Here is a 46,618-nt window from a genome sequence, read left to right as displayed (position 1 = left end):
CAATCGCCGGTACAATACCGACAACTGGCTGCTTAATAAGGTGTTTTTTACTTGTCTCAAAAAAGATAGTCAGTGCCGGTGACGTTGAGGCGGGTCTTTCACTTTATTCAAACACCGCTGCTTGAAAAGATTCCGAGTTTCTCAATTCTACGAACAGCCTCTGCTATACGCTCTTCGCTTGCTAGAAGACCGACCCTTACATAACCTTCCCCGTGCGTGCCAAAACCATGACCTGGAGCGACGACGACTCCGGCCTGATGCAGGAGTATATCAGCAAACGATTCGCTCGTATATCCTTGTGGAACGGGCAGCCAGGCGAAGAAAGATGCTTTCGGTGCTTCCACATCCCAACCGATTCGTTTACATTCGGCGATCAGGACATTTCTGCGTCCTTCATACAATGCCGTCAGATCGCGGACGCAATCCTGATTTTCCGTCAAAGCAGCAATGGCGGCATGTTGGACTGCCGGGAAAAGACTGATGAATAAGTGGTGTTGGAGCTCATTGATTGCCTCAATCATCTGACGGTTTCCGACGGCAAAAGCGACCCTCCAGCCAGCCATATTGTATGTCTTCGATAACGTGTACATTTCAATCCCGAGCTCTTTTGCACCGTCCGCTTGCAGGAAGCTTACTGGTTTCTCGCCGTCGAAACCGATTCCGCCGTATGCCATATCATGTAAAATGAAAATATTATTCTCCTTGGCGAATGATACCGCTTTTTCAAAGAAGGGGACGGTCGCTACTGCGCTTGTCGGGTTGTTCGGGTAATTCAAATACATGATTTTCGCTCTCTGTTTCACGTCTTCGGACAATGCATCGAAATCGGGCATAAAGTCATTTTCCTTCAGAAGCGGCATCGTTTCATAAGCGATATTCGCTAAGCTGACCCCCGATAAATAATCCGGATATCCGGGGTCGGGAAGTAAGAGCAGATCACCTTCGTCCATCATTGCTAAAGGCACTTCGACTAGCCCGATTTTGGAGCCTCCTAAAATTGCGACTTCTGTTTCCGGATCGACATCGACGCCATATTCCCGCTTATAAAATCTCGAGATGGCTTTCCTGAACTCAGGAATACCGTTGAATGGCGAGTACCCATGTGTTTCCGGTCGCTCCGCAGCTTGCTGCAAAGCTTTTATAATATGATCAGGCGTAGGTTGATCAGGGTTGCCTCTACCCAAATTGATAATATCCAATCCGGCTGCTTTAGCTGCTTCCACTTTTTTGACTAACGATGAAAAGAAATGGGGTGGCATGTTTTGTACGCGATTTGAAATCAGCATGTAAAAACCTCGTTTTCATATTTTTTTGATTCGTCAGACTACGATGTACTTTCATTCTACTATATGCGTCAAAGGAAACTCAACATGATTTTTATGCGAAAGGAAAAAGCCGCCTCCCGCTTTAAAACGGGGGCAGCTTCAATGATTCCGATTATTTTCCATGATGAAAGTTAAAAGGGAAACCCAATGGTCGACTTCTCGTTGCAAGGAATGATGATCGGTCGATTCCTTCTTCAGTCGCTTATCGAGATTCGAATAGAAGCGGATGATGCGGACCGGCTTTGTCTCATCATCAATGATGATTTTCATTTCAATTGTGGCAATTCTACGGTGGATCGCCTTCTTTACAATTGGCATCTTTTTGTTAATGATCTGTGTGACGGATTGTCCGAGTGCTTCAATCCTTTCGATTGTTCCTTCGGCATCATTCACGACTGTCTTCTGTCGTGTGCCGTTTTCGTATACTTCCACTGCCAATAACGCGGAATAAGGATAGTCTGAAAGTATGTATGGCATTTTATGAAATGCTTTTTTTATCGGTTTACCGTCAATCAGGGTAGGCTCCCAAAAATGGATTCTGCGATTTTTTTCATCAATAGCAATCTTTGAAAGTAAATCATCTGCTATGAATGCTTGTGATTCGACATAATTCCTCGCATCGGGTTGCAATGTACTCAAATATTCCTTCTGTCTAGCTTTCAACTTTTCTTCCGTCCGTGTGGAGAGGGTTAAAAAGAGTGCTGCGAACCCGAAAAACAGTGCGAAAAATAAAAAGCCGGGAAGGAAGGCTTCGCGCTTGATGAAGTAAAACATTGCAGCTATCCCGATGATAGGCGCTAGACATCCTAACCGTACATACCAATTGGATTGTGTGGAAGACAAGTAAACCCCTCATTTCAAAAAAAATAATAGAAACTATTACAGCGAATATATTTGTATTTATCATATCGAATGGTAAAGCGAATAACAATATTCAAATAAAAAGCTGCCCCTTCCGAAGATAGGACAGCTTTTCCAAAATCAGTTCACTTGTGCAGCTTCAATCTCTTCTGTCAATTCTACTAGTTGATCGATCAACTCGCCGATATACGCAATCGTATCGAGTAAAGGTTGCTCCGTAGTAATATCGACTCCAGCCATTTTGGAAAGCTCGGCAGGGGACTTCGTTCCGCCTGCTTGCAACACTTTCAACCAATCCTCAACAGCAGGTTGTCCTTCCTCCAAAATGCGTTTCGAAACTTGTGTGGAAATCGTCAAGCCAGCGCTATAAGTGTATGGATATAAGCCCATGTAGTAATGCGGCTGGCGCATCCATGTCAATTCTGCACCTTCATTGATCTTCACATCGTCTCCCCAGAATTCTTCTAGGACGCCGCGTTTCAGGCTGTTCAGCACGTTCGCATTCACACTGCCGCCTGCATCAATGCGCTCGTACACTTTGCGTTGATAAGCCGCTTCCAATAAGTGTGTGACGAAGTTATGGTAGTACGTTCGCGCCACGATGGAAGAAATAACCCAACGTTTGAATTTAGGATCGTTTGAATTGGAAAGCAAGTGGTTCGCCATTAACATTTCATTCATCGTCGAAGGTGCCTCGATGAAGTACATGGAAGGTCGTGAATTGAAAATGTTCTGATGCTGATGGGCATTGTAGAAATGGCCCGCGTGACCTAGCTCATGTGCTAATACGAAGACATCTTCCATGCTGCCTGTCCAGGAAATTAAAATATAAGGGTGAACGCCATAAGGGCTCGAACAGAAAGCTCCTGTCGATTTACCTGCGTTCTGGGCAAAATCAGTCCAACGTTCTTTATAGGAACGGTCGATCATATTCATATAATCGTCACCCATAATGGAAAGCGCGTCTTCAATATACTTCTTGGATTCTTCAATTGTAATTTTAGGTTCGTAGTTCGGATCCAAAGAGATCTTCAAATCAGAGAATGTCATCTCGTCGAGTCCGTGTACCTTTTGAAGAAGCTTCGCGTATTTACGCATATGCGGTGCAAGATGTTTCATGATCAAATCGATTTGACGATCGTACATGGAACGGTCTACTTCTTGGTTGAAGAGGAGGTATTCGAATACATCTTTATATCCTCTTAAGTCGGAAGTCGTTTTCTCTTTTTGCAAATGCATATCGTATGTTTTTGCTGTCGTATGTTGATACTCTCTTAATTTTGCATGGAAGGCATCATATGCGGCTCTTCTCTTTTTCGTATCCGTTTCAGACTCCCATCCGCCTTCGAACGTCGTATAGCTTAATGGAAAGTTTTCTCCGTCCACTTCAAAATCATCGAAATTCATGTCGACTAATTTTGTCGTGTTGTATAAACCGTATGGCGCGTTCAGTACAGAGGAAAATGCGGCTAACGTCTTTTCCACTTCCGGATGAAGCTTATATGGCTTTTGACGAATCAATTCTTGTAAATAATTTTTATACTCCTCGGACTGGTTCATTGCCTTTTCCAATAACTCGCTCGATAACTCGGAAATTTCACTTGTGAAGAAGGAAAGCTGGCTTCCGAGTTTGGATGCGATCGATCCGTATTTGCTCGAACGCATTTGCGCTTCGTCATTCGTTTGATCCACGCTATGCGCGAGGCTTGTATACGTTCCAATCGGCACCATTTTGCCCATGATAGAAGCGTACCCGTCCAAAGCTTCAATAACTGTTTTTTCATCGTTGATATTGCCTTTAAAACGCTCTTCGAAGGAAGCAACTTCACTTTCGAGTTGCTTAATAGCTTCATTATAATCCTTTTCAGTTTTGAATAGATCTTCCAAATTCCATGTTTCTTCAACGTTCACTTCTGAACGTTTCGGTAAGCTTTTCACCATTCTCTTCTCTCCCTTATCAATCATAATTATTACGGATGTCGAACTAATGATAGTATATAGCAAACTTATAGAAAAGTAAAAATGAATAGGTTTTTCTGCAAACTATCTTTTTCTTCACTTTCTTGACAGACGTTCAATCTCATCTGCGACAACAAATGCCAGGTCTTCATTGCCGAAAAGCTGAAGGACGTCGAGCATCGTTTCATTGTCGATATGAAGTTCATCAATTCCTTCGTCGCTTTCGATAACTTCCTGTAATGCTGCGTTTTCCATTTGGTATGGATATGCCTTTTTATAGAGTGCTATAGGATCCAATTCGTTGTTAGAGCACCATTGCACAAACAGGCGGATCATGAGTGTTTCATCTTCCTTATATTTTTGGATGATTTGTTCATCGATATTTCTGAATTCCATTGTCCATCCCTCCGATCATAAGCTATGATTCTAAGTATATACGAATAGGGGGAATTCAATAATGAATCGTGTTGATGTTGTTTATTCTGCCATCCTGAAAAAGGGAAAAGTGCTTATGGTGAAGAATAAGAAATATGATAATTGGACATTGCCTGGCGGAGGCGTCGAAAAAGGGGAGACGCTAGAACAAGCGGCAGTACGTGAAGTATGGGAGGAAACCGGCCTAACAGTAAGAATAGGGAGTTTGCTGACAGTAAATGAAGCGTTCAGGCAACGTGAAAATAATCATGTTCTGTTTTTCACGTTTTTAGCGGAAGTATTGGAAGGGGAAGTGGCCATCCAAGACAAGGGCGGTATTTTAGAAGCAGAATGGAAAGATCTTTCATTCGCAAATGAAGCAATGCCATATTATGAAGGCGGTTTTGAGAAACTGCTCGAAACTTCAATACCATATAGTTTTCAAGGAATCCAAGTTTGATTAGAAACGAAGGAAAATATCCGAGGGCAAAAGTGGTGGGCATTCTACAATCCAACCAACAAATATTAATTGAAGAGTTTGTAGGCCGGCATTCAAAAGGGAGAGGGCCCTATTATCGGCCTATTGGGGGTTCAATTGAATACGGGGAAAAATCTACTGAGGCTCTTATCAGAGAATTCAAAGAAGAATTAAAGGTAACAGTCGCAATTGAAGAGTTTTTAGGATGCATTGAAAACATCTTTTTCATCAATGATCGTATAGGACATGAAATTATTCTAATATATAACGTCTCATTTGTGGATAAGGAAAACTATACCCGAGAGATGTTTACTATTCAGGAGAGCGAGCAAGTGTCATTTGCAAAATGGATTGACATAACCGATTTTGTAACAGGTGAAAAAGTGTTATTTCCTGATGGTTTAGCCGATAAGCTTGAAAGGGGAAATTTATGAATCAACAGCAAATGAGTGAAAGAAATAAGGTAGGTTGGAATCAAAACGCCTACCAGGCATGGGTATCACGACATGGTCAACCTATAGATTATGCAAAACAATTAATGGCGGACCCGTTGAAAAAAGTCAGCTTTTACTTGGATGAAGTCGGAGAAGTGAGAGGAAAGAGAGTTCTTAATTTACTCGGCTCAAAAGGAAATAAAGCAGTCTGTTTTGCACTTCTTGGAGCTGATGTCACAGTAGTGGATCTATCCTCTGAAAATAAACGATATGCTATGGAATTGGCAGATGTCGCAGGTGTTTCACTTACTTATATCGTCAAAGATGTGCTCGAGCTGCAGGATGAAGAACTTCCGCCATTTGACATTGTCATTCTTGAAATGGGCGTACTTCATTATTTCGTAGATTTACATCCTTTATTTCAAAAAGTATCCAAACTGATGAACAAGACAGGGATATTTATTATAAGAGATTATCATCCTATAATTTCAAAGGCACTTCGCATATTAGATGGGGAAGCAGTACTAGATGGTGACTATTTTAAAGAGGGATATTTGGAAGTTGACGTTGCCTATTCAGCGCTTTTGCCAACACAGGTTCAACAAAAATTAGAAAAGAATATAATTAGGCAATGGACGCTATCCGAAGTGGTCAATGCCCTAATTAAGTCCGATTTGAAGTTGAGAAAAATGAAAGAGGATAAAGGAGTTCACTGGGCATTTCCTGCAGGTTCACCGGAAGGTATTGCTGAGAGGCTTCCAGGAACATTTACGATTTGTGCATCATTATGAAATGCAGAGTTATTTGTATTATCCGTGTTGAGTTAAATTTTAGCATATATGAGCAACCGTTAAGTGGACTGAATTATGAACTGGTATAAACTTATTTGTTGATTGAAGCGGAAGGCGGCGACTCCTGCGGGAAAGCGAGACAGGGGAGACCCCGCAGGGAGCAACGCGACTGAGGAGGCTTACCGCTCGCCCGCGGATAGCGTCCGTCTGAAGCGGAAATCAACGGAGGATTATATTATTTATTCAATTCATAATAGAAGACTTTCCGGTAAGTTAATTGAGAAAAAGGGGAATGAATTGTGGGGTATATTGAGGAACTGAGAGAAGTGGTCGGGAACCGGCCATTATTGCTGACAGGCGCAGGAGTAGGGGTGTTCAATGATAAGGGGGAAATCCTCCTGCAAAGGAAGATCGATGGACGTTGGGGAATTCCAGGAGGGTTCATGGAACTCGGGGAATCAGCCGAAGAAACCGGTCGTAGGGAAGTGCTTGAGGAGACGGGCATACAGGTCGGGAAGATGGAACTCGTAACTGTTGTGTCAGGCGCACAAACACACACCGTTTTGAACAATGGCCACGAATATTACTCAGTGACAATCGTTTTTGCAACGGATGACATTCGTGGCGGTGAACTGAAAGCTGACGGCATCGAAACATCAGAAGTGGGATTCTTCAATTTGCAACAGCTGCCGGAAAACTTGAGCCCATTCATAAAGTCGATGATTCATCAATATGCAGCGAAGCAGAAATGAGCTAATAATTTCAAATGCTCGCAGCAGTTGTGTAGACTTCAGGATTTATTGCTGACGAAAAATCGGACAATCCAGTCGACATCGAGCGGGCCGTCAACTATTTCATAATAGAGCAGCGAGTTTTGGATAATTAAATTTTCCGCAATGATGATCGTTACGTCATTCCCGTTCGCGTCTTTCAAACTGATGGTGAATTCATCAATGGTATCGTCCAGGTCAATCTCTTCAGGCTTTAGTTTCTTTACATGGTAGTTCTGAAGGAATTGGAGCAATTCATCCACTTTATGTTCATCATTGACGCTCCAAGTTTCTGCTGGAGTTGCGTGCATCGTAGGTTTTGAAAAAGTGAGCGAATCAAAATCAGCATCCACTGTCTCGAAAAATTCACTGAAGCTTTTTTCATTAAAGTCATTGATGGTCTCAATCATTGCATACATCCCTCCGATAATGAGCGAGATGAGCAGGAAGGCGCGCGTTTTCATGTTCAATTCCTCCAGTCTTCGTTTGTATAGTATACGCAGTGTTTTCTTATGTGGAATAGTACTCATGCTATGATTCAGGAGGACGATTCATTAACAATGGAGCGGGATTATTGAAATACTTTTTGGCTCATCGGGAAAGACTTTCGAAAGAGATCATTGAAGATTAATGTTATAATAGTATTCAAACAATAAAGAATATACGGAGGGTGAGTAATGGTGAAAGTTGAACATGCAATCCAAGACTTCTATGCAGATGATTTTGCTTGGTGTTTCGGATGTGGGCGGCTTAATGAGGAAGGGTATCATTTCCGTACAGGTTGGGACGGAGAGAAAACGGTTACATATTATGAACCTTTGGAAAATCATATGGCGATCCCTGGATTTGTCTACGGCGGATTGATCGCATCATTCGTTGATTGCCATGGAACGGGGTCGTGCGCGCTCGCATTGTATCGGAAAAATGGACATGAACCCGGAGACGAAGCTGAAGTTCCTCGTTTCGTTACGGCGTCGTTAAACGTAAACTATTTGAAGCCGACTCCGCAAGGAAAATTATTGAGGGCAGTCGGTATCGTTGAAGAAATCCATCCAAAGAAATGGAAAGTGAATGTGGAAGTATATGCTGATGACGTCCTTTGTGCAACAGGAGAAGTTGTTGGAGTTGTCATGCCGGCGACATTTAAAGGAAACTAAACCGGACTGACGAAACTTTTCTGCTGTTATTCCGTAATGTAAAAGAAAGGAAGGGTGAGTTGGGAATATGCTATATGTGATGGGGATTGTCGCAATCGTCATGTGTGTACCGATAACGGCCATCTTGACGGATTATAAGCGAAAGACGATGAAATTCAAGGCGGATATGGTACGGGAAGAGATTGAATTGGAAAGGCTGAAACAACAGAATTTCATCATCGAAACCGAAAAGATGAAGCTTGAGTTGGAGCAAATGAAGCTCGAATACACGTCGGGCAAAAATGAACTACTTAAAATCGATGAAAGAGTGGGATGAACATGTCCGATAATTCGATGCCTCCACATAATGATCTGATCGGTGATATGTTAAAAAAACGTGACGACGACGGCGGTATGAAGAATTTGAAGGGCTTTGGAAAGCCATTGCCTAAAGAGTATTTTTCAGGCGACACGTTCCAGCATTTTCAGCGGATTGCGAAAGACGCAGGCTATAAACCGCATTGGTTGAGATTGCAACACGAAATTAGCAGTATGATTCATGAAATTGTAAACTTTACAGCAACCGGAAAACAGGAAGATCTGCAAAAGCATGTGGATGAAGTGAATGTGAAAATTGCCGAACATAATCGACATTGCCCCCCGCCGATGTTGAAAGGCCGTATTTCACTGGACACCCTTGAAAAGGCAAAGGAAATTTGGGGTTAGTATGTAGGGGTCTTGCAAACAGCGGGGTAAAATGGTTGATGATATGTACCATTTTCCTGTTGACAGGATGCAGTCCGTCAGTGCAAGAGCCGGGACAAGAGCCCCCTTCATTCAGTGAACGATCGCAAGTGACGGAGTCGCCTGAAATCGATTTTTCCCGAGTGGATGAATTGATGGAAAACATGACATTGGAAGAGAAGGTAGGACAATTGCTTATCGTCGGGATGGAAGGAAAGACATACGGTGATCAATTGGACCATCTTATCCGTCTTTATCATGTAGGGGGCATCATTTTACTGGGGAAAAATGTTTCATATCCTGCGGGAATCGTGAAATTATTGAATGAAAGTAAAAAGGCGAATTCCAGTTATAAGATACCACTCTTCGTCTCGGTCGATGAAGAAGGTGGACGTGTATCCCGTTTGCCATCCAGCATGAAAAAATTGCCTACGGCGGAATATCTCGGCCGTACAGGTGATGAAAGACTTGTTTATGAAACCGGTGTTTATCTCGCGGAGCTGTTGCACGCCTTCGGCTACAACATGAACTATGCACCTGTATTGGATGTCCATAGCAATCCAAAAAATCCTGTCATCGGGGACCGATCATTTTCTTCAAACCCTGAGGAAGTCGCTAATTTAAGCATGGCTATGATGAAAGGTATGACGGATAATGGCATCATATCGGTGGTCAAACATTTCCCGGGGCACGGGGATACACATGTGGATTCCCATTTGTCATTGCCTGTCATTGAGAAGACGTTAGAGGAGCTTTACAGAACCGAGCTGATCCCTTTTCAGAGGGCAATTGACGAGCATGCCGATATGATTATGGTGGCACATATTATGTTCCCGAAACTTGATGATGAATATCCTTCATCTTTATCAAAAAAGATTATTACAGGCTTGCTTCGTAAGGAACTGCATTACGAAGGTGTCGTCATCACGGATGATTTGACAATGGGTGCAATCGTCAATGAGTTTACGGTGCCAGAAGCTGCCGTGCAGTCCTTCATCGCGGGCAGTGATCTGCTCTTGATCGCCGGTGATTATGAAGCACAGGTTGATACATTTAATGCATTGATGAATGCGGTACAGGCAGGGACCATTTCCGAAAATAGGATTGACGAAAGTGTCAGGCGGATTTTAGAGCTGAAAGAGCGATATCAACTGAAAGATGATCCGGTCGAAGAAATCGATTTAGATGCTATTGAAAACAAATTCAATGAATTAATGGGTTGAAACATGAAACTTCCTCCTCGGTTGTCCGTAAAATATAGTACAGTAGAAGTGTAGAGGAGGTTTAAATATAGAGAACACCGGTTTGAAAGTGCTCGTTCATGCTAGCGCATTTTTTGCTCCATTTCTAGTTCCGTTCATCATATATTTGGTCGTGGATGATACAGAGGTAAAAAGATTGTCCATTCAGGCGCTATTGTTCCAATTAGTGATGGGCGCTTTGATTTTCCTATCAGTAATTTTGATTATTTTCTTGATCGGCATTCCGATGATTATCATTTTCGGACTGATGACAATTATCGTTCCAATCCTTGGAATAGTGAAATCATTGCAAGGTGAAACATATAATTATCCGATTGTCGGCAACTGGTTCTGATCGGCCCCCCTTTTCGCGAAAGCGTTCTGGGGGCTTTTTTATTGTCTGTTTTCAATCATGTTGTGCGCGTGAGATGTATATGTTGGTAGTAGCAAGGTTACGTACAAATTTTAGAAAGGGGAGAGGCATGAAGATCAAATTTACTCTTGTGACGCAAATTTTTATCGCCTTCGTGTTAGCCATCGTTTTAGGCAGTATATTCGGAAGTTCCATCAATTTTCTGAAGCCGTTCGGGGATTTATTTTTACGTTTAATTAAATTCATCATCGCTCCGCTCATTTTGTCCACATTGGTCGTCGGTGTTGCAGGTACGTCCGATCCAAAACAGTTGGGGAGGATTGGGTTCAAAACAGTCGCCTATTATTTAGCGACTACCGCAATCGCTATCATTATCGGCCTTGCCATTGCATTCCTGATTTCGCCTGGAAAAGGGCTAACGATTTCTTCCGACGGCTTGGTCGCACCGGAATCCGCGACGCAGGAACCGCAAAGTGTCATTACGACAATATTGAATATCGTACCGGAAAATCCATTCACCGCTTTGGCGACCGGAAGCATCTTGCAAATCATCTTTTTTGCATTATTTGTCGGCCTAGCCATTACATTGGTCGGAGAAAAAGCCCGGCCTGTCTATACGTTCTTTGAAAGCTTCGCTGAAATTATGTACAAAATCACCGGGATTGTCATGAAGTTTGCGCCTATCGGCATTTTAGGCCTACTTGCTCCGGTGATTGGACAATACGGGCTTTCCGTCCTATTGCCGCTCGTCAAAGTGATCTTGGCAGTTTACATCGCCTGTATCCTTCATGCAATCATCGTGTATTCTGCGGCAGTTAAGACATTTGCAGGAATGAGTCCGAAGAGGTTTTTCAAAGGAATTTCCCCTGCAGCGCTCGTCGCTTTCAGTACGTGCAGCAGCTCAGGGACGCTCCCTGTGACAATTAAGAATACGAATGAAAACTTGGGCGTTCCTAATAAGATATCGAGCTTCGTCCTTCCGCTCGGCGCTACTGTCAATATGGACGGAACAGCTATCTATCAAGGAGTTGCCGTCATTTTCATAGCTCAATTTTTCGGTTTGGAGTTGTCATTCCTCCAATTGCTGACAGTTGTTCTCATTACTATTTTGGCGTCAATTGGCACAGCAGGAGTCCCCGGAGCAGGTATGATCATGCTTGCAATGGTGTTGACATCAGTGAATATGCCGCTTGAAGGAATTGCATTGATTGCGGGCATCGACAGGGTGCTCGATATGATGAGGACTTCAGTGAATGTCGTCGGGGATGCGTCTGCCGCTGTCGTCGTTGCGGGAACGGAAAAGGTATTGGATACTGAATGAAGAAGAAAGACCTGAATCCCATGGGATTCAGGTCTTTTTTAACGTTCCAATCGCTGTTGGACTTCGTTTACAACATCTTGTACGGACATTCCGTGAATGCTGACGACAGGAAAATCGAATTGATCGACGTTCACATCACTGATCGACCGTACGACACCGATATCATAACCATTCAGATTTTCATCGCTTTCAAACATCTTCACATCATGCCCTTTTTCCTCCAATGCCACTTTCACATCGTCAAAAGGGTTTTCGACTGCAATTTTCGCCATTCGAATCACCTCCGATTTAGTTAAGTGATGCCGTTCTTTGTTTTCCCGGAATCATCTCTACTAAACACGGATTCGAAAATCGAAATTCATTCTCGCGTTGCTTCATTCACTTCGCTATTTTCACACCTTAGTTTTTTGAAGCCAGTGAATGCGTCGATGATTGTCGTGGCAATTGAAGCAAGTCCGACTACCATGACGATCATATGGACTTGTGGAATAATGTCTTCGGGCGATCGTTGGAACACATCTGCGAGGACATCGGCAACATAAGGCAAAATGAGCGACGGATTGAGAAGAAGGAAAATGATGAGAATTGTCCAAGCGACATTAATGATCAGATTGCCAAAGGCCAGCCTCGTTGTCCATTTTGGTGAATAAGATTTGTAAGAGGCTAGAACGATTTCCATTGTTAGCAATAACAAGGTTGCGGGAAATAAAGTCATTAAAGACACATTGCCAAAGGCAGTCATTTCAACTTCAATCCTTTCGAATGCTAGTACTTTGTAATCTACCCGGAAATTTAACGATTTAAAACGGGCGTCCCATGGAAATTCCGGATTCTTAACATTCGCTCTTTAGATTGCTGTATACTGGATATATTGTTCAAATTTATAAAAAAGCGTGGGGATATCGTTGACATCTTTAAAACAGACACAGCATCCTGCCAACCCGGTTTACCCTATCATGTTTGCTATCGGAGCTTGTCATTTGTTGAATGATACGCTTCAAGCAGTCATCCCGGCGATGTTCCCGGTGTTGGAAAAGGAAAGAGGATTAAGCTTTACCCAGCTTGGTTTCATCTTTTTTGCATTGAATATGGTGGCATCTGTTCTGCAACCGGTCGTCGGCTATTTTAGTGACAGGAAGCCGATGCCTTATGCACTCCCTATCGGAATGACATTCTCACTTATCGGGATGGCGGGTTTGGCAATCGCGCCAAGCTATTGGCTCATTCTCCTGTCGGTCATCATACTGGGGCTTGGCTCCGCGGTATTCCATCCGGAAGGATCCCGTGTGTCCTTCTTGGCAGCGGGGACGAAAAGGGGGCTATCCCAATCGATTTACCAAGTCGGGGGAAATACGGGACAAGCATTGGCACCGCTAATCAGCGCATTTGTCTTAGTGCCGCTCGGTCAAAAAGGGGCGGCTGTTTTCATTGCAGTGGCAGCTCTTGGGATATTCATTTTATCTAAAATTTCCGCTTGGTATAAAAGGCAGCTGGAATTGGAAAAAAAGAATAATCGAAAAAAAGTGTTGCTTTCCTCACTTGGTGATTTGACAAAAAAGCAAATCGGATTCGCGCTCACTTTATTGTTGATCATCATTTTTGCCCGTTCTTTCTATGCCACTAATGTCACTAGCTTCTACATCTTTTACTTGATAGATGATTATGGATTGAAAATTCAGCAAGGCCAGCTATACATATTCCTGTTCATGGCGCTTGGCGCTGCGGGCACTTTTTTCGGTGGACCGATGGCTGATCGGATCGGAAGGAAAAATGTCATCGTGTTGTCTTTGTTAGTTCCTTTGCCGCTCTGCGTTCTCCTGCCGCATGTCCCGATTTGGGCAGTGGGAATACTATTGGCCTCAATCGGATTCTTCATCATGCTTAGCTTCACTGTCACTGTCATTTATGCGCAGGAGCTTGTACCGAGTAAAATTGGGACAATGGCCGGTTTGACAGTTGGCTTGGCGTTTGGGATGGGAGCGATAGGGGCGGTTGTTCTTGGAAAGATGATGGATACGATCGGCATCTACCCGACGATGGTCATTGCTTCCTTCCTGCCGTTCATCGGCCTTGCAGGAATGGCCTTGCCTAAGGATCAGAAAATAACGGCACCAACTACTGAATAATGTAAAAAAGCTCACCGTCAACTGGATAGACGGTGAGCTTTTTTGATTGCTGTATAAATTCTATCGGCCATCTTCAAAATAATAGGTGACATCTGTTGTTGTCCTGTCTATAATAAAAGGTCTGTCTGTTGAGAAGGAGGTTGGGGGATTTGAATAAAGACCAACGTAAGAAAATGATAATTTTGATGATAAATATGTTCATCGCAGTCGGTAGTTTCGGAATCATCATCCCTATTTTGCCTGCGTACTTATTGTCGATCGGGCAGGCTGGCAAAGCGGCTGGCTTGATGATTGCGATTTTTGCTGGCGCGCAGCTCGTGATGTCTCCCATTGCGGGCAGATGGACGGATCGGTACGGCAGGAGAATTATGATCATTGTCGGTTTAAGCGGCTTGGCATTGTCCATGTTCGTCTTTTATTTTTCCGATTCGATTGGTGTGTTGTATTTGTCCCGGGTCATCGGAGGGATTGGAGCGGCTTTGCTTATTCCGGCGATATTTGCATACGTAGCAGACATTACAACGATGGATCAGCGTGCGAAAGGGAACAGTTACATTTCCGCGTCCATGTCATTAGGGATTGTCATCGGTCCCGGAATCGGCGGTTTCTTGGCAGATTTCGGATTGAAGATGCCTTTATTAGTTTCGGCGATCATTGGATTGGTGGCCGTCGTGTTTTCCGCAGTTATGTTGCAAGAGAGCATGGAGGCTAAGGAGGAAACATTGGAGTTCAAATCTGAACCTATGGTGAAGGAGATATTTCATTCATTCAGTAAGCCGTATTTCATCCCGCTCGTTATTACGCTTGTTATGAGCTTCGGATTGATGGCTTATGAATCGGTGCTTGGCCTATTCGTCGATAATGAATTCAATGCAACTCCGAAGGACATCGCAATTATGGTGACGTCGACAGGCATCGTCAGTGTCGTCATTCAACTTTTTGCAGTCGATTGGATCGTACGCCGATTCGGTGAAAGGAAAGTGCTGAATATTTTCCTTGGGGTGACTGCGGCTGGATTTCTACTCTGTATATTCGCCCCGAGTTATATTATGTTTTTCGGAGTGACGATGATCATTTTCTTGGCAACATCGATTTTGCGCCCCGTGTTGACGACGCTTATTTCGAAGCTCGCGGGGAATGAGCAAGGATTTGCAATGGGCATGAACAATTCGTATATGAGCATCGGCAATGTCCTTGGACCACTTTCTGCAGGATTATTGTACGATGTGCACCATCTATATCCATTCATCTTAGGACTTATCGTGCTTGTTGCGACGATGGCCGTTTCGGTTGCATGGAAAGGTGCGAATGCTTAAGGCTGCCATTTTACTTTAACGGGTTCGGTTGATGGGGAGAAAACAATAAAAAACACAGTGTTCAGGGACGCAATTCGCATATGAATTGGTGTCCCTTCTTTTGTTGTTGCATCAACATTTAGATTCTTTATATAGACGAACTGGTACAACAATTGACACAGGAATTAGCAGCATCTCATAAATTTATGTGCTTTTGTTAATTCCATTGTTAAATCACTAGCTTATTGGATATTGGAAGGAAGTTGAGAAGTCTATGCTAAAATAAATGTTCTTCAACTAACGATGCAGTTTAGTTCAATAAAGATTAATAATTCTTTTCTAATTGGAGAAAGTAATTAGAAAAGAGGTGATTTTATCTTAAAAAAACTGTATGCACTGATTTTAATCATAGCTTTATTCACTTTGGTGTCATTTGAAGTTTTTGCTCAGCCTAAAAATTGTCCTGTATTAAGTGAATTAGAAAAAACATCGCTTAAGGATAAAAAAGAGGTAATAGAAGCGTTAAATACTTTAATACCAAAAACTTATGGAACTGGATTAGATGATTTACCTGACCTATATACTAAGTGGAATGTAGTAACTGCCAAACCTTTTCCTAAAACAGTTGGTAATAAAGCAGAAGAAGACTATTTTGGAATGGCAAAAACCTTTTGTGGCAAAGAAATTGCTGAAAAGTCATGGCTTGTACGTTTAGAATTCCCGAAAGCACCTGGAGCTGACTTAGCCCACGGTCAAATATTTTTAGCTAAGAGTAAGGAAAAAGGATGGTTTGTTTGGTTTCGATACCATTAAACTGCTATTTCTTATTGAAATAACGGTACTTTACTTGAAAATCGGTTGAGCTGCTTAGAGCTCTTTTTTTCTTGTTTAACTAGAAGCAGGTAGTTGAACATGAAAATTAAAAAGGGGCTGAAAAAATCATCGGGAACACCATCTGGATTTATTACATTGATTATAAAATAAAAACAGCGATCCATTCCTCGATAAAAGGAAATGGATCGCTTGTTTTTATGTTTCTGTTTTATTTGAGTTCCGTTGATTATAGTGTAGAGCGGCGACTCCTGTGGGATGAGCGGGACAGGTAAGACCCCGCAGTGGAGAGAAGCGACCGAGGAGGCTTACCGCCCGCCCCACGGAAAGCGTCCGCTCGGAACGGAAATCAACAGTTCTGAAAGTAATCAGATTTATAAGAACCTTTTCAGTGGCCTCCTGAACTTTAGCAGCCTTTTTGATCTCTTTACAAGAGGTTTAAAGGAACGTATACTTTATTAATTACCTAGGTAAATATTGAGGTGTTGAAAATGAATCCAATAATTCATGAGCTGTTTCAGAGATCACGCAAATTAGGCAAAGAGCTGAATTCAGCACTGAAACAGCATGGCTTGTTTGCCGCTCAATGGACGGTTATTTACTGTGTATATCAACATGGTGAGATGACTTTGACGCAGATTTGGAGATACTTGAATGTAGAAGCGCCCACGATTACCCGGACCGTCAATCGGTTAGAGCAGATGGGCTGGCTTGCGACTCGAGAAGGGAAGGACAGACGCGAGAAATATGTCAGTTTGACAGAAAATGCGACTGTGCGGCTCTCGGAAATTAAAGAGACGATCATTCAGTTTGAGGAGCAAAGTTTGAAAAGCCTTACTGAAGAGGAAAAGGAGCTCCTCATGAAAGTGCTGAAAAAAATATCAAGTGAAGGAGAATGATTTCATGAACAATAAAGAACCGATTTGGACAAAGCCGTTCATTAGTCTTTTCTTAACGAATTTGTCCGTTTTTATCGTGTTTTACGGCTTAGTGTCGACATTGCCGCTGTACGCAAAAGATGCTTTGAGCCGGACGGATGAAGAAGCCGGTCTGTTAATGACTATCTTTTTAGTGTCAGCCATCATTGTCCGGCCGTTTAGTGGCAAACTGCTCGATATCGTAGGTAAACGAAAACTGCTGCTGATCAGCTTGTTCTTCTATTTAATTTGCACAGTGCTTTACTATTTCATTACGCCATTTGAAGGCTTGCTTGCATTACGATTCTTCCAAGGAATATGGTTCAGCATTGTAACGACGGCTGCGGGATCGCTCGCCGCGGATATCGTTCCTTCAACGAGGCGCGGAGCAGGGCTTGGCTATTATGTCATGTCGACAAATTTGGCGGTTGTCATCGGGCCGTTCATTGCCCTATTCATTATTCAATCCTATTCTTACGACGCTTTGTTTATCTTGATGAGTGTCCTCATGACCGTTGGTGCGCTCGTAGCATTGCTCATTCCGAAAATGGATAGAGCAACGAGTGAGAATAAGTCGAAAGGATTTACATGGAACGATCTATTTGAGAAAAAAGCGATGCCGATTGCGTTTTTGGCGAGTTTAATCGCATTTTCATATGCCAGCGTCCTTTCCTATTTATCAATTTATGCACAAGAGAAAGGGTTATTGCCGCTAGCCAGTTTCTTCTTTGTCGTATTTGCGGCAGTCATGCTCATTACTCGACCATTCACGGGAAGGATTTTTGACGAAAAAGGTCCGGCTTATATTTTGATTCCGGGCTTCCTATTATTTTTCCTCGGTCTGTTCATTCTCTCGTTCATGAATTCCGCTGGGTTATTCCTTATTGCGGGAGCGTTTGTCGGGCTTGGCTATGGAGCGCTCGTACCGAGCATGCAGACGCTTGCTATTCAATCGACGACCCATCAAAGAAGCGGTTATGCAACCGCGACATTTTTCACCTTATTCGATTCGGGTCTTGCTGTCGGTTCGTATGTTTTAGGGTTTATCGCAGTTCAAATGGGCTATCGGAATATGTATTTGCTATCCAGTCTTCTCGTGCTTGCAGTGCTTGCGTTATATGTAATCATAATTCGAAAAAGACACAATTGAATTCTGAAGCATACTACTTCAGTTTTGATTATTACGTTACCAAAATGCAGTTTAGGGTATAGACTCTTTAACTATGTTTATAGGAGTCGATTTTGCTTTGGACAGAAAGTTTTGGAAGAACCCGGTGTTTTCAATATCCGCAGTCGTCATTTTATTACTCGTTATTCTTGGAGCAGCCATTCCGGGACCTTTTGGTAAGGTTGCGGGACGATTATACGGATTTACGACGATGAAGTTCGGTTGGTTCTATTTGTTGACAGTTTTCATTATCATTGTATTTTTGATTGGATTGGCAATTAGTAAATACGGAGCCATTCGTTTAGGAGGAGACGAGGAAAGACCTGATTATCCATTTTTCACTTGGATCGGCATGCTCTTTTCAGCCGGTTTCGGAGTAGGGCTTGTCTTTTGGGGTGTTGCAGAACCGATGAGCCATTACTTCTCATCGCCTATAAATGGTGTTGAACCACAATCGCACGACTCAGCGAGAATTGCAATGGGCTATTCATTTTTCCATTGGGGAATTTCGCAATGGGGCATCTTTGGCATTGTAGGGCTTGTTATCGGATTTATGCAGTTCCGGAAAAAGAAGGACGGTCTAATCTCTACTGCCTTGGAGCCGTTAGTCGGTTCCAATAGGCATTTGAAGACAGGAATTGACTCATTTGCCGTCATTGCTACGGTAATGGGGATTGCGACATCTCTCGGGATGGGCGTGTTGCAGATGAGCGGTGGACTTGAATATGTATTTCAGACGAAAAATACGTTTTGGGTGCAACTGATTATCATCTTTATCGTTTTCGTCGCATATATGCTTTCCGCATCGACCGGTTTGAATAAAGGAATCGCGTATTTAGGCAATTTCAATTTAGCAATGGCGATTGCGATGCTCATCTTCTTCTTTTTCGTCGGACCGAAAGTTTTCATTTTGGAAAGTTTTACATTGGCGATCGGGGACTACATCAATAATTTCATTCGGTATAGCTTGCGGTTGCAGCCATATCAAGGTGGAAGTTGGGTGAGGGAGTGGACGATCTTTTACTGGGCATGGACGATCGCTTGGTCGCCTTTCGTTGGAGCTTTCGTTGCTCGAGTTTCAAAAGGCCGTACAATCCGTGAATTCATTGCAGGAGTGATGATTATTCCGCCTGTATTTGCTTGTATGTGGATTGCTACATTGGGTGGCACAGCTTTATATAGCGATTTGAACAACGGGACGAAGATCGCGGAAGCGGTTGATGCAGATGTCACTTCAGCCATTTTTGAAACACTTAACCATTTGCCGTTCACAAGTGTCGTTTCATTTTTGGCAATCGTTCTCATTTTTACTTTCCTAATTACATCTGCGGATTCTGCGACCTATATTTTGGCAAGCATGACGACGAGGGGAAGTTTGTTACCTCCGCTTCTTGTCAAAATGATTTGGGGGTTCCTCATGTCTGCAATTGCAGCAGTTTTGCTCTATGCGGGCGGTTTGGAGGCTTTGCAATCAGCGTCTCTCGTTTCTGCCCTTCCATTTACGCTATTTCTCATTTTACTCATTTTTTCCTTAGGGAAGTTATTGAGGAAGGAGCCGATTACTGTCAGGCCGACTGACATTAGGCAATTTGAGAAGATTGAGCAGGAAGTGAAAAAGAAGGCAAGGAGAAGGATACGGAATTAGTCTGTCTTATAATGAGAAAAGTGGAGGTGGGGTAATCCCCGGCCTCCACTTTTTCACTTTCCGTACAATCGATTCAATGCGTCTTTGAATGCAGGTTTAATGTTTGTTTCTGGGCGGATTGCTTGAGTCATCAGTTCTGCTTCCTCTACATTCTCCGCTTTGCCCAGCTCCAGCAAAGTCGCTGCAGCCAATGTTCCGCCGCGGCCTCTTCCTGTATTGCAATGGAAATAGACGTTTCTCCCATCTTTGTAAGCTTCCATCACTTTGCTTACTGCTTCACGGATGGAATTGTCCTGTTTATCTGCATCATCCAATAAAGGCTGGTGGATACTTATGTCACTCGGCAAGGGACCTTCCACTTTCGCGCGCAAGTCATAGATGACGTCAATTTTTTCATTCGCCAACAATTCATCAATCGCATTGACACCACCGAAGAAGATCCGATCAGTCACCAATGCTTTATACGGTTTGTTTGTCATTAATTTCACCTTCTCTATGTATTCTCGTACGACACTTTTCATGATTCTCTCCAAAAGTAATGGTACCATTAACTAAATCATCTTTAAAGAAGAGGAGGATGCCTATGTGTGGACGTTTCACTTTATTTGCCCCGTATTATGAAATTATCGACCGATTCGAAATTGAATCGGCATTTTCTGAAAGTGATTATATACCGAGCTACAACATCGCTCCATCCCAACAAGTGGCAGCCATCATTAATGATGGGCGCAAGAACCGTTTGGGACATCTTCGTTGGGGGCTCATTCCTCCGTGGGCGAAGGATGAGAAAATCGGATATAAAATGATCAATGCCAGGGCTGAAACGGTTGCTGAAAAACCAAGCTTCCGGAAAGCGTTCCAGAAACAGCGTTGTATCTTACCAGCAGATTCATTTTATGAATGGCAAAGGAAAGACGGAGAGAAGATCCCAATGCGCATCAAGCTTAAGAGTGATGAGCTGTTTGCCATTGCGGGATTGTGGGAGTCATGGGAATCCTCAAACGGAACGGTCATCCACACGTGTACTGCAATCACGACTAAGCCGAATGAATTGGTGAAACCGATCCATGACAGGATGCCGGTCATACTGAGAAGGGAAGATGAGGCGGCATGGCTAGATCCCCGAAATGATGACATGGATTTCCTGGGGAATATGTTACGTCCGTTCGATGAGAAGCAAATGGATGCGTATAGTGTCTCATCCGCGGTAAATTCACCGAAAAATAATAAGGAATCGCTTATCGTGCCTATTTGCTGACAAATGGGTCAAAAACGCGCAGTCGAATGAAATGTCGGTTGTGTGTTCGACGGCGTTCGCAATCCGAGCCGAATTATGGTAGGATTTAATTTCACAAAAGAAGAGGACGTGAAAATGAATGATCTCAATTACAATACCGAATCCGGATGTAACGATTCAGCAACGCAAGCAAGAAATGAACGGTGAGGAAGCGCCGATTAAACCAATCAATGGTTTTATCGATCTTCATGAAATCCCACGTGATAAAGGTGGACTCATCCTTTTTTACAATAATCGTGATGAACTGCTTTTTGCAGGAAAAGCAAGAAAGCTTCGTCAGCGAGTGAAAAAGCATCTTGAGGACAACGTATCCCCATTGAAAAACCATCGAGATGAAGTTAACAAAATTTCAGTTATCGTCGTCGAAGATCCGATGGAGCGGGAAATCTATGAAACCTACATCATTAATACAATGCGTGCAAAATATAATGTAGACAAAGTATTTTTCGAATAATACACGGTTCAACGGGATATCCATTTTAAGGATGTCCCGTTTTTTGTTGTCTGTTTTAATTTCAGCCGAACTTACTGTAAAATGAATGGTAGATTGCATGATGAGGATGAAAGGAATTGGCTTCTCCTCTAAGGCGTGAGTTATTTATGCGCGATCCTAGCGATTTATGCGTCTTTGGCGGCAATTATGCGTGATTCCGACGATTTATGCTTCTTTGGAGACGGTTATGCGCGTTTCGATCATTTTATGAGGTTTTGATAGAAGTAAAATATAGAGTAAGTAGGGGGTTGAGGAAAATGAAATTTTTTCATACTGCCGATTGGCATCTTGGCAAGTTGGTGCAAGGCGTGTATATGACAGAAGGGCAGCGGCATGTCCTTCGTCAATTTGTAGATGCTGTACGTGAAGAGAGACCCGATGCGGTCATCATTGCGGGCGATCTTTACGATCGGGCGGTTCCGCCGCCGGAAGCGGTCGCCTTATTGGATGAAGTGCTCTGGGAAATTGTTATGGAACTGAAAACACCTGTCATTGCAGTGGCGGGAAACCATGATAGCCCCGGACGTCTGCAATTCGGCAGCAGATTAATGCAATCGAATGGTTTTCATATTGTCGGCCAAATGTCTGCGCAAATCGAGCCGGTCGTGTTGACAGATAGATTTGGAGAAGTCCATTTTCACCCGGTGCCGTATTGTGATCCATCCATTGTGAAGCATTTATATGAAGAAGATGATGTCGTCGACCATAATACGGCAATGGAGAAAGTGGTCGAGCGAATTTGCGGATCGATGGATAGGACTGCACGCCATGTATTCGTGGGACATGCTTTTGTCACTCCTTTTGGTGAGGAAGAGGAGAATACGAGCGATTCGGAGCGCCCGCTTGCAATTGGCGGGGCGGAATATGTGGCAGCACACCTGTTTTCACCGTTTAATTATACGGCGCTCGGCCATTTGCATCAGGCGCATTACGTTTCCAGTGAAAAAATCCGCTATGCGGGTTCCCCGATGAAATATTCGATTTCAGAGGAGAATCATGCAAAGGGATATCTCATTGTGGAAATGGACGGCGAAGGAAAAGTGGATGTCGAAAAGAGGGCACTCACTCCATTGTATGATATGCGGACCGTTGAAGGAACGATGGAAGAGATTCTTGCACACCCGCCTAGCGAAGATTACGTATTTGTAAAGCTCCATGATGAAACGCCTGTTTTATTTCCGATGGAAAAAGTGAAGTCCGTCTATCCGAATGCCATGCATATTGAAAGGAAACTGGTGAGGACATCGGCTGCAATTGAGCAGCAAACAGCGGGAGTCAAGGAAAAACCGGATGATTTGTCGTTGTTCCGTTTCTTTTATTCCCAGATGAACGATATGGAGCCTGATGCTGAAACTGAGAGGATTTTTGCTGAAGTGTTGCAGGAAGTCAAAGGGGGCGTTGAAAAATGAAGCCGATCCAATTGACGATGACTGCTTTCGGACCATATAAAGGGACAGAGACGATTGATTTCCGCCAACTTGAAGAGCATCGGCTGTTTGTAGTTTCCGGAGCGACAGGTGCCGGGAAGACAACGATATTTGACGGAATCTGCTTTGCTTTATATGGACAGGCAAGCGGAGAAGACCGGACTGAATTCCGCTCGATGAGAAGCGATTTTGCTGATGATGCCGTCCAAACCGCCGTTGAGTTGATCTTTGAAATAAATGGCCGCACCTTCCGTATCATGAGGCAAATCCCATACACGAAAAGTGGCAATAAAACCGAGACGCCCGCGAGATGTGAGTTTTTTGAGCTTGTGGATGGTGGAGAAGTTCCATTTGTCGACCGTCAAATCGTCTCGGAAATCAATCGGAAAGTCGAGGAGCTTGTCGGTTTTACACAAGCCCAATTTAGTCAGATTGTAATGCTGCCGCAAGGTGAATTTAGGAAATTTCTGACATCCGATACAGAGAATAAAGAAACAATCATGAGAAAAATCTTCAAAACGGAAGAGTATAGGGAGATTGTCAATCGTTTAAAAACAAGAAAAGATGAAGCGCATCAACAATTGATGGACGAAAAGAGGAAGGTGGATGGCTATATCCACCAAATTCCGAATCTCATTCCGCCTAGGGAATCACTACTCTTTGAAGTCTTATCACAGGAATATGCAAACACATCGCAAGTGATGGACGCGCTTGAACAGGAGATCGACCATTATGCCGAGAAATGCGCCACAGATGAAAAGAAGTATACAGCTGCCTATCAAAAGCATGCGGAAATATTGGAGGCATTCCACGCAGCCAAAAAATGCAATGAGCAGTTTGAACAGCTGGAACAACGCAAAATCGTTCTTGGGAAATTAACGGACGAAATTCCGTCCGTTGAGCTGAAGCAAAAGCGGATAGAAGACGCTGAACGGGCATCTGTCATCCATGAAATCGAAGGTCAATTCCGAATGCTGGCCGAAGATGCAAAGACGAAGGAAAATGAGTTCCAAAAAGCACTCATAGCTGTCCAAGAGGCGACGAATCATCTGGAAGAGAAGAAGATTGCATATAAGGAAGAAGAGGGGAAAGAGCAGGATAGAGGGGCGGTAACTGAGCGGCTCATCCGTTTGCGCGATCACCTCCCTGCCGTAACAGACTTGGCTGCGAAGGAAGCAAATGTGCTGAAACTGAAAGAGAAGATCGGAAAAATGGAAGGTGATTTCAGAGCAGTCACTGATAAGGCAGAGGCGGAAAAGAAAAGATTGGCCGACTTGAATGTGAACATAGAGAAATTCGAACAGGTGATTTCTCCTTATGACAAGTTGATTGAAGAATTGAACACACTTAGAATGCATTACAAAGTCGTCCGAGACTATGAGAACATAAAAAAAGACTACGCAGTTTGGGCGGAAAAGAAAGAGGCTGCATCCAATAAGTTCATTCAAACAAAAAATGAGTTTGAGATGATGCAAAATGCATGGTTGAATGATCAAGCCGCACATTTGGCGCAAACGTTGAAGGAAGGGGAGCCTTGCCCTGTTTGCGGAAGCGCACATCACCCTTCAAAAGTTGCTGGACATGATAATAATGCTGTTTCCCGAGAAGAACTTGATTTGAAAAGGTCCTACTTAGCTGAGGTTGAAAGCGCCTTTCGATCTGCCGAGGCGAAATGTGAAAGTGTTCTTGCCCAAATTACCGAAAAAGAACAAGAAATGAATGACCTTCAAATAAATGAAGGGCTAGAAGTATTGTTTACTAAAGGACAGAATGCAGCGGAAAAAGTGGAGCAACTGAGAAAAATGCGGGATGAACTTGCTTCATTGAAAGAGCAGCAAAGAAGAGCCGACAAAGAATCGAATGAATTGTTTACACGGAAATCTGAAATGGAACAGGCATTGTTTCAACAAAAGACGATTTTCGCACAGGAAGCTGCTTTGCTGGAAAGGGAGCTTTCTGCCATTCCAGAAGGGTTACGGGACTTATCTCGCCTGCAAGCGGAGATCCAAGAAACAGAATCACGGAAACGCCAAATGGACGAAGCTTGGCAATCCGTGCGAAAAAGGTTGGAAGAAGCAAGGGAAAGACTCGCAACATCCATTAATTCGCAGAACCATTTGAAGACAGCATTGGATGAATGCATTGAAAAAAGAGATCGAGCGGAAGACAGATTCAAAAAGGCTTTACAGGCATCCAAATTCAACACGGAAGAGGAATACCGGCAAGCGAAGATGACAGAAGCGGACAGGCTCCTTCTGAAGGATTACGTCATGCAGTTCAAACATCGTCTACACGCGACGAAGGAAGCGATCAATGAACTGGAAGCGGGTCTTATTGGAAAAGAGAAAACCGACCTGGATAGTCTAATCGAAACGATTCAAACATTGAAATCTGCCTATGAAAAAGCATTTACGGATTGGAACAATTCCATTGAATGTGAAAAGGCGCTGACCCGGTTGAAATCGGATATAGAAAAGACTGCAAAAGAAGTGGAAGACCTTGAAAAGGAAGTCGGTAAAATTACGGGGTTATACGATGTCATCCGGGGTCAGAATGACTATAAGCTATCATTTGAACGTTTTATTCAAATCGATTATTTGGAGCGGATTATCCAATCTGCGAATGAAAGGCTACGGAATTTATCCAACGGACAATATGAATTGATCCGTAGTGATCGTCAGGAAATGCGGGGAAGACAGAGCGGCTTAGGCTTGGATGTGTATGATGCTTATACCGGGCAGAGCAGAGATGTGAAGACGTTGTCCGGCGGAGAGAAATTCAATGCTTCACTTAGCTTGGCGTTAGGAATGGCCGATGTCATCCAAAGCTATCAAGGTGCAGTGTCCATAGAAACGATGTTCATCGATGAAGGCTTCGGTACATTGGACGAGGAAGCTTTGCAAAAAGCTGTTGACACGCTCGTTGATTTGCAAAAGTCCGGAAGAATGATTGGCGTCATCTCGCACGTGGAAGAGTTAAAAACTGCCTTTCCGGCAATACTAGAAGTTCAAAAGTCCAAGGAAGGACATAGCGTCACTCGATTTGTTTTGAAATAAAAACTGAGAGCAGAGCGGTTTTTACGAACCGTCTGCTCTTTTTTTATCTTTAACTACTAGTCCAACCGGAGCAATTAACTAATAAAATGTTATATTTAGAAAATACTTTACTATTGCATTTTACAATCAGAGGGCTTATTATAAAAAAACGCGATATATTGCATACGGCACCAAGCACAATTTACAACAAGAAGGGATTTAAAAACCATGCAGAATAAACTATCTTTTACTTCTTATCTACTGATTGGAATCATGCTATTCGCACTTTTCTTTGGTGCCGGTAACTTGATCTTTCCCGCGCAGTTGGGACAAAATGCAGGAACGAATCTATGGCCTGCAGTCATCGGCTTCCTAATTACAGGGGTAGGATTGCCTTTTCTCGGAATACTTGCGATGGGCTTTTCAGGAAGTCGGAACTTGCAAGATTTGGCGAGCCGAGTCCATCCCGTCTATGCTATCTTATTTACATCTTTATTATATTTGACGATTGGCCCGTTCTTTGCTGCTCCACGGACAGGAGCGGTCGCATTTGACATCGGCTTCTCCGCATTCATTCCGGAAGATTCCATGCGTCTCGCTTTGTTCATCTTCACACTCATCTTTTTCGGAGTGACGTTATGGTTATCGCTCAACCCGGCAAAAATCGTTGATCGGATCGGGAAAATCATGTCACCCGCCATTATTGTTTTATTGCTCATCTTGTTGGTCGTGGCTTTCATCAATCCGATGGGAGCGATCCAATCTCCAGTAGATGCGTATGCGAATGGAGCGTTCATGAAAGGGTTCATGGAAGGGTATAACACGATGGATGCACTAGCATCGCTCGTCTTTGGAATTATTGTCATTAATGTCATCCGTTCCATGGGTGTCACAGATAATGTCCAAATCCTCTCGGCTACAATGAAAACTGGTTTCGTCGCAGCTGGATTCCTTGCACTTTTATATGTAGGAATCGCTTATCTCGGGGCAACGACTACAGAGAAATTCGGTCTTCTAGATACAGGTGGTCCTGTGTTAAGCGGTGCAGCCGCCCATTATTTCGGAACATTTGGGTCCGTCATGCTAGCAGTAATCATTATACTGGCCTGCTTGACGACGAGCATCGGGTTAATGACTGCTTGCGGTGAATATTTTAACACGATCATTCCTAAAGTAAGTTACAAAGCGTTTGTCACGATTTTCACGACTTTCTGTTTTATTGTGGCAAACTTCGGATTGGCTAATATCATTACGTATTCCATCCCGGTTTTGATGTTTTTATATCCGCTAGCTGTCGTTCTCATGTTGCTGACGTTCACTTCACCATTGTTCAATCATTCAAGATTCGTCTACGTCAGTGCGACGGTTGTAGCATTTTTAATAAGTGTAATTGATGGAGTGAAAACTCTTTATGGTACGTTGGGGGTAGTTGAACAGGAGTGGCCGAACTGGCTCAGCGGAATTATAGCCTTCTACGATCGGGCTTTACCGCTCTACAGCGAAGGTCTCGGCTGGCTTCTTCCGGTAGTGATTGTGATCCTTATTACTGGAATCATAGCTAAAATCCTTCAGCCTTCTGTGCGATACGATGAAGGTTAATTACCGCTTGAATCAACTGAATACAAAATATAGATAATGAAAAAGGTGCACCCTCTTAATATTTGGAGCTTATACTTTTTCCCGACTGTAGACAAACCCGAAAATACTCTGGTTTGCCTACAGTCTTTTTCTTTTAATATAGATGTATTACTAGAATTGTTGATTTCCGTTGCGGGCGGACGCTTTCCGCGGGCACGGCTTCAGCCAATCGAACAACGAAGAGTTCGATTTGCCTTAATTTCTGCGTTCTTTGCAGAAATTAAGGCAGCCTATGCTCGCAACGCTTCGCTTGTGCTCGCAAAAGCCGTTCTTCGTTACGGCTTTCGCTGTGCTCAGTCCAGGGTCTTCAGCTCGTGCTGTTCCCGCTGGAGTCGCCGCCCTCCGCTTCAATCAACGGAGCCTCCAATTAAATGAATGAGTTGATGGGTACCATTGGCTCATTACTGTAGATTAACCTTGTAAAATAGGAAAAAGGGTTGGAAATCAAATCGATTTCCAACCCATGAGAATGGCATTTTACCCTATCCTATATACATGATGTACGCCCTGTACTATACGAACCAGCTAAAGCTCCGTGACAGGATTGCTCTACAATAGACATATGGCTTTGCGAATAAAACAAATATTTGTTAGGTCTATTTGGTATATTCATTGTTGTTATATTAAGGGGCACTTGTTGCGTGGAGTGCAGGCGCCGAAGTGCAAAGATGTGCTCTCAACGCTTCGCTTTTGTTCGCAAAAGCCGTTCACCGTGACGGCTTTTCCTGCGGGAATAGCATGAGCCTTGAGACCCCGCAGGACGCACGCCTTTTGCGACCGAGGAGGCTCAAGCCATGCCCGCGGAAAGCGAGTGCCGGAACGGAAAGCAACAGCCTGTTTACAGTGTTAAGCCCTTTATCTCTAATATCATCAAAATAATTCAGGCAAACTCTTGCCTACAGATAAGAAAGCGTCCTCCTGAAAAGAGAGTCAAACAGTCCGGAAGTCAAAGGAGTGCTTTTTTATTCTGTTTTCTTTGAATTAAATTCATCAATGGCACGGAGCCAGTTTTCGCGCATGACTGCCGCTGCTTTTTCACCATTTCCTTCTTTCAGGAAGCGGATAATATCCTTGTGCTCTTCAATCGACTCTTCCGTCAAGATAATCGAATTGTGGAAGAACAGCCGGCGGACATGGGTTTGCAACGAAGCGACAATGGAATGTATATATTGGTTTGAAGCTTGGTCGACGATGATTTGGTGAAAGTCCTCATCAATTTTCAATGCCGTAAAATAATCTTCTTCATGGACGGCTTGTGCGAAACGATCATTCGTCTCTTCCAAATCTTTTATGACGGTATCATCTAAATTTGGGATAGCAAGTTCTGCAGACAATGCCTGCAGGGCGGCTAGTGGCGGCAACAGGTCATTGATTGACTCTTTGACGACCTCTGTCACTTGTGTCGCTTTTCCAGGATACATTTTCACGAATCCTTGGACTTCGAGCAATTGCAGCGACTCGCGGATTGGCGTTCTGCTGACACCGAGCGCTTCAGCCAATTCAATATCGTTCAATTTCTCACCTGGCTGCAATGTTCCATCGATGATCCATTGCTGTAATTGATTAAATGCACTTTCTTTCGCTGTCTTCCGTGTCGGCTTTTGATGCCCCGAAGGAATCGGCATTACTCATCACCATCCTGCTTGCAATTTAAAAATCATGACTTGCTACATTTCTAGTACCAATAGTATACAGTAAAAGAATGAAGGGGGGAAGTTTTGATATTTAATATATCGGTTTAAATCAGGCGGGAGTAGACGAGTGAAATATCTTTATCTTCTTCGGTCGCCCCATAAGATATCTCTTCCCGAACGTATGTAAAGCCCTTCGCTTCATAAAAAGGGATTCCGTACATATTGCCTTTTGCAACCAAAACCCATTGCCGATCCGCACCGTATGTATGCTTTTGTACTTTTGTATAAAAATCGAGAAGTCTTGAACCGATTCCTTTTCCTCTTGCTTCAGGGGCAACATAGAAGACGTAAATCTCTCCATGAGCTTCATCTTTCATCCCGCCGCCAATGACTCCTAGTATGTTTCCTGCCATTTCAGCGACAATATAGCCGTGCCACCTTTTGTCGATTGTTGTGACTTCCTGTTCGACGCGTTCGACATTGTAATATTTCTCAATTAGACGCTCAATATAAGCTTTCGAAAACAGTTCACCATAAGTGAACCATTGGCATCTTGAAAGCAAGTCAGCAATGGATTTTGCTTCATTCCTCTTTGCCATTTTCACTAAAATTTCTGTCAAATTAAATTTACCTCCCAGTGTAATATTCACTTTTCTTTTGTAATGATACTGGTTGCAAACTGTAACATCCATGTAATACTTCACTGCTAATCTATGGATAGACTAAAAAAGGCGGGGAGTAGAAAACTTGAGAAAACATATTGTGACGCTTATTTTTACAGTAGTTTTATTGATCGGTAGCACGACCGAAAGTTTTGCAGCCTCTTCAACGTATAAGGTCAAAAAAGGTGATACGCTATTTAAGATAGCGGAAATGCATAACATCACCGTAAAAGAATTAAAAACATGGAATGGCATTAAATCGGATATCATTCATCCGAATCAAAACTTGAAGGTCGTCAAGACCGATACAAACGTCGCGAAAGTATCATCTAAAAAGGTTGCCAAAACACCTTCGCGATCTGATGATGACAACGTTGTAAAGGAAATCACGGTTTCCGCAAGTGCTTATACGGCAAATTGCAACGGCTGTTCGGGCATTACTTCAACAGGCATTAACTTGAAGCGCAATCCAGATGCGAAAGTGATTGCTGTCGATCCATCCATTATACCATTAGGAACTAAAGTGTACGTGGAAGGATACGGATATGCCATAGCAGGCGATACCGGAGGGTCAATTAAAGGAAATAAAATCGATGTCTTCTTCCCAAGCAAAAGCGAAGCGTATAAATGGGGAAGAAAAGACGTGAAGATAAAAATATTGAAATGACGATAGCTAGCCAACCCTTTCATTTTCAAAGGGTTGGCTATTTTAATTCCTCCAAAGATTCATCCATCATGGTAAACTGTTGTAAAACGAGGGGAATGGGGAGTGGATATGGAGAAGAGAAGATTAATCATTGGTTTAATTGCTATTCTAGCAATACCTTTATACATTTGGATTGCTTATGTCGAGATTCCGGGAAAGGCGAAAGTCGGGGAAGAGAAGCTTCAGCAGGATCCTTTGAAGCACGATTTTGGAACTGTGCTCGATTATAAAAATGACTATATGGGTGATGCCTCGAATACTTCAGGGCTGTTTCAGTCTTTGCCTTTGAATGAATACAAAGGGACGATAGAAATGAAGCCTGAAGAGTTTTACCTGCTCGTCCATTATGAGGCGAAGTCAGCTGAGCTGGAAGGCAAAGCTGAACAGGCTGTCATTTACAACTCGACTGCCGCATTTCTGTTAATTAACAACTTGGAAAAGGTAAATATGGCGTTCCTTGACGAGTCTTACGTTGTGACTCGTGAAAATGTCATGGATTGGTTTGGTGAGGATTTCGGCAGTTTGATCGACCCTGAACAGTTTAAGGGCCAAGTGCAAAAGGAGTTACGTAATTCGGGTAAGGCGGAAATCGAAGCTTGGCTTAACGCTTATATGAAAGGGGAAGACAGATGAATATTTTTATTGTTACCGGTGCATCAAAAGGAATCGGTTTTGAATTGATGAAACAACTTAAGTCCAAGGGGGATAAGGTAATTGGCATCGCCCGGACAAATGCAAACGAGGACGAAGATATGTTGACTGTTGATCTTTCACAGACCGCTCATTTGGCTGAGCTGATCCGTAATGTCATTGAAGAGAATGTTTCGTCTGCTACATCCTTCACATTGATCAATAATGCGGGGACAGTGGAACCGATCGGATTGATCGGAACAATAGACGAATCGAAACTGTCAGAAGCGCTCGCTGTCAATCTGACGGCTCCTATGATTCTTTCGAATGCATTCATCTCAGCGCTTGATAAGTTTGAGGGCGATAAGAGGATCGTCAATATTTCTTCAGGTGCAGGCAGGAGTCCATATGAAGGCTGGGGTGTTTATTGCACGACGAAAGCGGGGCTCGACCACTTTTCCCGAGTCGTATCATTGGAGCAGAAACAGGCCGAACACCCTGTGGACATCCTATCGATTGCCCCTGGAATCATCGACACTGGCATGCAGGAAACAATCCGGGCAAGCAATGCGGATGACTTCCCATTGCACGACCGTTTTGTTGACTACAAACGGCACGGTCATTTAACCAGTGCGGAAGAGACAGCAAGGAAACTTATCGTCATATTGGAACGCAAAGATTTCAGCTCACTCGGACCAATAGCGGATATCCGCCAAATCAGTGAATGAAAAAGGGGTGTTCGATTAGAAGGAAGCCGTAATGGCAACCTTTCTATCGGACACCCACTTTAAATTTACACTTGCTCGACCTGTTCAAAATCCCTCACTTTTTCGATTGCAATCAAAAATGGGGGATTTTTTCGTTGGTTCAGCAATTCATAACGGATGACGTGAACATCGGCCTGGTGGAGCGACTTCACATAGGCGAGCAATGCGTCACGCTCTTCCTTCCCGCCTTCATGGCCATCATAAACGGAAATCGTTATGATTCCACCTTTTTTAAGCATGCCGAGAAGCTTATCGATAGCTTCGATTGTAGAATCTGGTTTTGTGATGATGGACAGATCTTCACTATATGGAAGGTACCCCAAATTGAACATTGCTCCGCCAATCTGCTTTGTGACGTACTGATCCACATTGGCATGGCTGTCCAAAATCAATGTGACACGATCATTCAGCTTGTCCAACCTATTTGCGGTCGATTCGAGCGCGGCTTGCTGGATATCAAAAGCGAATACATGTCCTTCCTCACCTACGAGCTCCGCCAGGAATAAAGTGTCATTCCCGTTTCCCGCAGTCGCATCGACAACCGTATCACCTGGTGAAACAGTTTCACTGATTAACCGTTTTGAAAAGGGCAAAACCCTGTGCAATAAAATAGTACTCATATGCGTTCAACCGCCTTTACGTAAAACTTCCCTTGATAGCTGTCGCGTCGTTCCAATTCTTTGTCGATGCCATTCAGCACATCCCACTTGGAAGCACTCCACATCGGACCGATCATTAAATCGAGCGGACCGTCTCCAGTAATACGATGGACAATCATCTCGGGAGGAAAAATTTCCAGTTGATCGACGACAAGGTTGATATATTCCTCTCTCTCAAGAAACTCCAGCAGGCCCTTTTCGTATTGTTTCACCATCGGAGTTCCTTTCAGCAAATGCAATAGATGAATCTTAATGCCTTGGACGTCGAGTTTCGCCACTTGTCTTGCCGTTTCCATCATCATTTCTCTATCTTCGAGCGGCAGTCCATTGATGATATGGGTGCAAACACGGATGCCGTGCTTCCGCAGTTTTTCCACGCCTTCCACGTAAGTGGCGTAATCATGTGCCCTGTTCACGAGCTTGGCTGTTTTTTCATGAACGGTCTGCAAACCTAATTCGACCCATAAATACGTGCGTTCATTCAGCTCGGCCAAATAGTCGACAACATCGTCGGGCAGGCAATCGGGACGAGTGCCGATAGATAAGCCGACAACTCCGGGTTGGGCGAGAGCCGCTTCGAATTTCTCCTTCAAAACAGGAAGCGGGGCATGCGTGTTCGTATAAGCCTGAAAATAAGCGATATACTTGCCATCTTTCCATTTCCGATGCATCTTGTCACGAATCTCCGCAAATTGGACTTCGATCGGCTTCGCCCGATCTCCCGCAAAATCGCCCGAGCCAGCGACACTGCAAAATGTACAGCCGCCAAAAGCAACCGTGCCGTCCCTGTTTGGACAATCAAATCCCGCATCAAGAGCGACCTTGAATATTTTAAAGCCGAATTCGTCCTTTAAATGCCGTGACCATGTATGATACCGTTTTCCCTCGGTAGGGAACGGGTAAATGTAGTCAACCATCTATTTCAACTCCTCTAACGTTACATTGTACCATGTCGAATTCGATCGTTGTCATCTGAATTGCGGAACATATTCTGTTTTTCTTGTCCCAAACCAGAAAAAGGCATACACTCGAAATAGCCTTTGCTAGTAGGAGATAGAGATCGGAGGCAATGGAAAATGCCTAAAATGGAAATACCAAATAAAGTTTGGCTACTTATCATAGGGATGTTTGTCAATGTCATAGGGAACTCGTTCCTCTGGCCATTGAATACGATATATATGCATGAATACCTCGGTAAGTCTTTGGCGGTCGCCGGTCTTGTCCTGATGGCGAATGCCGGAGCCGGTGTCGTTGGGAATCTGCTTGGCGGTTTTTTATTTGACAAGATCGGTGGATTCAAATCAATCATGGCGGGCATCATTATTTCGATTTTGGCACTTGCTTATCTTGTATACGATCATGATTGGTATCCATATATCATTTTGCTTACAGTTTTAGGATTTAGCGGCGGAGTCATCTTTCCGAGCATGTATGCGATGGTCGGAACGCTATGGCCGGAAGGTGGCAGGAAAGCATTCAACTCGATTTACTTGGCGCAAAATGTCGGCGTTGCAATTGGACCCGCACTCGCGGGTTTGATAGCATCTGTGCATATTGATTATATATTCTTTGCGAACTTGATTTTTTATGTTGTTTTTCTTTTCATTGCCTACTTCGGATATAGAAAGCTGGAAATAGCACCCGATCGCCACACGGACGTCATCCGTGAAACAGTGCGCATCAAGAACAAAGCTCCCTTTTATGCATTGCTCATCTTGGTCGGCGGCTATTTGATCACGTGGCTTGTCTATTCCCAATGGTCGACGACGATTTCCACGCATGCATTATCACTCGGAGTGACATTGAGGGAATACAGCTTCATTTGGACGATTAACGGACTGCTGATCGTTATTGGACAACCGTTCATCAAACCGCTTATCAAACGGCTTGAAAAGCAGCTGAAAGCGCAGATGGTCATTGGGACGGTAATCTTTATCATCTCCTTTATCGTAGTCAGTTTTGCAGGCTCTTTTAAAATGTTCATCGTTTCGATGGTCATCCTCACATTCGGTGAAATGATCGTTTGGCCGGCCATTCCAACTTTGGCGAGCCAACTTGCACCGAAAGGAAGGGATGGGTTTTACCAGGGAGTCGTCAACTCTGCTGCTACGATCGGCCGCATGATTGGTCCTTTGGCGGGGGGCATCCTCGTGGAAATCCACGGGATGAAAATGATGCTCTTGCTTCTGACGAGCCTCATGGCCATTACAATCATCACAACGCTTGTATACGACAGGCCGTTGAAATCAAATCAAAAACCGGACATCCAATAAGGGATTTCCGGTTTTTTAGTTTGGAAGATTGCTTCCCGTTAAATAGTTTGATTAAATGAATATAGGATAGTTGCAATTTTTCTGAAGGATTTAAAGGGGGAATGCTAGATGAAACCGATTTATTCAACAGCTATGGAAGCGATTTCGCAGATCGAAGACGGCTCCACTTTAATGGTGGGGGGCTTCGGACTTGTCGGAATCCCGGAACAGCTCATTTTGGCACTTGTCGAGAAAGGCGTCAAAGATTTGACGATCATTTCGAATAACTGTGGAGTGGATGAGTGGGGTCTTGGTCTGTTATTGAAAGAGAAGCAGATTAAGAAGATGATAGGATCGTATGTCGGTGAAAATAAGGAATTCGAACGCCAAGTGCTTTCAGGCGAAATCGAAGTCGAACTGACACCGCAAGGGACGCTCGCTGAAAAGATACGTGCAGGCGGAGCGGGGATCCCGGCATTTTACACACCTGCAGGAGTAGGGACGACTGTAGCGGACGGAAAAGAAATTAGGGTGTTCAATGGCAAGGAATATGTCCTTGAAGAAGCGCTCGTTGCTGATTTTGCATTAATTCGCGCAGCAAAGGCCGATAAGATTGGGAACTTGATCTATAACAAGACTGCCCAAAACTTCAATCCGATGATGGCTGCGGCAGGCAAGATAACAATTGCAGAGGTGGAAGAAATCGTAGAGACGGGCGACCTCGACCCGGCGACGATCCATACTCCGAGCATCTACGTACAAGGATTATTGCAAGCGAAGCAGGAGAAACGGATAGAGCGACTGACGACTCGATAAGGGAAGGGGATGTTCACGATGAATTTGAGAGAGAGAATTGCAAGACGTGCGGAAAAGGAAATTAAAGACGGCGACTACGTCAACCTTGGCATCGGAATGCCGACATTGGTCGCCAACTATATATCGGAAGACAAAACGGTAGTGCTGCAATCGGAAAACGGCCTCCTTGGCATCGGGCCGTACCCGACGGAGGACCAGGTCGATCCAGATCTGATTAACGCGGGCAAAGAAACGGTGACGACGATTCCCGGCTCTGCATTTTTCGATAGTGCGGAATCCTTTGCTATGATCCGTGGGGGGCATGTCGATGTAGCCATCCTTGGCGGTATGGAAGTGTCCGAAAAAGGAGACCTTGCCAACTGGATGATTCCAGGCAAGATGATCAAAGGGATGGGCGGCGCGATGGATCTCGTGCATGGCGCTAAAAAAATCATCGTCATCATGGACCACGTCGCGAAAGACGGCTCGCCCAAAATCAAGAAGGAATGCTCATTGCCGTTGACAGGAAAAGGCGTCGTCCATAAAATCATCACGGAACGCGCCTTGATCGACGTGACACCCTACGGTCTGGAATTAAAGGAAGTATTCGAAGGGTTCACAGTCGAAGACGTCATCAATTCGACAGAAGCGGAACTGAAAGTGAATATTGATTGACATATACATGCCAAGTCCTCGCTGAAGGACTTGGTGTTTTTTAGCTATATTGTTTCATGTATTGTATTTTGGAACAATTTCGGGTACACTACAATAAACTGAATTCAAATAGCGTTGGCGTTGATAAGGAATAGTAATCGGTCCGGTCGATTGAAGAGAGCAGGCGGTTTGGTGCAAGCCTGTACGACTACGATGAACTCGCCTTTGAGCCTGCATCGGTGAACGAAAAGTAGCCAGTGCCGTTTTCCGCGTTAAGGAAACAAGTTGGGCGGCTTTGCCGTCAATTTGGGTGGCACCGCGGGAGTACATATACCTCTCGTCCCTTATCGATTAAGGGACGGGAGTTTTTTTATTTCCGCGAACCGCAATGCGCATTTTGAATATAGAGGGAAGGAATGAACAGCAATGAGTTATAAACATGTAGAAATCGAAAAGAAATGGCAGCAGTACTGGAAAGACAACAAGACGTACAAAATGGTCAATGACGAATCTAAGCCGAAGTTCTACGCGCTTGATATGTTCCCATACCCTTCCGGTGCCGGGCTTCACGTCGGCCATCCGCTTGGTTATATCGCGACGGACATTTTAAGTTCATTCAAACGGAAGCAAGGCTACAATGTCCTTCATCCGATGGGGTGGGATGCTTTCGGATTGCCTGCTGAACAATATGCGATTGACACGGGGAATGACCCTGCAGAATTCACTGCGAAAAACATCGCGACGTTCAAGCGTCAAATGAATGACCTTGGATTTTCCTACGACTGGGATCGTGAAGTGAATACGACAGATCCGAAATATTACAAATGGACGCAATGGATTTTCATCCAATTGTATAAAAAAGGCTTGGCGTATATCGATGAAGTGCCTGTCAACTGGTGCCCGGCACTTGGAACAGTCCTTGCGAACGAGGAAGTCATTGACGGCAAATCCGAACGTGGCGGTCATCCGGTCGAGCGCCGCCCGATGCGCCAATGGGTATTGCGCATAACGGAATATGCAGATCGTTTACTTGAAGATCTGGAGGATCTTGATTGGCCTGAAAGCTTGAAGGATATGCAACGCAACTGGATCGGCCGCTCTGAAGGCGCCCAATTGACGTTCGACATTGACGGAACAGACCTTTCATTCGAAGCATTTACGACGCGTCCGGATACAATCTTCGGTGCGACGTATGCGGTACTTGCCCCTGAGCATAAGCTTGTCGACAAAATTACGACTGCTGAGCAAAAGGAAGCTGTAGACGCTTATTTGGAGAAAGTGAAAACGAAAAGCGACTTGGAGCGTACCGACCTTGCGAAAGAGAAGACTGGCGTATTCACGGGCGCTTACGCAATCAACCCTGCAAGCGGCGAAAAAATGCCGATCTGGATTGCGGATTACGTCCTTGCAAGCTATGGAACAGGCGCAATTATGGCGGTTCCTGCGCATGATGAAAGGGATTATGAGTTCGCAGTTGAATTCAACTTGCCGATCGTTGAAGTCGTTGCAGGCGGAGATATCTCAAAAGAGGCATATACTGGCGATGGAGAACATATCAACTCCGATTTCTTGAATGGTCTAGGGAAAGAGGAAGCGATCGAAAAGGCGATTGCGTGGTTCGTAGAAAACGGCAAAGGCGAGAAGAAAATTACGTATCGTCTGCGCGATTGGCTATTCTCCAGACAGCGTTATTGGGGTGAACCGATTCCGATCATCCATTGGGAAGACGGATCAATGACTCCTGTAGATGAATACGAATTGCCATTGATGCTGCCGAAGACGGATAACATCAAGCCGAGCGGAACAGGCGAATCACCATTAGCGAATATCGAAGAGTGGGTCAATGTAGTCGATCCGGTTACCGGCATGAAAGGCCGCAGGGAAACGAATACGATGCCGCAATGGGCAGGAAGCTGCTGGTACTACTTGCGCTATATCGATCCGGATAATGATGAGATGCTAATTGATCCGAAGCTGGCAGAACGCTGGTTGCCGGTCGACATTTACGTCGGCGGTGCGGAGCATGCGGTGCTTCACCTTCTATACGCCCGCTTCTGGCATAAGGTTCTTTATGATATCGGCGTCGTACCGACGAAGGAGCCTTTCCAAAAATTGTTCAACCAAGGAATGATCCTTGGAGAGGGACATGTGAAAATGTCCAAGTCACTTGGCAACGTCATCAACCCTGACGACATCGTCCATTCACACGGCGCGGATACGCTTCGTCTATACGAAATGTTCATGGGACCACTTGAAGCATCAAAAGAATGGTCGACCAATGGCTTGGAAGGATCTCGGCGTTTCTTGGATCGCATTTGGCGACTATTCGTCAATGAAGATGGAACGCTAAGCTCGAAAATCGGTGGAGAACCAGGCGGCGCGATTGAAAAGGTGTATCACCAAACCGTGAAGAAAGTAACGGAAGACTTCGAAGGAATGCGTAACAACACTGCCATTTCTCAAATGATGGTGTTCATCAATGAAGGGTATAAAGTCGACTCGATTCCAAAAGAATTCGTTGAAGGCTTTGTCATTATGATTTCTCCGATTACTCCGCATCTGGCAGAAGAGCTTTGGGAGAAGTTAGGTCATAATGAATCGATTTCGTATGTCGCGTGGCCGACGTACGACGAATCAAAACTATTCGATGACACAGTCGAAGTTGCTGTGCAAATCAACGGAAAAGTCCGTGCGAAGATCAATGTCGCAAAAGACATTACGAAAGAAGATCTTGAAAAGGTTGCACTTGCAGATGAAACTGTGAAGCAATGGATTGATGGAAAAGAATTGAAAAAAGTCATCGCTATCCCAGGCAGATTGGTTAACATCGTAGCTGTTTAAGCATAGAATATTTGTAATCCGTGGAAAGAGTTTATTGCTTTCCGCGGATTTTTTTGATCGCGTCCAACAGTCATCCAATGTGGTATCCCACAAACCGATTGCATAAAAAAACACCAGGGATCACCTCCCTGATGTTGATATCTATCATTGATCTTTCGCAAATGCCCCGGCACTCATGCCGGCAATCCGTCCAGTGACGAGAGCGGAAGTGATATTGTATCCACCTGTATAACCATGGATGTCTAGGATCTCACCGCAGAAGAAAAGTCCATCCTTTTTCCGGGAAGCCATCGTCTTAGGTTCGATTTCCTTCGTGGAAACCCCACCGCCTGTGACGAATGCCTTTTCAATCGGCTGCGTGCCATTTACGGTCATCGGGAATCCTTTCAATAGCCCCGCGAGCTTTCGGATTTTTTCATTGGAAAGGCCGGCTCCGATATCGGCATGGTCAATGCCTGCCCGATCAAATAAAAACAGCAGCCACCTTTCCGGTGCGATTCCTTTCAAGCTGTTCTTAATAGCCTTCTTTGGATCGTCTTTCAACAAACCATGAATCATTTGGAAGGCCTTTTCCTCATTCATGGAAGGAAGCGAGTCAATGCGCAATTCAACAGGATGTCCTCCATTTTTCTTCTGCTCCTTCACGACGAATTGGCTGCACCGTAATATGGCGGGGCCACTTAACCCGAAGTGAGTGAAAAGCATGTCCATCTGATGAGTGACAAGCGTTTTCCCTTTGGCATTCAAGACGGAAACAGCAACATCCCGCAATGCGAGGCCTTGCAGTTCCTTCGATTGGATGAATTGCTCATCGGACAGCAATGGAACTTCCGTCGGATATAGGTCAGTCACAGTATGCCCGGCCTTCTCAGCCCACGGGTAGCCATCTCCTGTGCTTCCGGTTTGCGGCACTGCCTTTCCGCCTACAGCGACAACGACCGAGTGCGAACGGATTTCTTCACCGTCTTCGAGCCGCACGCCTAAGATCCGTTCCTCATTCATCAATAGTTTTTTCACGCGGGTCGACAATCTCACTTCCACATGCAATCGATCCATTTCGGACAGCAACGCATTGACGACGTCCTTAGCTTTATTCGAGACAGGGAACATCCGGCCGTGATCCTCTTCTTTTAACGGAACGCCGAGCCCTTCAAAAAACGCAATGATATCCTCATTATTGAAAACGGAAAATGGGCCGTATAAAAACCTTCCGTTACCTGGGATGTTTTTTACAATTTCCTCAAGCGGCAGTCGATTCGTAACATTGCACCTTCCGCCACCTGATATAGATAATTTATTGCCAAGCTTTTTCCCTTTATCGAGAAGAAGCACTTTATTGCCATGCTCTGCTGCAGCGATCGAGGCCATCAGTCCTGAGGGACCCCCACCGATGATAATGACGTCATACATATATGGAACCACACTTTCAGTTTTTCTCCATTATACATGATGCGCCCGTTAATCATTGTGAAAAGTGCTGGCGGAGGGTAAACTGGTATGTAGCTTTGTTGAGTAGTTCTTAAGATTGGAAGGATCAAATATGTCATCAAACCTTGTGAAAGGCACGGCTATTTTAACGATCGGCCTCTTTTTATCGAAAGCGCTCGGTCTTTTATACGTTATTCCGTTTTATGCAATTGTCGGTGAAAAGAATATCGGTTTGTATCAATATGCATATATTCCATACAATTTAGCTTTGGCGGTCGCAATTTCAGGTGCACCGCTTGCCATTTCAAAATTTGTAGCCAAGTATAATGCGATGGGCGATTATGCAACTGGTCGGAAATTGATGAAATCCGGGGTGCTCGTCATGTTACTGTCGGGTGTCCTGTCGTTTCTAGTCCTCTACTTTATGGCTGAACCGATAGCCCATCTTGTACGGAAAAGCGACGAGCAGATTTTTACAATCGCAGAAATTACATCTGTTATCCGCTGGGTCAGCTTCGCCTTGTTGGCAGTACCGCTTATGAGTATCGTTCGCGGATACTTGCAAGGGAACCAGAAATTTGAACCGACGTCCGTCTCTCAGCTTGTCGAGCAGATTGTCAGGATTGTAGTTGTCCTTGTAGGCGGCTTTATCGTTGTGAATGTGCTCGATCTGTCTCCAAGGACAGCAGTGAATTTTGCGGTGTTTGCGGCATTCATCGGGGCCCTTGCCGGTCTTGTAGTCCTATATAAATATTGGATGAAATACAAGCCGGAATTCTCCCAGTTGTATGCGAGCAGTCCAACTGCGAGCAATGTCACCTTCCTTGACATGTACAAAGAAGTGATCGGCTACACAATTCCATTCGTCCTAGTCGGCGTCATCAATCCTTTATATCAATTCATCGATATGATTACGTTCAATGGAGCGATGTCGAGCATCGGTCTCGCGAAAGTAACCGACGTTTATTTGACGATGCTCAACTTCCTCACCCATAAAGTAGTCATGATACCGGTGATGGTCGCGACAGGCTTTTCCATGGCGCTCATTCCAGTCATTACGGGATATTATACGAAGAACGATCAGAAGGGTCTTACCCGTTCTCTTGACCAAACATTTCAGATCATGCTCTATTTGACCGTTCCGATGGTTCTAGGACTGATCATCCTATCGAATGAATTTTATACATTCCTATACAGTGAAAACCCGGTCGGTTCAGGTGTGTTGGCGGCATATGCTCCAGTCGCGATATTGTTCGGCCTATTCTCGGTTACTGCGGCAATCCTTCAAGGGATCGATCGGCATAAGTGGATCGTCTTCACTTCACTTACGGGACTTTTATTCAAAATGGTCTTGAATATCCCACTTATTAAGCTTTTCGAAGTGAACGGTGCGATTGCTGCTACGGCAATCGGATATGCAATCGCAGTCGGAATCAATATCTATGTCATTTCAAGAGTCCTTCATTATCGTTCGAGAATGGTGTTCAGGCGGCTGGTCCTCATCGGGATCTTCAATGTGATCATGTTTATTGCCGTTCACTTTACGTTAAAGGGGCTGTTGGCTTTCAGTCCGGTCGGCGGCAAGATGCAGGCGCTGCTCTATGTTATGATTTGTGCGTTTGTCGGGGTGGTTGTTTACGGGGCCCTTTCATTGAAATCTGGGCTCGCGCAAAAACTGTTTGGCGACCGATTGACGAGAATTACGAAGAAGCTTGGTTTTGGAGGGTGAATGATGCGACTTGATAAATTATTAGCGAATATGGGATTTGGCTCCCGTAAAGAAGTGCGTCAACTATTGAAGAAAGGTGCCGTGCAAGTAAATGCCGAATCGGTAAAGGATGCGGCGCTCCACGTCGATCCGGAAAATGATGAAGTGACGATACTCGGTGAACGGGTCGTCTATAAGGAATTCATTTATTTAATGTTAAATAAACCACAAGGCGTCATCTCTGCGACCGAGGATGACCGGGACCGGACTGTCATCGATTTGCTGGACAGTGAATACCGGCATTTTGAACCGTTTCCGGTTGGAAGGCTCGATAAGGATACGGAAGGGTTTTTATTGATAACGAATGACGGCAAGCTCGCCCATGAGTTATTGTCGCCGAAAAAGGAAGTTCCCAAAACGTATTATGCGCATATCGATGGCCGGGTCGATGAAACGGATATTGAACGGTTTGCGGAAGGGTTGACGTTGGACGACGGCTATTTCACAAAACCGGGACAGCTTCGCATATTACATTCAGCTGAAACGTCGGAAATCGAGCTGACAATCACAGAAGGGAAGTTCCATCAAGTGAAGCGGATGTTTGAAGCGGTCGGGAAGCGGGTCGTCTATTTGAAACGACTGTCAATGGGGCCGTTGGAGTTGGACACGACATTGAGCTTGGGAGAATACAGGGAGTTGACGGATGAGGAAGTCGCGATGCTTCGCAATGAAAAAGGCTGAACCGTATTGTGCGGTTCAGCCTTTTCGTATGCTAGATTGAAGTGTATTTACGAGGGCAATTTAACTTTTTTCTTCGTTGTCGTCCATTTCCCGCGGGCTGGGCTTGTAATAAGCTCGTTGTATTCGAGGACGTTCAAGTCCCTTTGCGCCGTGCGGGATGTGATGCCGAATTCTTCAACAACATTTTCCGTTGTGACAATACCCCTGTCAAGGATATATAAATATACGTCCTTGATGCGGGTAAGCATACGATCAGTAGCTGGATTCAACTGTGGAACCACTCCTTCATCATCATTTTCCAAAAACGATGGGCATGAGACTATTGAATGTACCCTATGTTAAGTTGAAATAGCCCCCGACAATGCACTCCTTTCATCAGAACGTTGCGTCAGATGCAATGTTCTGACAATATTAGTATAACTCATTTTTGCAAATAGTACATGGATTTTTTGTAAAAGTTCTGTAAGAAATGTTTTGCTCTTTATTTTCTAAGCTGAACATGTAAAAATAGGGTATCAGGAAAGAGGGTGCTTGGATTGGTGAATTGGAAAGAAAGAGTGTTGGAAAGAGAAAATCTTCTGATTGATGATTTGAAGCAATTGGTTTCCATTCCATCCGTACTTGATGAAAGCTTGGCGACAGAGGATGCACCGTTTGGACCGGAGCCGAAGCGGGCGCTTGATTGGCTTCTGGAGGAAGGCAGGAAAGCGGGATTCACTGTGAAGAATATCGATAATATGGCAGGTCATATTGAAATGGGTGAAGGGGATGAGCTGCTTGGCATCCTTTGCCACGTCGATGTTGTACCTGCAGGCTCCAATTGGACATACGGACCGTTTGACGGGACTGTGAAGGACGGGAAGCTGTTCGGCCGTGGTGCGATTGATGATAAAGGGCCGACAATCGCTGCTTGGCATGCCATGAAAATGGTGAAGGAAGCGGGCATTCCTCTGAATAAAAGGGTCCGCCTCATTATCGGGGCAGATGAAGAAAGCGGCTTCCGTTGTGTGAAGCGTTATTTTGAAAAAGAGGAAATGCCGACAATCGGGTTTGCGCCTGACGCCGATTTTCCGATCATCAACGCTGAAAAAGGGATTTCGACATTGGTCTTCACTCAAAAGACGAAAGAAGCCGATGGGCAACTTCTTCATTTCAAATCGGGCGACCGGACGAATATGGTGCCAGATTATGCGGAAGCACATATTAAAGGGTTCGATTTCAAGGAAATTCAAGGTAAATTTGAAAGCTTTACGAATATACATGACGTCGTGGCATCGATCGTTGAGGAAAACGGCGAGGCGTTTTTACGATTCCATGGCAAGTCCGCACATGCGATGGAGCCCGATAATGGAGTAAACGCGGCGGTTCTCCTTGCAACATTCTTGAATAAGATTTTTGAAGAAGGTGAATCGAAGGATTTCACCCAATTCATTGTTGACGCGTTTGGAACTGAAACACGGGGACGTTTTCTAGGATTAGCTTATAATGACGAAATATCGGGCGATACAACATTGAATGCCGGCATCGTCTCCTTTACCCCGGAAGAGGGTGGCCTAGTGCAAGTAAGCATGCGGTATTCCGTCACTTATCCGTTTGAAGAGAAGATCGGAACTTGCAACGATCGGTTAAAGGATACACCTTTCACTATGGAGGTAAAATCCAATTCGAAGCCGCATCATGTCGATGCAAATGATCCGTTCATCAAAACGTTGCAAGAGATTTACACGTCCTATACGGGTGAAGAGGCTGAACTTTTGGCGATCGGCGGCGGCACGTATGCGCGCGTGCTTGATAAAGGAGTCGCTTTCGGCATGCTCTTCCCGGGAAGGGACGATGTCGCTCATCAAGCGGATGAATATGTATATATAGAGGACTTATTAAAGGCGACAGCCATTTATACGGAAGCGATCAGCCGACTTGCGTCCAATGAAAGGGAAGGGGAAAACGAATGACGATGTATTTTAATGATGGGAAATTCACAAAGAAGGATAGCTTGAACATTTCGATTGATGACAGAGGATACTACTTCGGTGATGGAGTTTATGAAGTCGTGAAAGTATATGATGGGGAATTGTATACTGCTGAAGAGCATTTCGCGCGCCTTTTCCAAAGCGCTTCGAAAATCAAAATGACCATCCCTTATTCGGAACAGCAGCTGATCGACATTGCAAAAGAATTGGTAAAGGTGAACGAAGTAGAAACCGGCCATATTTATTTGCAAGTGACACGTGGAGCATCTCCGCGGGTTCATCAGTTTCCTGAACTTGCAGTGACTCCGGTCGTGACTGCATACTCCGTCCATAATCCAAGGCCTTTGAGCAATATCGAGGGCGGCGTTTCGGTAAAAACAGTTGAAGATGTAAGATGGCTCCGTTGCGACATTAAGAGCCTGAACTTGCTAGCCAATGTACTTGCAAAACAAGAAGCTTACGAAGCGGGCTGTGCTGAGGCAATCTTCATCCGCGACGGAATTGTCATGGAAGGATCATCCTCCAATGCATTTGGTGTCAAAGATGGCGTCGTTATTACACATCCGGCGACAAATCTTATTTTGAACGGAATCACACGCCAAGTTGTGTTGAAGCTTTGTAAGGAAAACGGAATTCCTATCGAAGAAAGGGCATTCACACCGGACGAGATGTACACGATGGATGAATTTTTCATTACGTCGACGACCGCGGAAATCACCCCTGTCGTTTTAATTGATGAGAAACCGGTTGGTTCAGGTACGCCGGGTGGGATTACGAGAAGCCTGCAGAAAGCATTCGCGCGGCAGATTCCGTTGTCCGTAGCGGGCGAATGACGAACATTGGCTTACTGATCGGAGTGGAAAAAATTGGCGCAACTCGTCAAACTGCTTGATTATGTTTCTCGCTACGAAAATGATTTATCACGTTATCCGACACAATATATCCGGTTGAAAACTTCCCAATGGAAACGGATGAAAACTCAATGGGAGCATGGAGCTGACCTTTCCGATTGGAGGCATATTCCCGAAGAAACGGGAGAGCAGCAGACCGAGGAGGGGAAATGGTATTCCCCTCTAGTCCGTCTGTTCGGCAATCGGAAAGTGCGTTTGGAGGAAGAGGAGCCGTTGGAGATTGGCAAGGATGGACAAGGTGATGATGTGGGAGTCTTGGATTTCAATCCAAATATCATCTATCATCCTGAAAACGAGCAACAGCTTCGGACACTTTATTTGGACCAGCTATTCCATTTTCAATTAAAATGGGCAAGCTCGACGATGTTGGAAAGGTCCAACCTGGATGCAGGTTTCATGAGGGATTCACTCCTAAGAAGCTTCACCCAGCAACTTCCTGACAGCTACCTTTTGTTTTATTACCCGATTCTAAAAGTGAAAAAAGCACCCGTTGAGCTCGACATCATCCTTATCACGCCGATAGAATGCCTATGCATCACGG

47 protein-coding genes and 1 other annotated feature (1 of these 48 running past the window's edge) are annotated in these 46,618 nt (G+C 44.4%); of the genes, 33 read left to right on the top strand and 14 right to left on the bottom strand.

The window, feature by feature from the left end:
• Nucleotides 1-107: 107 nt before the first annotated feature.
• From AB1K89_RS08230 to AB1K89_RS08215, 4 genes are all read right to left on the bottom strand, one after another.
• Nucleotides 108-1,286, bottom strand: a complete 1,179-nt coding sequence (locus AB1K89_RS08230; protein WP_413054278.1) for a pyridoxal phosphate-dependent aminotransferase — start codon at nt 1,284-1,286, stop codon at nt 108-110.
• Between the two features lie 138 nt (nt 1,287-1,424).
• Complete coding sequence (locus AB1K89_RS08225) at nt 1,425-2,168, bottom strand: hypothetical protein (protein ID WP_413054277.1); 744 nt, start codon at nt 2,166-2,168, stop codon at nt 1,425-1,427.
• Nucleotides 2,169-2,306: 138 nt separating this feature from the next.
• Nucleotides 2,307-4,127: an oligoendopeptidase F gene (gene pepF, locus AB1K89_RS08220; protein ID WP_413054276.1), complete on the bottom strand. Its 1,821-nt coding sequence runs from the start codon at nt 4,125-4,127 to the stop codon at nt 2,307-2,309.
• A gap of 114 nt (nt 4,128-4,241) precedes the next feature.
• On the bottom strand, nt 4,242-4,541 hold the full coding sequence (locus tag AB1K89_RS08215; RefSeq protein WP_413054275.1) for a hypothetical protein: 300 nt from the start codon (nt 4,539-4,541) through the stop codon (nt 4,242-4,244).
• 61 nt (nt 4,542-4,602) lie between these two features.
• Here AB1K89_RS08215 and AB1K89_RS08210 point away from each other — a divergent pair, with 61 nt between their 5' ends.
• From AB1K89_RS08210 to AB1K89_RS08195, 4 genes are all read left to right on the top strand, one after another.
• Nucleotides 4,603-5,019, top strand: coding sequence for an NUDIX hydrolase (locus AB1K89_RS08210; protein ID WP_413054274.1), 417 nt, complete (start codon nt 4,603-4,605; stop codon nt 5,017-5,019).
• Complete coding sequence (locus tag AB1K89_RS08205; protein ID WP_413054273.1) at nt 5,016-5,471, top strand: NUDIX hydrolase; 456 nt, start codon at nt 5,016-5,018, stop codon at nt 5,469-5,471. The genes AB1K89_RS08210 and AB1K89_RS08205 overlap by 4 nt, the downstream gene beginning before the upstream one ends.
• Complete coding sequence (locus AB1K89_RS08200; RefSeq protein WP_413054272.1) at nt 5,468-6,262, top strand: class I SAM-dependent methyltransferase; 795 nt, start codon at nt 5,468-5,470, stop codon at nt 6,260-6,262. The genes AB1K89_RS08205 and AB1K89_RS08200 overlap by 4 nt, the downstream gene beginning before the upstream one ends.
• Nucleotides 6,263-6,561: 299 nt before the next feature.
• The gene (locus AB1K89_RS08195) at nt 6,562-7,014 is read left to right on the top strand and encodes an NUDIX hydrolase (protein WP_413054271.1); all 453 of its coding nucleotides are present in this window, start codon (nt 6,562-6,564) and stop codon (nt 7,012-7,014) included.
• A gap of 38 nt (nt 7,015-7,052) precedes the next feature.
• Here AB1K89_RS08195 and AB1K89_RS08190 read toward each other — a convergent pair whose 3' ends face one another.
• The gene (locus AB1K89_RS08190) at nt 7,053-7,496 is read right to left on the bottom strand and encodes a hypothetical protein (protein WP_413054270.1); all 444 of its coding nucleotides are present in this window, start codon (nt 7,494-7,496) and stop codon (nt 7,053-7,055) included.
• A gap of 213 nt (nt 7,497-7,709) precedes the next feature.
• Here AB1K89_RS08190 and AB1K89_RS08185 point away from each other — a divergent pair, with 213 nt between their 5' ends.
• The 6 genes from AB1K89_RS08185 to AB1K89_RS08160 all read left to right on the top strand — a co-directional run bounded on the left by AB1K89_RS08185 (nt 7,710) and on the right by AB1K89_RS08160 (nt 11,847).
• Entirely contained in the window at nt 7,710-8,189 is a 480-nt protein-coding gene (locus tag AB1K89_RS08185) for a PaaI family thioesterase (protein ID WP_413054269.1), read from the top strand.
• Nucleotides 8,190-8,256: 67 nt separating this feature from the next.
• Nucleotides 8,257-8,505 (top strand): hypothetical protein, encoded by a 249-nt coding sequence (locus AB1K89_RS08180; RefSeq protein ID WP_413054268.1) that lies wholly within the window; start codon nt 8,257-8,259, stop codon nt 8,503-8,505.
• A 2-nt stretch (nt 8,506-8,507) separates the two neighbouring features.
• Nucleotides 8,508-8,894, top strand: coding sequence for a DnaJ family domain-containing protein (locus AB1K89_RS08175; protein WP_413054267.1), 387 nt, complete (start codon nt 8,508-8,510; stop codon nt 8,892-8,894).
• A 38-nt stretch (nt 8,895-8,932) separates the two neighbouring features.
• Complete coding sequence (gene nagZ, locus AB1K89_RS08170; protein ID WP_413054266.1) at nt 8,933-10,135, top strand: beta-N-acetylhexosaminidase; 1,203 nt, start codon at nt 8,933-8,935, stop codon at nt 10,133-10,135.
• A gap of 67 nt (nt 10,136-10,202) precedes the next feature.
• Nucleotides 10,203-10,508: a magnetosome magnetite crystal formation protein family gene (locus AB1K89_RS08165; RefSeq protein ID WP_413054289.1), complete on the top strand. Its 306-nt coding sequence runs from the start codon at nt 10,203-10,205 to the stop codon at nt 10,506-10,508.
• A 133-nt stretch (nt 10,509-10,641) separates the two neighbouring features.
• The gene (locus tag AB1K89_RS08160; RefSeq protein ID WP_413054288.1) at nt 10,642-11,847 is read left to right on the top strand and encodes a dicarboxylate/amino acid:cation symporter; all 1,206 of its coding nucleotides are present in this window, start codon (nt 10,642-10,644) and stop codon (nt 11,845-11,847) included.
• Between the two features lie 38 nt (nt 11,848-11,885).
• Here the strand turns inward: AB1K89_RS08160 and AB1K89_RS08155 are convergent, their stop codons facing one another.
• Nucleotides 11,886-12,119: a YkuS family protein gene (locus AB1K89_RS08155; protein ID WP_413054265.1), complete on the bottom strand. Its 234-nt coding sequence runs from the start codon at nt 12,117-12,119 to the stop codon at nt 11,886-11,888.
• A gap of 86 nt (nt 12,120-12,205) precedes the next feature.
• Nucleotides 12,206-12,589, bottom strand: a complete 384-nt coding sequence (locus AB1K89_RS08150; protein WP_413054264.1) for a hypothetical protein — start codon at nt 12,587-12,589, stop codon at nt 12,206-12,208.
• A gap of 214 nt (nt 12,590-12,803) precedes the next feature.
• On the opposite strand from AB1K89_RS08150, the gene AB1K89_RS08145 reads away from it, so the two are divergent.
• The 6 genes from AB1K89_RS08145 to AB1K89_RS08120 all read left to right on the top strand — a co-directional run bounded on the left by AB1K89_RS08145 (nt 12,804) and on the right by AB1K89_RS08120 (nt 19,829).
• The gene (locus AB1K89_RS08145; protein ID WP_413054287.1) at nt 12,804-13,973 is read left to right on the top strand and encodes an MFS transporter; all 1,170 of its coding nucleotides are present in this window, start codon (nt 12,804-12,806) and stop codon (nt 13,971-13,973) included.
• A gap of 149 nt (nt 13,974-14,122) precedes the next feature.
• On the top strand, nt 14,123-15,289 hold the full coding sequence (locus tag AB1K89_RS08140; RefSeq protein ID WP_413054263.1) for an MFS transporter: 1,167 nt from the start codon (nt 14,123-14,125) through the stop codon (nt 15,287-15,289).
• Nucleotides 15,290-15,694: 405 nt separating this feature from the next.
• Complete coding sequence (locus tag AB1K89_RS08135) at nt 15,695-16,081, top strand: hypothetical protein (protein WP_413054286.1); 387 nt, start codon at nt 15,695-15,697, stop codon at nt 16,079-16,081.
• Nucleotides 16,082-16,590: 509 nt separating this feature from the next.
• Complete coding sequence (locus AB1K89_RS08130) at nt 16,591-16,998, top strand: MarR family winged helix-turn-helix transcriptional regulator (protein WP_413054262.1); 408 nt, start codon at nt 16,591-16,593, stop codon at nt 16,996-16,998.
• A gap of 4 nt (nt 16,999-17,002) precedes the next feature.
• Nucleotides 17,003-18,166 carry an MFS transporter gene (locus AB1K89_RS08125; protein WP_413054261.1) on the top strand — a complete coding sequence of 388 codons (1,164 nt, stop codon included), beginning with the start codon at nt 17,003-17,005 and terminating at the stop codon, nt 18,164-18,166.
• 97 nt (nt 18,167-18,263) lie between these two features.
• Entirely contained in the window at nt 18,264-19,829 is a 1,566-nt protein-coding gene (locus AB1K89_RS08120) for a BCCT family transporter (RefSeq protein WP_489686564.1), read from the top strand.
• Between the two features lie 53 nt (nt 19,830-19,882).
• Here AB1K89_RS08120 and AB1K89_RS08115 read toward each other — a convergent pair whose 3' ends face one another.
• A complete protein-coding gene (locus AB1K89_RS08115) occupies nt 19,883-20,308 on the bottom strand; it encodes a protein-tyrosine phosphatase family protein (protein ID WP_413054259.1) in 426 nt (141 codons plus the stop codon).
• 104 nt (nt 20,309-20,412) lie between these two features.
• Here AB1K89_RS08115 and AB1K89_RS08110 point away from each other — a divergent pair, with 104 nt between their 5' ends.
• From AB1K89_RS08110 to brnQ, 5 genes are all read left to right on the top strand, one after another.
• Entirely contained in the window at nt 20,413-21,087 is a 675-nt protein-coding gene (locus tag AB1K89_RS08110) for an SOS response-associated peptidase (protein ID WP_413054258.1), read from the top strand.
• Between the two features lie 118 nt (nt 21,088-21,205).
• Nucleotides 21,206-21,580 (top strand): nucleotide excision repair endonuclease, encoded by a 375-nt coding sequence (locus AB1K89_RS08105; RefSeq protein WP_413054257.1) that lies wholly within the window; start codon nt 21,206-21,208, stop codon nt 21,578-21,580.
• Between the two features lie 296 nt (nt 21,581-21,876).
• Complete coding sequence (locus AB1K89_RS08100) at nt 21,877-23,028, top strand: exonuclease SbcCD subunit D (protein WP_413054256.1); 1,152 nt, start codon at nt 21,877-21,879, stop codon at nt 23,026-23,028.
• On the top strand, nt 23,025-26,102 hold the full coding sequence (locus AB1K89_RS08095) for an AAA family ATPase (protein WP_413054255.1): 3,078 nt from the start codon (nt 23,025-23,027) through the stop codon (nt 26,100-26,102). Before AB1K89_RS08100 ends, AB1K89_RS08095 begins: the two co-directional genes overlap by 4 nt.
• 207 nt (nt 26,103-26,309) lie before the next feature.
• Nucleotides 26,310-27,680: a branched-chain amino acid transport system II carrier protein gene (gene brnQ, locus AB1K89_RS08090; protein WP_413054254.1), complete on the top strand. Its 1,371-nt coding sequence runs from the start codon at nt 26,310-26,312 to the stop codon at nt 27,678-27,680.
• A gap of 1,001 nt (nt 27,681-28,681) precedes the next feature.
• Here the strand turns inward: brnQ and AB1K89_RS08085 are convergent.
• Both AB1K89_RS08085 and AB1K89_RS08080 read right to left on the bottom strand, forming a co-directional pair.
• Nucleotides 28,682-29,344: a GntR family transcriptional regulator gene (locus AB1K89_RS08085; protein WP_413054253.1), complete on the bottom strand. Its 663-nt coding sequence runs from the start codon at nt 29,342-29,344 to the stop codon at nt 28,682-28,684.
• A gap of 113 nt (nt 29,345-29,457) precedes the next feature.
• A complete protein-coding gene (locus AB1K89_RS08080) occupies nt 29,458-29,973 on the bottom strand; it encodes a GNAT family N-acetyltransferase (protein WP_413054252.1) in 516 nt (171 codons plus the stop codon).
• Between the two features lie 127 nt (nt 29,974-30,100).
• Here AB1K89_RS08080 and AB1K89_RS08075 point away from each other — a divergent pair, with 127 nt between their 5' ends.
• The 3 genes from AB1K89_RS08075 (at nt 30,101) to AB1K89_RS08065 (ending at nt 32,079) form a co-directional block, all read left to right on the top strand.
• On the top strand, nt 30,101-30,682 hold the full coding sequence (locus AB1K89_RS08075) for a 3D domain-containing protein (RefSeq protein WP_413054251.1): 582 nt from the start codon (nt 30,101-30,103) through the stop codon (nt 30,680-30,682).
• 108 nt (nt 30,683-30,790) lie between these two features.
• Nucleotides 30,791-31,354, top strand: coding sequence for a DUF4825 domain-containing protein (locus AB1K89_RS08070; RefSeq protein ID WP_413054250.1), 564 nt, complete (start codon nt 30,791-30,793; stop codon nt 31,352-31,354).
• Nucleotides 31,351-32,079 carry an SDR family NAD(P)-dependent oxidoreductase gene (locus AB1K89_RS08065; protein ID WP_413054249.1) on the top strand — a complete coding sequence of 243 codons (729 nt, stop codon included), beginning with the start codon at nt 31,351-31,353 and terminating at the stop codon, nt 32,077-32,079. Before AB1K89_RS08070 ends, AB1K89_RS08065 begins: the two co-directional genes overlap by 4 nt.
• 65 nt (nt 32,080-32,144) lie before the next feature.
• Here AB1K89_RS08065 and mnmM read toward each other — a convergent pair whose 3' ends face one another.
• Nucleotides 32,145-32,738, bottom strand: coding sequence for a tRNA 5-(aminomethyl)-2-thiouridylate-methyltransferase MnmM (gene mnmM / locus AB1K89_RS08060; RefSeq protein WP_413054248.1), 594 nt, complete (start codon nt 32,736-32,738; stop codon nt 32,145-32,147).
• Nucleotides 32,735-33,694 carry a tRNA modification radical SAM protein MnmL/YtqA gene (gene mnmL, locus AB1K89_RS08055; RefSeq protein WP_413054247.1) on the bottom strand — a complete coding sequence of 320 codons (960 nt, stop codon included), beginning with the start codon at nt 33,692-33,694 and terminating at the stop codon, nt 32,735-32,737. The genes mnmM and mnmL overlap by 4 nt, the downstream gene beginning before the upstream one ends.
• 174 nt (nt 33,695-33,868) lie before the next feature.
• Here mnmL and AB1K89_RS08050 point away from each other — a divergent pair, with 174 nt between their 5' ends.
• The 4 genes from AB1K89_RS08050 to leuS all read left to right on the top strand — a co-directional run bounded on the left by AB1K89_RS08050 (nt 33,869) and on the right by leuS (nt 39,319).
• Entirely contained in the window at nt 33,869-35,050 is a 1,182-nt protein-coding gene (locus AB1K89_RS08050) for an MDR family MFS transporter (RefSeq protein ID WP_413054285.1), read from the top strand.
• Nucleotides 35,051-35,158: 108 nt separating this feature from the next.
• Nucleotides 35,159-35,845 (top strand): CoA transferase subunit A, encoded by a 687-nt coding sequence (locus AB1K89_RS08045; RefSeq protein ID WP_413054246.1) that lies wholly within the window; start codon nt 35,159-35,161, stop codon nt 35,843-35,845.
• A 9-nt stretch (nt 35,846-35,854) separates the two neighbouring features.
• A complete protein-coding gene (locus tag AB1K89_RS08040) occupies nt 35,855-36,499 on the top strand; it encodes a CoA transferase subunit B (protein ID WP_413054245.1) in 645 nt (214 codons plus the stop codon).
• A 111-nt stretch (nt 36,500-36,610) separates the two neighbouring features.
• Nucleotides 36,611-36,826 (top strand) — a binding site (T-box leader).
• Nucleotides 36,827-36,904: 78 nt separating this feature from the next.
• Nucleotides 36,905-39,319 carry a leucine--tRNA ligase gene (leuS, locus tag AB1K89_RS08035; protein ID WP_413054244.1) on the top strand — a complete coding sequence of 805 codons (2,415 nt, stop codon included), beginning with the start codon at nt 36,905-36,907 and terminating at the stop codon, nt 39,317-39,319.
• Nucleotides 39,320-39,463: 144 nt separating this feature from the next.
• Here the strand turns inward: leuS and AB1K89_RS08030 are convergent, their stop codons facing one another.
• Nucleotides 39,464-40,729, bottom strand: coding sequence for a BaiN/RdsA family NAD(P)/FAD-dependent oxidoreductase (locus AB1K89_RS08030; protein WP_413054284.1), 1,266 nt, complete (start codon nt 40,727-40,729; stop codon nt 39,464-39,466).
• A gap of 130 nt (nt 40,730-40,859) precedes the next feature.
• On the opposite strand from AB1K89_RS08030, the gene AB1K89_RS08025 reads away from it, so the two are divergent.
• Nucleotides 40,860-42,476, top strand: a complete 1,617-nt coding sequence (locus AB1K89_RS08025; RefSeq protein WP_413054243.1) for a putative polysaccharide biosynthesis protein — start codon at nt 40,860-40,862, stop codon at nt 42,474-42,476.
• Between the two features lie 3 nt (nt 42,477-42,479).
• Nucleotides 42,480-43,196: a pseudouridine synthase gene (locus AB1K89_RS08020; protein WP_413054242.1), complete on the top strand. Its 717-nt coding sequence runs from the start codon at nt 42,480-42,482 to the stop codon at nt 43,194-43,196.
• A gap of 47 nt (nt 43,197-43,243) precedes the next feature.
• Here the strand turns inward: AB1K89_RS08020 and AB1K89_RS08015 are convergent, their stop codons facing one another.
• Complete coding sequence (locus tag AB1K89_RS08015) at nt 43,244-43,465, bottom strand: DeoR family transcriptional regulator (RefSeq protein WP_413054241.1); 222 nt, start codon at nt 43,463-43,465, stop codon at nt 43,244-43,246.
• A 270-nt stretch (nt 43,466-43,735) separates the two neighbouring features.
• Between AB1K89_RS08015 and pepV the strand changes: the two genes are divergently transcribed.
• The 3 genes in view from pepV to AB1K89_RS08000 are tightly spaced (at most 33 nt apart) and all read left to right on the top strand, a layout consistent with a single transcriptional unit that may run on beyond the window.
• On the top strand, nt 43,736-45,148 hold the full coding sequence (pepV, locus tag AB1K89_RS08010; RefSeq protein ID WP_413054283.1) for a dipeptidase PepV: 1,413 nt from the start codon (nt 43,736-43,738) through the stop codon (nt 45,146-45,148).
• Entirely contained in the window at nt 45,145-45,999 is an 855-nt protein-coding gene (gene dat, locus AB1K89_RS08005; RefSeq protein WP_413054240.1) for a D-amino-acid transaminase, read from the top strand. Before pepV ends, dat begins: the two co-directional genes overlap by 4 nt.
• A gap of 33 nt (nt 46,000-46,032) precedes the next feature.
• On the top strand, nt 46,033-46,618 hold the 5' portion of the coding sequence (locus tag AB1K89_RS08000; RefSeq protein WP_413054239.1) for a nuclease-related domain-containing protein. It continues 407 nt past the right edge of the window; the window shows 586 of its 993 coding nt (coding positions 1-586); it begins with the start codon at nt 46,033-46,035; the stop codon falls past the right edge of the window.

This window comes from Sporosarcina pasadenensis (assembly GCF_047228845.1).
Taxonomy (GTDB): domain Bacteria; phylum Bacillota; class Bacilli; order Bacillales_A; family Planococcaceae; genus Sporosarcina.
Note: the sequence above shows the minus strand (reverse complement) of the source record. Positions and strands in the feature narration are given on the sequence as shown.

Excerpts from the sequence above, each read along its gene's own strand:
- AB1K89_RS08190 (WP_413054270.1), bottom strand. The coding sequence starts at position 7,496 with ATGAAAACGCGCGCCTTCCTGCTCATCTCGCTCATTATCGGAGGGATG.
- AB1K89_RS08100 (WP_413054256.1), top strand. The coding sequence starts at position 21,877 with ATGAAATTTTTTCATACTGCCGATTGGCATCTTGGCAAGTTGGTGCAA.
- AB1K89_RS08045 (WP_413054246.1), top strand. The coding sequence starts at position 35,159 with ATGAAACCGATTTATTCAACAGCTATGGAAGCGATTTCGCAGATCGAA.
- AB1K89_RS08030 (WP_413054284.1), bottom strand. The coding sequence starts at position 40,729 with ATGTATGACGTCATTATCATCGGTGGGGGTCCCTCAGGACTGATGGCC.
- AB1K89_RS08115 (WP_413054259.1), bottom strand. The coding sequence starts at position 20,308 with ATGACAAACAAACCGTATAAAGCATTGGTGACTGATCGGATCTTCTTC.
- AB1K89_RS08155 (WP_413054265.1), bottom strand. The coding sequence starts at position 12,119 with ATGGCGAAAATTGCAGTCGAAAACCCTTTTGACGATGTGAAAGTGGCA.
- dat (WP_413054240.1), top strand. The coding sequence starts at position 45,145 with ATGACGATGTATTTTAATGATGGGAAATTCACAAAGAAGGATAGCTTG.
- AB1K89_RS08185 (WP_413054269.1), top strand. The coding sequence starts at position 7,710 with ATGGTGAAAGTTGAACATGCAATCCAAGACTTCTATGCAGATGATTTT.
- AB1K89_RS08020 (WP_413054242.1), top strand. The coding sequence starts at position 42,480 with ATGCGACTTGATAAATTATTAGCGAATATGGGATTTGGCTCCCGTAAA.
- AB1K89_RS08105 (WP_413054257.1), top strand. The coding sequence starts at position 21,206 with ATGATCTCAATTACAATACCGAATCCGGATGTAACGATTCAGCAACGC.
- AB1K89_RS08125 (WP_413054261.1), top strand. The coding sequence starts at position 17,003 with ATGAACAATAAAGAACCGATTTGGACAAAGCCGTTCATTAGTCTTTTC.
- brnQ (WP_413054254.1), top strand. The coding sequence starts at position 26,310 with ATGCAGAATAAACTATCTTTTACTTCTTATCTACTGATTGGAATCATG.
- AB1K89_RS08070 (WP_413054250.1), top strand. The coding sequence starts at position 30,791 with ATGGAGAAGAGAAGATTAATCATTGGTTTAATTGCTATTCTAGCAATA.
- AB1K89_RS08085 (WP_413054253.1), bottom strand. The coding sequence starts at position 29,344 with ATGCCGATTCCTTCGGGGCATCAAAAGCCGACACGGAAGACAGCGAAA.
- AB1K89_RS08065 (WP_413054249.1), top strand. The coding sequence starts at position 31,351 with ATGAATATTTTTATTGTTACCGGTGCATCAAAAGGAATCGGTTTTGAA.
- AB1K89_RS08130 (WP_413054262.1), top strand. The coding sequence starts at position 16,591 with ATGAATCCAATAATTCATGAGCTGTTTCAGAGATCACGCAAATTAGGC.
- AB1K89_RS08230 (WP_413054278.1), bottom strand. The coding sequence starts at position 1,286 with ATGCTGATTTCAAATCGCGTACAAAACATGCCACCCCATTTCTTTTCA.
- AB1K89_RS08145 (WP_413054287.1), top strand. The coding sequence starts at position 12,804 with ATGTTTGCTATCGGAGCTTGTCATTTGTTGAATGATACGCTTCAAGCA.
- nagZ (WP_413054266.1), top strand. The coding sequence starts at position 8,933 with ATGATATGTACCATTTTCCTGTTGACAGGATGCAGTCCGTCAGTGCAA.
- AB1K89_RS08200 (WP_413054272.1), top strand. The coding sequence starts at position 5,468 with ATGAATCAACAGCAAATGAGTGAAAGAAATAAGGTAGGTTGGAATCAA.
- AB1K89_RS08215 (WP_413054275.1), bottom strand. The coding sequence starts at position 4,541 with ATGGAATTCAGAAATATCGATGAACAAATCATCCAAAAATATAAGGAA.
- AB1K89_RS08180 (WP_413054268.1), top strand. The coding sequence starts at position 8,257 with ATGCTATATGTGATGGGGATTGTCGCAATCGTCATGTGTGTACCGATA.
- AB1K89_RS08175 (WP_413054267.1), top strand. The coding sequence starts at position 8,508 with ATGTCCGATAATTCGATGCCTCCACATAATGATCTGATCGGTGATATG.
- AB1K89_RS08025 (WP_413054243.1), top strand. The coding sequence starts at position 40,860 with ATGTCATCAAACCTTGTGAAAGGCACGGCTATTTTAACGATCGGCCTC.
- AB1K89_RS08110 (WP_413054258.1), top strand. The coding sequence starts at position 20,413 with ATGTGTGGACGTTTCACTTTATTTGCCCCGTATTATGAAATTATCGAC.
- AB1K89_RS08150 (WP_413054264.1), bottom strand. The coding sequence starts at position 12,589 with ATGACTGCCTTTGGCAATGTGTCTTTAATGACTTTATTTCCCGCAACC.
- leuS (WP_413054244.1), top strand. The coding sequence starts at position 36,905 with ATGAGTTATAAACATGTAGAAATCGAAAAGAAATGGCAGCAGTACTGG.
- mnmL (WP_413054247.1), bottom strand. The coding sequence starts at position 33,694 with ATGGTTGACTACATTTACCCGTTCCCTACCGAGGGAAAACGGTATCAT.
- AB1K89_RS08095 (WP_413054255.1), top strand. The coding sequence starts at position 23,025 with ATGAAGCCGATCCAATTGACGATGACTGCTTTCGGACCATATAAAGGG.
- AB1K89_RS08210 (WP_413054274.1), top strand. The coding sequence starts at position 4,603 with ATGAATCGTGTTGATGTTGTTTATTCTGCCATCCTGAAAAAGGGAAAA.
- AB1K89_RS08040 (WP_413054245.1), top strand. The coding sequence starts at position 35,855 with ATGTTCACGATGAATTTGAGAGAGAGAATTGCAAGACGTGCGGAAAAG.
- pepF (WP_413054276.1), bottom strand. The coding sequence starts at position 4,127 with ATGGTGAAAAGCTTACCGAAACGTTCAGAAGTGAACGTTGAAGAAACA.
- mnmM (WP_413054248.1), bottom strand. The coding sequence starts at position 32,738 with ATGAGTACTATTTTATTGCACAGGGTTTTGCCCTTTTCAAAACGGTTA.